Annotated in this window: 50 protein-coding genes (1 of these 50 running past the window's edge); 24 read left to right on the forward strand and 26 right to left on the reverse strand. The window is 44.0% G+C overall.

Annotation, left to right across the window (positions count from 1 at the left end):
- Positions 1-335 precede the first annotated feature (335 nt).
- The 4 genes from GQF63_RS12355 to rimK all read left to right on the forward strand — a co-directional run bounded on the left by GQF63_RS12355 (position 336) and on the right by rimK (position 3,600).
- A complete protein-coding gene (locus tag GQF63_RS12355; RefSeq protein WP_160369546.1) occupies positions 336-920 on the forward strand; it encodes a hypothetical protein in 585 nt (194 codons plus the stop codon).
- A gap of 87 nt (positions 921-1,007) precedes the next feature.
- Positions 1,008-2,186, forward strand: coding sequence for an AIR synthase related protein (locus GQF63_RS12360; RefSeq protein WP_160369547.1), 1,179 nt, complete (start codon positions 1,008-1,010; stop codon positions 2,184-2,186).
- 7 nt (positions 2,187-2,193) lie between these two features.
- A complete protein-coding gene (locus tag GQF63_RS12365; RefSeq protein WP_160369548.1) occupies positions 2,194-2,625 on the forward strand; it encodes a putative ATP-dependent zinc protease in 432 nt (143 codons plus the stop codon).
- A 39-nt stretch (positions 2,626-2,664) separates the two neighbouring features.
- Positions 2,665-3,600, forward strand: a complete 936-nt coding sequence (gene rimK, locus GQF63_RS12370; RefSeq protein ID WP_160369549.1) for a 30S ribosomal protein S6--L-glutamate ligase — start codon at positions 2,665-2,667, stop codon at positions 3,598-3,600.
- A gap of 486 nt (positions 3,601-4,086) precedes the next feature.
- On the opposite strand, the gene GQF63_RS12375 is transcribed toward rimK, so the two are convergent.
- From GQF63_RS12375 to GQF63_RS12420, 10 genes are all read right to left on the reverse strand, one after another.
- Positions 4,087-6,681 carry a DUF3857 domain-containing protein gene (locus GQF63_RS12375; RefSeq protein WP_160369550.1) on the reverse strand — a complete coding sequence of 865 codons (2,595 nt, stop codon included), beginning with the start codon at positions 6,679-6,681 and terminating at the stop codon, positions 4,087-4,089.
- 114 nt (positions 6,682-6,795) lie between these two features.
- Entirely contained in the window at positions 6,796-7,662 is an 867-nt protein-coding gene (locus GQF63_RS12380; protein ID WP_160369551.1) for a glycerophosphodiester phosphodiesterase family protein, read from the reverse strand.
- A gap of 21 nt (positions 7,663-7,683) precedes the next feature.
- Positions 7,684-8,280, reverse strand: coding sequence for a histidine phosphatase family protein (locus GQF63_RS12385; protein WP_160369552.1), 597 nt, complete (start codon positions 8,278-8,280; stop codon positions 7,684-7,686).
- Positions 8,281-9,714, reverse strand: coding sequence for an FGGY-family carbohydrate kinase (locus GQF63_RS12390; RefSeq protein WP_160369553.1), 1,434 nt, complete (start codon positions 9,712-9,714; stop codon positions 8,281-8,283).
- A complete protein-coding gene (locus tag GQF63_RS12395; RefSeq protein WP_160369554.1) occupies positions 9,715-11,163 on the reverse strand; it encodes an FGGY-family carbohydrate kinase in 1,449 nt (482 codons plus the stop codon).
- Positions 11,164-11,165: 2 nt separating this feature from the next.
- A complete protein-coding gene (locus tag GQF63_RS12400) occupies positions 11,166-12,176 on the reverse strand; it encodes an NAD(P)-dependent oxidoreductase (protein WP_160369555.1) in 1,011 nt (336 codons plus the stop codon).
- Positions 12,177-12,212: 36 nt separating this feature from the next.
- Positions 12,213-13,445, reverse strand: coding sequence for an MFS transporter (locus tag GQF63_RS12405; RefSeq protein WP_212592565.1), 1,233 nt, complete (start codon positions 13,443-13,445; stop codon positions 12,213-12,215).
- Between the two features lie 219 nt (positions 13,446-13,664).
- Positions 13,665-14,594, reverse strand: a complete 930-nt coding sequence (locus GQF63_RS12410; RefSeq protein WP_160369556.1) for an endonuclease/exonuclease/phosphatase family protein — start codon at positions 14,592-14,594, stop codon at positions 13,665-13,667.
- 11 nt (positions 14,595-14,605) lie between these two features.
- On the reverse strand, positions 14,606-16,000 hold the full coding sequence (locus GQF63_RS12415; RefSeq protein WP_160369557.1) for an FAD-dependent oxidoreductase: 1,395 nt from the start codon (positions 15,998-16,000) through the stop codon (positions 14,606-14,608).
- A 34-nt stretch (positions 16,001-16,034) separates the two neighbouring features.
- On the reverse strand, positions 16,035-17,303 hold the full coding sequence (locus tag GQF63_RS12420; RefSeq protein ID WP_160369558.1) for an MFS transporter: 1,269 nt from the start codon (positions 17,301-17,303) through the stop codon (positions 16,035-16,037).
- Positions 17,304-17,456: 153 nt separating this feature from the next.
- On the opposite strand from GQF63_RS12420, the gene GQF63_RS12425 reads away from it, so the two are divergent.
- From GQF63_RS12425 to GQF63_RS12435, 3 genes are all read left to right on the forward strand, one after another.
- Positions 17,457-18,221 carry a DeoR/GlpR family DNA-binding transcription regulator gene (locus GQF63_RS12425; protein ID WP_160369559.1) on the forward strand — a complete coding sequence of 255 codons (765 nt, stop codon included), beginning with the start codon at positions 17,457-17,459 and terminating at the stop codon, positions 18,219-18,221.
- A gap of 300 nt (positions 18,222-18,521) precedes the next feature.
- Entirely contained in the window at positions 18,522-21,560 is a 3,039-nt protein-coding gene (locus GQF63_RS12430; protein WP_160369560.1) for a SusC/RagA family TonB-linked outer membrane protein, read from the forward strand.
- A gap of 6 nt (positions 21,561-21,566) precedes the next feature.
- Positions 21,567-23,327: a RagB/SusD family nutrient uptake outer membrane protein gene (locus GQF63_RS12435; protein ID WP_160369561.1), complete on the forward strand. Its 1,761-nt coding sequence runs from the start codon at positions 21,567-21,569 to the stop codon at positions 23,325-23,327.
- 404 nt (positions 23,328-23,731) lie between these two features.
- On the opposite strand, the gene rplT is transcribed toward GQF63_RS12435, so the two are convergent.
- The 4 genes from rplT to thrS all read right to left on the reverse strand — a co-directional run bounded on the left by rplT (position 23,732) and on the right by thrS (position 26,921).
- On the reverse strand, positions 23,732-24,076 hold the full coding sequence (rplT, locus tag GQF63_RS12440) for a 50S ribosomal protein L20 (RefSeq protein ID WP_093098929.1): 345 nt from the start codon (positions 24,074-24,076) through the stop codon (positions 23,732-23,734).
- A gap of 100 nt (positions 24,077-24,176) precedes the next feature.
- Complete coding sequence (rpmI, locus tag GQF63_RS12445) at positions 24,177-24,377, reverse strand: 50S ribosomal protein L35 (RefSeq protein WP_160369562.1); 201 nt, start codon at positions 24,375-24,377, stop codon at positions 24,177-24,179.
- A 42-nt stretch (positions 24,378-24,419) separates the two neighbouring features.
- On the reverse strand, positions 24,420-24,983 hold the full coding sequence (infC, locus tag GQF63_RS12450) for a translation initiation factor IF-3 (RefSeq protein WP_212592566.1): 564 nt from the start codon (positions 24,981-24,983) through the stop codon (positions 24,420-24,422).
- A gap of 12 nt (positions 24,984-24,995) precedes the next feature.
- Positions 24,996-26,921 carry a threonine--tRNA ligase gene (thrS, locus tag GQF63_RS12455; protein ID WP_160369563.1) on the reverse strand — a complete coding sequence of 642 codons (1,926 nt, stop codon included), beginning with the start codon at positions 26,919-26,921 and terminating at the stop codon, positions 24,996-24,998.
- A gap of 726 nt (positions 26,922-27,647) precedes the next feature.
- On the opposite strand from thrS, the gene GQF63_RS12460 reads away from it, so the two are divergent.
- Together GQF63_RS12460 and GQF63_RS12465 are read left to right on the forward strand one after the other, a co-directional pair.
- Positions 27,648-28,271 carry a 7-carboxy-7-deazaguanine synthase QueE gene (locus GQF63_RS12460; RefSeq protein ID WP_160369564.1) on the forward strand — a complete coding sequence of 208 codons (624 nt, stop codon included), beginning with the start codon at positions 27,648-27,650 and terminating at the stop codon, positions 28,269-28,271.
- 87 nt (positions 28,272-28,358) lie between these two features.
- A complete protein-coding gene (locus GQF63_RS12465; RefSeq protein ID WP_343031043.1) occupies positions 28,359-30,209 on the forward strand; it encodes an OmpA family protein in 1,851 nt (616 codons plus the stop codon).
- A gap of 117 nt (positions 30,210-30,326) precedes the next feature.
- On the opposite strand, the gene GQF63_RS12470 is transcribed toward GQF63_RS12465, so the two are convergent.
- On the reverse strand, positions 30,327-31,400 hold the full coding sequence (locus tag GQF63_RS12470) for a Gfo/Idh/MocA family protein (protein ID WP_160369565.1): 1,074 nt from the start codon (positions 31,398-31,400) through the stop codon (positions 30,327-30,329).
- Between the two features lie 13 nt (positions 31,401-31,413).
- A complete protein-coding gene (locus GQF63_RS12475) occupies positions 31,414-32,673 on the reverse strand; it encodes a Gfo/Idh/MocA family protein (protein ID WP_160369566.1) in 1,260 nt (419 codons plus the stop codon).
- A 109-nt stretch (positions 32,674-32,782) separates the two neighbouring features.
- Here GQF63_RS12475 and GQF63_RS12480 point away from each other — a divergent pair, with 109 nt between their 5' ends.
- The 8 genes from GQF63_RS12480 to GQF63_RS12515 all read left to right on the forward strand — a co-directional run bounded on the left by GQF63_RS12480 (position 32,783) and on the right by GQF63_RS12515 (position 41,261).
- Positions 32,783-34,048: a DUF819 family protein gene (locus GQF63_RS12480; RefSeq protein ID WP_160369567.1), complete on the forward strand. Its 1,266-nt coding sequence runs from the start codon at positions 32,783-32,785 to the stop codon at positions 34,046-34,048.
- Positions 34,049-34,455: 407 nt separating this feature from the next.
- The gene (locus GQF63_RS12485) at positions 34,456-34,659 is read left to right on the forward strand and encodes a hypothetical protein (RefSeq protein ID WP_160369568.1); all 204 of its coding nucleotides are present in this window, start codon (positions 34,456-34,458) and stop codon (positions 34,657-34,659) included.
- Between the two features lie 35 nt (positions 34,660-34,694).
- Positions 34,695-36,461 carry a hypothetical protein gene (locus GQF63_RS12490; RefSeq protein ID WP_160369569.1) on the forward strand — a complete coding sequence of 589 codons (1,767 nt, stop codon included), beginning with the start codon at positions 34,695-34,697 and terminating at the stop codon, positions 36,459-36,461.
- A gap of 51 nt (positions 36,462-36,512) precedes the next feature.
- The gene (locus tag GQF63_RS12495) at positions 36,513-36,959 is read left to right on the forward strand and encodes an acyl-CoA thioesterase (protein WP_212592568.1); all 447 of its coding nucleotides are present in this window, start codon (positions 36,513-36,515) and stop codon (positions 36,957-36,959) included.
- A gap of 67 nt (positions 36,960-37,026) precedes the next feature.
- The gene (gene rsmI, locus GQF63_RS12500) at positions 37,027-37,692 is read left to right on the forward strand and encodes a 16S rRNA (cytidine(1402)-2'-O)-methyltransferase (protein WP_160369570.1); all 666 of its coding nucleotides are present in this window, start codon (positions 37,027-37,029) and stop codon (positions 37,690-37,692) included.
- A gap of 38 nt (positions 37,693-37,730) precedes the next feature.
- Positions 37,731-38,480, forward strand: a complete 750-nt coding sequence (locus tag GQF63_RS12505) for a PH domain-containing protein (protein WP_160369571.1) — start codon at positions 37,731-37,733, stop codon at positions 38,478-38,480.
- A 4-nt stretch (positions 38,481-38,484) separates the two neighbouring features.
- Positions 38,485-40,092, forward strand: a complete 1,608-nt coding sequence (lnt, locus tag GQF63_RS12510) for an apolipoprotein N-acyltransferase (RefSeq protein ID WP_160369572.1) — start codon at positions 38,485-38,487, stop codon at positions 40,090-40,092.
- A 38-nt stretch (positions 40,093-40,130) separates the two neighbouring features.
- Positions 40,131-41,261 carry a cysteine desulfurase family protein gene (locus GQF63_RS12515; protein ID WP_160369573.1) on the forward strand — a complete coding sequence of 377 codons (1,131 nt, stop codon included), beginning with the start codon at positions 40,131-40,133 and terminating at the stop codon, positions 41,259-41,261.
- A 47-nt stretch (positions 41,262-41,308) separates the two neighbouring features.
- Here the strand turns inward: GQF63_RS12515 and GQF63_RS12520 are convergent, their stop codons facing one another.
- Together GQF63_RS12520 and GQF63_RS12525 are read right to left on the reverse strand one after the other, a co-directional pair.
- Positions 41,309-41,725: a copper resistance protein NlpE gene (locus GQF63_RS12520; RefSeq protein ID WP_160369574.1), complete on the reverse strand. Its 417-nt coding sequence runs from the start codon at positions 41,723-41,725 to the stop codon at positions 41,309-41,311.
- Positions 41,726-41,791: 66 nt separating this feature from the next.
- Positions 41,792-42,124 carry a tetratricopeptide repeat protein gene (locus tag GQF63_RS12525; RefSeq protein WP_160369575.1) on the reverse strand — a complete coding sequence of 111 codons (333 nt, stop codon included), beginning with the start codon at positions 42,122-42,124 and terminating at the stop codon, positions 41,792-41,794.
- A 290-nt stretch (positions 42,125-42,414) separates the two neighbouring features.
- On the opposite strand from GQF63_RS12525, the gene GQF63_RS12530 reads away from it, so the two are divergent.
- The 4 genes from GQF63_RS12530 (at position 42,415) to GQF63_RS12545 (ending at position 46,299) form a co-directional block, all read left to right on the forward strand.
- The gene (locus tag GQF63_RS12530; protein WP_160369576.1) at positions 42,415-43,146 is read left to right on the forward strand and encodes an electron transfer flavoprotein subunit beta/FixA family protein; all 732 of its coding nucleotides are present in this window, start codon (positions 42,415-42,417) and stop codon (positions 43,144-43,146) included.
- Positions 43,147-43,167: 21 nt separating this feature from the next.
- A complete protein-coding gene (locus tag GQF63_RS12535; RefSeq protein ID WP_160369577.1) occupies positions 43,168-44,142 on the forward strand; it encodes an electron transfer flavoprotein subunit alpha/FixB family protein in 975 nt (324 codons plus the stop codon).
- A gap of 103 nt (positions 44,143-44,245) precedes the next feature.
- Positions 44,246-44,893 (forward strand): bifunctional nuclease family protein, encoded by a 648-nt coding sequence (locus GQF63_RS12540; RefSeq protein ID WP_160369578.1) that lies wholly within the window; start codon positions 44,246-44,248, stop codon positions 44,891-44,893.
- A gap of 32 nt (positions 44,894-44,925) precedes the next feature.
- Positions 44,926-46,299: a nucleoside permease gene (locus tag GQF63_RS12545; protein ID WP_160369579.1), complete on the forward strand. Its 1,374-nt coding sequence runs from the start codon at positions 44,926-44,928 to the stop codon at positions 46,297-46,299.
- A 346-nt stretch (positions 46,300-46,645) separates the two neighbouring features.
- Here the strand turns inward: GQF63_RS12545 and GQF63_RS12550 are convergent, their stop codons facing one another.
- Positions 46,646-47,815 carry a hypothetical protein gene (locus tag GQF63_RS12550; RefSeq protein WP_160369580.1) on the reverse strand — a complete coding sequence of 390 codons (1,170 nt, stop codon included), beginning with the start codon at positions 47,813-47,815 and terminating at the stop codon, positions 46,646-46,648.
- Between the two features lie 69 nt (positions 47,816-47,884).
- On the reverse strand, positions 47,885-50,632 hold the full coding sequence (locus GQF63_RS12555) for a TonB-dependent receptor (protein WP_160369581.1): 2,748 nt from the start codon (positions 50,630-50,632) through the stop codon (positions 47,885-47,887).
- 176 nt (positions 50,633-50,808) lie between these two features.
- Here GQF63_RS12555 and GQF63_RS12560 point away from each other — a divergent pair, with 176 nt between their 5' ends.
- The 3 genes from GQF63_RS12560 to GQF63_RS12570 are packed head-to-tail and all read left to right on the forward strand — an operon-like array spanning position 50,809 to position 53,438.
- Positions 50,809-51,456 (forward strand): ABC transporter ATP-binding protein, encoded by a 648-nt coding sequence (locus GQF63_RS12560; RefSeq protein WP_160369582.1) that lies wholly within the window; start codon positions 50,809-50,811, stop codon positions 51,454-51,456.
- A gap of 1 nt (position 51,457) precedes the next feature.
- Complete coding sequence (locus GQF63_RS19785) at positions 51,458-52,954, forward strand: ABC transporter permease (RefSeq protein ID WP_246163513.1); 1,497 nt, start codon at positions 51,458-51,460, stop codon at positions 52,952-52,954.
- Between the two features lies 1 nt (position 52,955).
- Positions 52,956-53,438 carry a hypothetical protein gene (locus GQF63_RS12570; RefSeq protein ID WP_160369583.1) on the forward strand — a complete coding sequence of 161 codons (483 nt, stop codon included), beginning with the start codon at positions 52,956-52,958 and terminating at the stop codon, positions 53,436-53,438.
- Here GQF63_RS12570 and GQF63_RS12575 read toward each other — a convergent pair.
- The 6 genes from GQF63_RS12575 to GQF63_RS12600 all read right to left on the reverse strand — a co-directional run.
- Positions 53,435-54,148 carry a 16S rRNA (uracil(1498)-N(3))-methyltransferase gene (locus GQF63_RS12575; RefSeq protein WP_160369584.1) on the reverse strand — a complete coding sequence of 238 codons (714 nt, stop codon included), beginning with the start codon at positions 54,146-54,148 and terminating at the stop codon, positions 53,435-53,437. The genes GQF63_RS12570 and GQF63_RS12575 overlap by 4 nt on opposite strands.
- A gap of 9 nt (positions 54,149-54,157) precedes the next feature.
- Complete coding sequence (locus GQF63_RS12580; protein WP_160369585.1) at positions 54,158-55,471, reverse strand: hemolysin family protein; 1,314 nt, start codon at positions 55,469-55,471, stop codon at positions 54,158-54,160.
- Positions 55,461-55,988, reverse strand: coding sequence for a hypothetical protein (locus tag GQF63_RS12585; RefSeq protein WP_160369586.1), 528 nt, complete (start codon positions 55,986-55,988; stop codon positions 55,461-55,463). The genes GQF63_RS12580 and GQF63_RS12585 overlap by 11 nt, the downstream gene beginning before the upstream one ends.
- A 6-nt stretch (positions 55,989-55,994) precedes the next feature.
- Positions 55,995-56,537, reverse strand: a complete 543-nt coding sequence (locus GQF63_RS12590; protein ID WP_160369587.1) for an inorganic diphosphatase — start codon at positions 56,535-56,537, stop codon at positions 55,995-55,997.
- Between the two features lie 6 nt (positions 56,538-56,543).
- On the reverse strand, positions 56,544-57,203 hold the full coding sequence (locus tag GQF63_RS12595; protein WP_160369588.1) for a DedA family protein: 660 nt from the start codon (positions 57,201-57,203) through the stop codon (positions 56,544-56,546).
- 87 nt (positions 57,204-57,290) lie between these two features.
- On the reverse strand, positions 57,291-57,671 hold the 3' portion of the coding sequence (locus GQF63_RS12600) for an HIT family protein (protein ID WP_160369589.1). Its footprint extends 33 nt past the window's final position; only the last 381 of its 414 coding nucleotides appear in the window; its start codon lies off the right edge, out of view; it ends in the stop codon at positions 57,291-57,293.

A 57,671-nucleotide genomic window follows, 5' to 3' on the forward strand; every position in this document is an offset into this window, starting at 1 on the left:
CCATCAGAAAAAAACAATGAAATCCAAAAACAAAAACAAAGACAACCCTATTTAGTATAAAAAATAAGGCGTAAACCTAATTTAGTAATCAGTTCGCTTTTTGTAAACCTATTTCAGTATAAGACACTCATATCTCCTGTCTAACACACACCCCTTCCTCTCCCCTTTCTCACCCCTTTCTCACCCGTATCAATCCCCTTTGCAAAGGGCTAGGATACGCTTGAGCAAAAGGCTAAAACCAACTCACCTAAGCTCTTCTCCACTGCCATTTCTTCAGCAAACATTTTCCGGCTCGGCCTGTTGTTTCTATATTGATTTAAAATAAAAACAGCAGTATGAAGTATATATTCTCCCTTCTTATGGGGATTTTACTATTGGCAGGATGTCAAAACAATCAGCAGCAACAGCAGGATAACAGCGCAGATAGCAGTACTGATACCCTTTCGGCAGATTCCGTCGTTCTCAATCCAGCGCCGCTGGATACCATGCAATCTATCCGCGATAATTACAACCGCATTCAGGCGATTCCAAGCTGGGGGAAAGTAGACTCGGTGGATTTCCCGGGGGAATCTACCGAAGGTGGCATTGTCTATTTTTACTTTATGAATAATATCCTGGAGAAAATGGATATTAACTACTATGGCGAGGGTGGCTATACCAAGGTTCATTATTTCTTTAAAGATCAGCAGGTATCTTTTGTTCATGAAGAACTATACCATTACAATGCACATATGTATATGCCGGAATTTGATTATTCAAAAACGAAAAAGGGGGAAGACTTCCGATTTTATTATGTTGATGGAAAATTTATCAAAGGGCTGCCTGAGCAGGCCGATCCCGACTGGCAGAAAGAAATGGCCGACCGCGCGCAGGTTATGCTAACGCAAAAAGATAAAGCCTTAAAATTAAAAGGATTATAAGATGAAACCCTCAATTTAGACAGCTGTTGATTTGGAGGTGAAAAACTTTCGCTATAATCGAGCGGTTTGCTTATTTTTGCAAGCAAGATGTCAGATTTAAAATACAACCAACGAGGTGTATCCGCTGGAAAAGAGGATGTACACAACGCCATTAAAAACATTGATAAAGGCTTATTCCCGAAAGCTTTCTGTAAAATCATCCCGGATATTTTAGGCGCGGATGAAAACTGGTGCAACATTATGCATGCCGATGGGGCCGGAACGAAATCCTCCCTAGCATATGTTTACTGGAAAGAAACCGGCGATGCTTCGGTATGGCGCGGTATTGCGCAGGATGCCATTATCATGAATTTAGATGATTTACTTTGCGTTGGTGCAATCGACAACATCTTATTATCGTCCACCATTGGACGTAATAAAAACGTAATCCCGGGCGAAGTTATCGCTGAAATTATCAACGGAACAGAAGACATCCTGAAGGAATTACGCGAATTAGGCATCGGCATCTATTCCACAGGTGGAGAAACCGCAGATGTGGGCGACTTAGTGCGCACCATCATTGTAGACAGTACGGTAACCTGTCGGATGAAACGCGAGGATGTGATTTCAAACCACCGTATTCAAGCTGGAAACGTGATTGTAGGCCTTGCCTCAAACGGCCAAGCAAGCTATGAAAAAGAATACAACGGTGGTATGGGTTCCAATGGCTTAACATCGGCGCGCCATGATGTGTTCAGCAAATATATCGCGGAGAAATACCCGGAAAGCTTTGACCCTGCAGTTCCTTACGACTTGGTATTCGCTGGTGGAAAAGCCCTAACCGATAAAATTAAAGTAGAAACAGGTGAAGAAGTAACGGCAGGTAAATTGGTATTATCGGCAACACGCACTTATGCGCCTGTTATTAAACAAATATTAGACAAATACCGCAAGCAGATTGACGGTATGGTACATTGTTCAGGTGGGGCACAAACGAAAGTATTGCACTTCGTAGATGATGTGCATGTGATTAAGGATAACTTATTCCCTGTTCCGCCGCTTTTTGAGTTGATTCAAAAAGAATCGAATACCGATTGGCAGGAAATGTACAAGGTGTTCAACATGGGCCATCGCATGGAATTATACGTTCCTGAAGCCATTGCTGCCGACATCATCCAGATTTCGGAATCCTTCGGTATTCCAGCGCAAATCATCGGACGCGTGGAAGCTGCAGATCGTAAGAAAGTGACCATTCGCTCTCCTTTCGGAGAATTTATTTACGAATAAATTTGAGGTGGACGGCAAAAGAATTATAGGCAGAACAGAAGTCGTAGACCTTCCGGAGCTGGGACTATACGATATCGAAGCAAAAATTGATACCGGCGCAGAAACTTCTGTTTTGCACTGCGAACAGATGGAGGTGGTAAATAAAAAAGGACACCTCTATGTTATAGGTCACATCCGTCCGAATATGGACAGTGATAAAGTATTAAAATTAACCTTTCCCGTACATCGGGAAAGGACCATTAAAAGCTCCTTCGGACAGTCTGAAATTCGGTATATCTTCCTTACCAAGGTACGCATGTACAACGAGCTGTTCGATATTAAGCTTTCCTTCCGCGACCGTACGGCCATGTCCTACCCAATGTTATTAGGGCGCAACTTTATTACCAGGAAGTTTTTAGTGGATGTTTCCAAGAAAAATTTAGCATCCAACATCATATAAAACATAATTGCCCGTTTATCTGTTAAACAAGAAAACAACGTGAAAATAGCCGTATTATCGACGAATAGATCGATTTATTCTACAAAAAGATTGGTGGAGGCCGCCATTGCTCGTGGACATGAATGTTCCGTGATGGACCATAGCAAATGCTATGTAGGCATTCAACAAGGGAAACCTTCCATACATTATAAGGGTCAGGATATAGGTGAAATTGATGCCGTTATTCCGCGCATCGGCTCTTCAGTGACGTTCTATGGCTCGGCCATCGTACGCCAATTTGAAGTGATGGGCGTTATCTCGGCCAACCCGAGTCAGGCCATCACCCGTTCGCGCGACAAACTGCGTTGCATGCAAATCCTGTCAGGTGCAGGCTTAGGCCTCCCTATTACCGGTTTTGCACGGACAACATCCGACGTAGACGACTTGATAAACATGGTGGGTGGTGCCCCGCTCGTGATTAAATTGCTGGAAGGAACACAAGGGATCGGTGTGGTATTGGCAGAAACCAAAAAAGCAGCCTCCTCGGTAATCGAAGCGTTCTATGGCCTCGGCAATAACATCTTGATTCAAGAGTATATTAAAGAAGCCAAAGGAACTGATATTCGTGCTTTTGTAGTAGATGGCAAAGTTGTTGGCGCCATGAAAAGAACCGCCAAAGAGGGCGAATTCCGCTCGAACCTTCACCGTGGCGGAACCGCCGAAGTTATTAAGCTTACCCGTAAAGAAAAAGAAACCGCTATTGCTGCTGCCCGCGCCATGGGACTAACCGTAGCCGGCGTAGATATGCTCCCTTCATCCAGAGGACCATTGATCCTGGAAGTAAACTCTTCTCCTGGACTAGAAGGCATCGAGCAAGCAACCGGAAAAGATATCGCCGCAGAAATTATTAAGTATCTGGAACGCCAGTATGAAGCAAAACAGCTGGCAAAACCTGCAACGACAAGAACGAAAATCAAGAAGCAGAGTAATTTGTAGGTCAAATAGCGTGGGACTTTGTTTTACGCTTTGGCGCGTGCTGTCGTCGTTTTGTTATCGTGCTGTCATCGTTTTGTTATCGTGCTGTCATCGTTTTGTTATCGTGCTGTCATCGTGAGGGAGTAAAATGTTTGCAAAATTTATAGGAAGGTGATGACATGAAGTGGCATGACTTGTTAAACTTTGCTAGCAAACTACGGCACGCTTTGTTTATCGTTGCGGCACGCTTTGTTTATCGTTGCGGCAAGTATTGTCATCGTGAGCGGAGTCGAACGACTGGTACGTCAGTACAAACCACTTGTAACTAACTCTCCAATAGCATCTTATAACATCAATGACATGCTTTCACAAAACGTTATTAATTAGTGCGTTAGATATTATTGATTGCACTGACGTACCAATCGTTCGACTCCGCTCACGATGACAGCGCGGGCCAAAACGATGACAGAAAGATGTCAGCACGAACTTGAAAGTTAATCTCCCCCCCTACTGTCCTTCCTCCTCCACAATTTCCTCCATTACTTCCGCTTGATACCTATACCGAAAAGGAACAACAAAAGTGCCCTTCACGCGTTTCGAAGTATACAAGTAATAACATATTCCGCCATAAACAACCAATAGCACAATCATACGTTGCACAAAAAAGCGTTGGAGATCACTGCCTTCCTGCACATAAAGTGTTAATATATAATCAATTACCACAAAGACAAAAGCGAATACAATAACAGTTAACAACGTTTGCGGGAAGAGGTCTCTTTTCTGTAATAACAACACAAAGGAGTATATCAGGCCAGCCCATATCAGGGTAGAGCATAGCAGCTCGAAACCAAGCAACAAATAATAGGTATTTCTGGTGCTTCCTTGTAGATAAGATATTGCATGCCAAGTATCTGCTAATAAATAGGAGGAAAAGCTTACAAAATTGGCGCCGAAGGCAACGATGAGCCATATAAGGACAACAGGCAGTACAAATAAAAGACCACCTAAATCCTTATGAACAGGCTCTTCGCCGGGGGTAATAATAGCGGAAGGACTGCGCCAATGATAGAACTTTTTAAGGACAAAGAATGCCAAGGCAAGGGTCATCAATACAGCGATAACCGCTATCCATTGCAGTTGAAAAGGATTTTTTCCCATCGCCAAGTTGCCATCTTTGTCTACAAAAATGGCCATACTAAGGAAATCATCGCGCTTTGCAAAATCATCCCGAAACTGTGGGATGTTTTCTGAAGGGATGAAACTATTGTGGGTTCCAAATTTATAGGTGATTCTCAAGGAATCCTTACTATTGCGCATCACCCATCCAAATCGATAATCCGGACGATCAACAAACATCGTTTCATAGATATTTTTCGCGTTTTTCTTGTTCGGGTTAATCAGTACTAGCTCATAAGTTAGATCAATGGGATACCTCAAATAAACGGGTGAAACCTGCGTTGCGGATACGTTGGGCAAGTACTCGGAAATACCGTTAGCTACGAAAGGAATGAAGCGCTTGCCGGTATTTTCATCCAACTGGCTTAATTTTCTGATTTTATAGCTTTCATAGACCACAAACTTGTTGTTCTTGAGGTCATCTTCATAGCGTAAATTGCCATTGGAGGTTACTTCCCCATAAACTCGTTTATAATAATCGAAATAGTTTTTTTTAATTTGGTTCTTCGCTGTTTGTTTAATGGAATTCCGAATCACATCTGCATCACCACCCCAATAGCTGGTCTTTACGGTTAAGGTAGCTTCATCATTCGCTTCTAACTGCAAGGTTTCTAAGATCTCGGTGCGGCAGTTTTGCGGACGTTCTGAACGGGTTAAGTAGGCATTCGGCTTAATACGCAGGATATCGCCGTAATAGGGCGTGTACCGTGCCATCCCCTGCCCCCCTTGATTACTGAGGGTGGGGTCAATATCCATAGTGCCATCCGGTGTTTCTACAGAAACAATCATATGGTTAAAGGTAAAAGGACTGGCTAAGCGCTGTTCATTGATGATACTGCCATTGCTATTGACCAAGACTAAACACACTGGAATACCTTTGTTAGCCAACATAGTTGCCAGTAATACCGATTTATCTTTACAATCGCCATACCGTTGCGCCAGTACTTTCTCGGGCTTATTGGCCCGATGGGAATACTCGCCGGTTTCTATTCCCATATAGCGGATATCATTCTGCACAAAATTAGTCGCCAGATCAAGGTAGCGCGTCGGCACGTGTTCGGCTTGCTCCCATAGCTTTTCAACCAGCGCGGCTAAGGGGGATCCGGGGGCAATATCATCGATCGGGTTGACCGCATGCGCCCAATGAGCAACCATGGTCCAATTTTTAAATTCAGAACATTCCACCCATTGTGCAGCGATGTACCAAGCAGGTTCCGACATTTCATAGTCGACCGTTGTGGTACTTGCCATTTCCCAATAATAATTCTTATAATTATCTATCTTCTCGGCCTTGACCAGAGGAGCATGGTTATGCGACATAAACTTCAGCTTCCGATTGGAAGGCACCTGGTAGTTCACATGGATTAACCCAATCGGTTCCGAGCCTTGCAAGGAAAAGGAATCGGCAAATCCACCGCCGAAGACGGGATTAAAGCCTTGCAGGGAGTAAGAGACTTCCAGCTTATCGCCATTCCTAAGGTCGTCGATAACCAAATATGCTGATTTTGAACCATTGTAGATATAGCGGGAAAGTTCTGTTTCAACGGCCAGAACTTTCAGATTCGACATCTTTAATTTATCGATCACCTTACCATCGCGAAGGATATTAACCTGGTGAAAAACCAACTGCTGATAGGAAGGGTCGAAAAGAACCGATACCTGCCCGGCGCCTTCAACTCCGGCTTGATCAAAAATATGTTTAATGGTTTTATTGTATTCGGTTTGTGTGCCTAAGTTCACTTGATACTCGATGAGCTCAAAATAATAACCATCGGATATATCATCCAGATTTGGCGTTACAGGTTTTCCGGTTAAGGGACGGAGCCAGTTGGGTGTAGGGCCTTTACTTATTTTTTCTTGCGCAGAAACAGGAAGAAGGAGGAGTAGGCAGAGCATACCCCAGAGCATGGAAGCGATTAATTTCATTGGTTAAAAATTTCACACGAATATAACCATTATTGCTGCAATTAAACGATACCGCTTACAAATAAAAAATGCCGTATTATACGGCATTTTTAATCTAAACATTCATTTTATTTCTTATTGAATCGCTTGACTCACTTCAATAGGCAAGTCGGATTCTAATATGGAAGCACCATCTGCAAAAACTGCCCTAAACTTTTCTGCCCGTGCTTCTTTTGTAAGAAGTTTATCGTAGGTAGGCGCGCTGGAAATCATACACATCACCCCCTTTTCATGGAAGAATTTGTACATGGCTTGGTTAGCCGCTTTGATCTCCGGGCCGATATACACAATCATGCGGTTATAAGGCAAGCCAGACTCCATAAACTTGGTTAAATCTTCTTGCGTTTTAATATGCATAGAGAGGTATTGCTGCGGATTTTGCGCGAGGTAAAAACGGGCTTGTTCCACGTTATGCACCGTCACCCATACCCAAGCATAGGCATTATGCTTACGGATAATGGCCGCCGTCATCTCCATCGGTAAATCCTTTTTATCTAGGTTAAGAATGGTTTTGCCTTTCGCCCATTTAATCATCTCGTCCAGGGTATTGATGCGATAGTTGGTCTCCTGCCCTTGCTTATCCTTTAAGCGTAATTTTTTCAATTCCTTCCAGGTATAGTCAATCACTTTCCCTTTTCCCGTGGTTGTTCTTTCCAAGGTCGCGTCATGCACCATCACCGGGATGCTGTCTTTGCTTAAACGGGGGTCGATTTCAAAAATAGCCGGACTATGTTTTAAGACTTCCTTCATCGCCGGGATGGAATTTTCAGGCAAATGCTGCTCGATGGTTCCGCGGTGTCCGCTGATAATTTTCTTTTCCGGTGCATACTGAAAATAAGCATACATCTCCTCCACGGTTTTAAAGTTGAGGCTATGCAGTTTTTGAGCAGCAAGTGGATAAGTTAAGAAGAGCATCGCTCCGACAAATAAGATCTTTTTCATAGGATAATTTGAATGGTAAAATTAGGCATTTAGCTTTAACAAATTAAAACCTTTATGTTTATCTAATGTAATCAAGGTGAGGGCGGAATTCTCTTGCACCAACTTACGGTAATTTTTCAACGGCATGCCCAATTGCTGCGACATAAATAATCGGTTGACACCATTATGGCCAACCACTAAAATGGTCTGTCCATCGTATCGATCCAATAATTCCTGGTAAAAGCTATTCAGGCGCTCGGTCACTTGCTTAGCAGTTTCGCCCGTGCGACCGGCAGCATGGCTTTCCGGATCGGATAGCCAATTGTCCCACGATTCAGGATCGGCAGCAATAAAGTCTTCCGAACGCTGTCCTTCCCAGTTTCCAAAATCAACTTCAATTAAGCGCTCGTCGGTTTGTACGCGTGCAGCATCACCAGAGGCGATAGCTGCTGTATTTTTCGCGCGTTGCAGCGGGGAAGAAAATACCTGATCGAATTGGAAGTCCTGTAGCAATGTGTTCATGCGGTTTGCCTGTTGGATTCCTTTTTCAGTTAGGGGAATATCAGTACGACCACAGTAACGGTTTCCATCGGCATTAAATGCCGTTTCACCATGGCGTAATAAACAGATCGTAATCATTTAAATATAGTTTAAGTCGCTCAATTTTTGTTTAAATGCTTGGTATTGTACTTCGTAAGCTTCCACCAAACTATTGTCTGGAAGCACTTCCTTTTCGATTTGTGTCATGGCCGAGGCCGCCTCAATCAGCGAGCCATAATAAGTATTGGAGGCTGCCATAATCGCTGCGCCAAAGGCGCCGGATGCTTCCTTACATTTGTACATCGGCACATTCAATACCGAAGCGCGGATTTGCAACCAGACATCGGAATTACTTCCGCCACCAGCAGCATATACCGCCTCTACCTTTTCGCCGGAAAGCTCTTCTATGATTTCATAGGCCAAGCGTTCGATAAAGGCTACCCCTTCTAATCCTGCTGTAAAGAGCTCTTCCCGACTGGCATCCTCCGGGTAGAACCCTTTGGCTTGTGCTGCCATAATCGGATAGCGCTCGCCTTCTTGCTTTAAAGGCCAAGCTAGTTTTCCCGTGGGAATTAATTGCGCTGCCGCCTCATTGAGGGCTTGCAGATTCTCCGCAAAGTCTAAGGAAATCCAATCGGCACCTGTATTCGAGGCGCCGCCCGGCATCCAATAACCTTCCGGATGGCGATGGCTATATAAGCGGCCTAAGGGATCGACTACATTGGATTTGGTGACTCCCTTAATCACTAAGGTGGTGCCAATGGTGGTGTTCCAGGTTCCGGGTTTTACAGCGCCGGAAGCCATTTGGGTAGCACAACCATCGGTCATACCTACCACCACGGCAATGCGCGGGATGCCCCAGGCAGTAGCCAGCTCTTGGTTTAATGCACCAACAACGGTACCCGAGGGTACTACTTGCTGCAACCAGGATGCCTGCATGCCCAGTTCGTTGGTCACGAAGGCTGGCCAGGTTAGTTTTTCTAAATCATAAGCTGACTTCAGCACATTGGTATAATCCGTAACGCCATAGTTGCCAGAAAACTTACCTACGATGAAATCAGATGCATGCACCCACAGGTGCAAATCTGCAACTTTCTCCGGATAGGTTTCAACGAACCACAGCATCTTAGAGATGCCCGAAGAAGCATTGAAACCGGTATAACCATGTTGCACATAGGTACTGGCTACGGTTTTACAACGCTTGCCCTGCTCTGCAGATCGCGGATCGCTATACATAATTGCATCATGAATAGGCTGCATGTCTGCATTGAGAGGGATTACCGTTCCGGACGTGGAGGTCACGGATAAGGCTTGAATTGCTTGTTTATCGATATAGGATGGCAGGTTTTGAATGAGATTACCCATCATTTCCTGGCAATCTTTCCACCATAGTTCTGGAGATTGTTCCTCCCGAAAGCGGTCGTCAAGATCAAATTTACGGGCATCTGAGGCAATCAGCTCCCCACGTTGGTTGACCAATACAATACGTGCTCCCTGCGTCCCTACATCAACTCCAAAAAAATATGTATCCATTTATGCTTCGACTTGTTTAAAGGTTCTACGTGCGTTTTTCCACTCTTGATAGAGTTTTTCAAACTCTTCATGATCCTGTGGGTGAACTTCTTCCAATAACTCCGGGCTCACGTTAGGAACCTGTAAGGCATCGTTGCAGACAAATACCCCACCCAGCACGGAGGCTTGGCGGAAGGTGTCGCGAATTTTGATGCTCTTGCCGAAGAGATTGGCGATAAACTGACGTAATTTACGGCTCTCCACACCTCCCCCACAAGCCCAGATATAGGACTCCTGGTGCGGCGAAACAGCACATAAGAATTTATAATTTTCATAGATACTGCATGCAATATCCCAGAGAATGGCAAATACAAAACTACCTCGCGTAAGCTGATGAGATACCGGCGCATTGAAGATGAAACCACCTTTGGTTAAAGGCTCTTCTTCATCGGCAATCAAAGATCCTAAAGAGGCGACACATTGCGAATAGCTAGCATCTTCCAGTTCTTTTTCAATAACATCATAACCTTCGTTCGGATAGAAGATTTCCTTCAAACGTTGGTAATTTAAGCCAGTAACCCCTGCATTGGCTTCCAGAATAAAATTAGAAGCATCGATATGCCGGCTGGTCCAGGTGCGTTGATCCTCGTCCTTTTCATAGCTATCGACGATCTTAATGATAGGTGTGGTGGTACCCGAAACGATAACAACGTCATTCGCCGATGGTTCCATACTGCGAATAGCCAATTGGGTATCTCCGCCTCCCACCACAACAGCAGCCGCTGGATTAATGCCTAATTGCGCAGCAAGCGCTGGTAAGATGTTCCCTAATATGCTGGTTGCATCCTTTAATTCCGGAAGAATAGCCGCCGGCAGTTGGAAAAGATCCAATAGGGTTTGGCTCCATTGCTTATTCGCGACATCGTATAACAAGGTTTCAGAGGCCTGCGAATGCTCGTAACAGGTTACTCCGGAGAATTTATATTGAATCCAATCCGAGATACTCATCACACAGGCAATCTGTGCATACAGTTCAGGATAAACCTCACGTACACCTACTAATTTAAACGCAGAGAATAAGGAAGTGGGATAGCGTCCCGAAAGCTCGTAAACTGTATCCTTATCCAAGAGATCCTTTTCCCATTTACGTCCGCGGTGGTCGATATTTGGCATCCCTAATAAGGAATTACCTGCCGCATCAATCACGACAATACCTTCCCGTTGACTGGTCGCTGTAATGGCATTGATCTGCACATCACCGGCTTCCTTTAAGGCCGCCGTCGCCAGGCGCAATATCTGATCCCAAAGTTCATTGGGATTGAAGAAAATAGACTCTTCGTAGTTTGTATCCGTCTCGTAATGTACATTCTCCCGTTTAATGCTTAGGATTTCTCCGGAAGTGGTCGCTACGCCAACACGGGCGTTGCCTGTACCGATATCGACGATGAGGTAGGCTGCTTTTTGTGCCATAATTATCCGATAGTTGTCTTATCTAAAACTGCTTTGTTCACCAATTGTTTAATGGATTTATTTCCATTATGGAAAAACTCACGCAGGTTATTATTCATAATGAAAGCGTGGTGATCTTCTACCTCATGTGTAGCACCTGCGATATGTGGCGTGGCAACAACATTCTTGTTCAAGATCATTTTATAATCGATTTCATCAGGTGGTTCATTGTAGAATACATCCAGTACAGCACCTCTGATCTTACCGTTCTCAATGATATCCAATAGATCTTCACGATTTACTACCGTTGCTCTGGCTGTATTCACGAAAATCGCATCTTGCTTCATTAAGGATAAATAGCGCATATCGATCATGCCTTTGGTTTCATTGGTCACCGGAAGGTGAATTCCAACAACATCACAAACGGAGAATAACTCGTCTAATTCTACCTTTTTAAAATCGCTGTTTTCATCGGTATAGTAAGGATCGAAGTAATAAATCTCGCAAGGGAAGTTGACCAACATGCGGGCAATATGCTGCCCAACAGCGCCAAAACCAACCATCCCTACTTTCTTACCTGCCAATTCATTTCCTTTGAATTCTAAGTAAGAGGTATGTGCTCCTTCGCCCCAGTTTTTACCTTCCAACCAATTGATGGCAGGTACAGTGTTGCGCATTAAGGTGATCACATTAGCAATAAACATTTCTGCTACCGCCTGTGCATTTCTGGCCGGGGTATTGAATACCGGAATGCCTAATTCCGTAGCCACTGCTAAATCAATATTTGATGGGGTACCGCGGCAAATGCCTACAAACTGTAAGTCTGGATTGGCGCGCAATACCTCGCCTGTAATTTCATCATGCTCGGAAATTAAGGCCTCCGCCCCGGTCTCCTTGATCAAAGCATCTAACTCCGATGGATTATATGCACGCCCATGGGGTTTCCACGAACGGTAAACAATTTCATCAAAAAGGCCTTCCAACTCTTTCAAAGCTTTATCGTTCTCGTAAGGCGCTGTAAGTAATACTTTCATAAATTTTAAACTAATTTTTATGCTAATTATATCTTGTTAATTGTGTGATTTCGCTGTTGCAGGAATCGTAATAAATTTGGTTAATACCGCACTGATCAGATACAGTCCGGCCAGCACCCAGATTACCCCGGCACTGCCAATGGTACTGATTAATAAACCCACCAATGCCGGGCCTACAAATACCGGCAAACCAGCACCCAGGTTTAAGATGGCCATAGCCGCGCCCTTATCCTCTTTTACCAAAGATGGAACCAAGGCCGACAACGGTACATAACCGGCTAATAAGGCGCCCCAGGCAATACCTGCCGCCATAACTGCCCAATAACTACCGCCAAACCAAATAGGCGAATAGTAGAATAATACGGTGGTAATGGCACAGCCTACGCCGCCAAACCACATGATGGTATTTTGCCAACCCAAGCGGTCGCCAACAAAGCCGAAGATCAGGTTGAAGATGATATTACTGGTGAAAATAGTCCCCCAGATCTGTAACCAGGCTTTGGTATCGAAGCCATGCTCGGCCATATAAAGCGGTAGAAATACCGGAAATGCAAACTGTGCCGTCGTATTGATAACGCGGACAATACCGCCCATTAATACTTTCGGTTCTTTTTTAACAATGGTTAATCCATTCAGCAATTCTTGCTTCTTGGAACCATGAGAGGCCTTGGTTTCAAACTTATCGCGATTGAGTAGCAGCGCAAAGAAAGCTCCCACCAATACCCATAGAATGGAACTCCATAAGGTGTTTTCATACCCAATTTTATCCAATGCCCAGCTGGAGTAATAAGCGCCCAGCACGTTCAATCCGCCCGTAAAGACAAACCAAAACCAGCCTACTGCCCGTCCTAATATATGTTGCGGAGCACGGTAGGTAATCCAAACCATAAACGAATAGGCAAATAAGGGATAGCCAAATCCGCGGATGGCATAGAAAAACAACATAGACGTATAGTCTAGTTTGGCCATACCCATCCCCACAAAGCCTATGGTGCCAATAATATACAGCAGTAAGCCCATGGCCATCGCTTTTCGCGGACCATAGCTTTCCGCTAGGACACCGGAAAACCAGGAAGAAATAGCAATGGTAATCCCATATACAGTAAATAGGGTAGCCGATTGTTGAATACTCATGCCATGCTCAATGAGGTATGGACTTAACCAGCCCTGCTCTACCCCATCCCCCATCATAAAAATGAGTATACCCAGGTATCCCCATTTCAAATTGCTAGGAATCCCTAGCCTGTTCATTAAATTGTCTTGGCTCATTCGGTTTATAAGTTATTTGGTTATTTGTTGATGAATCTAAAGTAAATAAAAATTAACAAAAAATAATATTATAAAAGCAAAACAACCCTAAAAAAGGAAAAGTGACTTCCTATTCGCTTTTCCTGCGGTACTCTTGCTAATTTTTAAACTAAATTAAACAACCTAAATTGTTTGATTGTAATACCGACTCATCGCAAATTGACCATTATTAGGATGAACCTAGGTATAGGATATATCTGCCGATAAGAAATAATGATCACTCGGCAATACTCCCTTATATGTGTCCTTGATAATGTGGGAAGCAGATGCTGTCATCGGCCCTTTCACAAAAATAAAGTCAATCTTTTTCGCTCCTGCATTGCGCTCGGCATTATCCGGCTGAAAGGCATTCGTGGTACCTTCCGGCTTGGCATCGCCATGGCTTAGGACGTAGGTATCTTTCCAACCCGCTTTAATAATTTCCGGATACAAGCCTAAGCCATAGCCTGTATTGAAATCGCCCGTTAGGATCTGCGGGAAATCTTCCTGATATTGCGCTGCCTCTTCCAGAACCAACTTAATTTGACCGAGCTTCGCTTCATTGCTCACATGATCCAGGTGCAGATTAACCAATCGGATCTCCTTATTGGTCTTTTTATCCAATAAACGAACCCAGCTGCAGTTCCGCGCTCTGGCCGAACCCCAGGATAGGCTTCCTGCAATCAGTGGTGTTTCAGATAACCAATAGCCGCCTGCTGTCAACAATTCAAAGCGCTTCTTCGAGAATAGGATCGGGTTTTTCGCAATGCCATGATAGCCGGTTTTGAACTTATCCATCTCCGGTCCATCAAAACCAAAGGCATAATAATCACGTAATTCGTTTTTCAGATCCAAGAACTGTCCTTTCAAAACTTCCTGAAAACCGATAAGATCGGCTTTCTGCTTTCTGATAACTTGAATGCAAGCTTCTTTACGGTGCTTCCAGCCTAGGCCTTTCGCCTCATCTTCCGGCAAATCGACACGGATATTGCAAGTCAATACACGTAAAGATGCCGAGGTAGGCTTTTGCGCATCGGCTAACACCGCAGACCAATCAAAAAGAGGCAAGCTTGCTAACAAGCCTGCCTTTTTAATAAAATTTCTGCGTGAGGAAGGGTTTAAGTTACTCATCGAGATTTTCTTTATACGGCGCTTACGGTTTCTTCACCTAAGTAAGCTCCGGATTTAATTAATTCTGCACGTAATTCTTCTACATTTACAGCATCAGGACTAACACCATGACGAACCGCTAATTTTGCAGCACGACCTGCAGCCTCGCCCATCGCCATACATGGCGCCATCACACGGATAGCCGACATCGCCTCATGCGTCGTAGAAATCGAACGTCCGGCTACTAAAAGATTCTTCACCTTTTTAGGCACCAAAGAACGGTATGGAATATCGTAGCTATCGCCACACCAAGTCAAAGTACAGCCTCCGCCTTCCGGGTGGTGGATATCCAATGGATAGCTCGCTACCGCAACAGCGTCTTCAAAACGACGACATCCTAAGATATCATCTGCCGTCATCACGTAGTTTCCTACAATACGACGGGTTTCACGAATCCCTAAGAAAGGAGCCATTTTCGTAAAATGGGAATTCTCGAATCCAGGGACATATTCTACTAAATATCGTTGGATCTCTTCCACTTGCTTACGGCCTTCAATCTCACCATACGTTAAGCTCTCCGGATTCGTACCATCAACACCGTTGATACGTGACATATTTACCCAAACTTCGCCCTCACGTAATCCGGTAATTAGAATCGTACGCTCTACAGGTAAATGATAGCCAGCCTGACGAGCTTTTTCCATCACACTACGTAATCCAACTACGATAAACTGATGGTTCTGACCGAAATACTCAGCCGGAATAAAGTCTGTTAAATAGGTTCTAGGCTCTTCCGCAATAGACATCCGCAATTTATCGGTATCTACACCGGCCATACAGAACATCAAGGTCGGTGGTTGTGCTCCACCTACTTCATTGCCTTGTTCACATTCAACACCTGCTTTATAAGCAACGTCAGCATCTCCTGTACAGTCGATTACAGTCTTCGCAAGAATCACCTCACGCCCTGATTTACTTTCAATGATAACACCTTTCAGCTCATCACCTTCCATAACCACACCGGCAGAAAACACATACAGCAACACTTTCACGCCAGCTTCTTCCAACACCTTTAAGCCTACGTTTTTCACAGCCTCAGGCTCTACTAAGGTTAAGCTCATGTGCAAAGGACAAGGGCGGTGCTCCGACGCGGCATCCACCTCTTTCAAGCGGTCGATAAACTGCTGCGGCAAGCCTTTGATAATTTGATTACCTTTTTGCCCTAAGAACCCTAAGATAGGTAGTCCGATGGTCATGTTTCCACCCACAAAACTACGATTATCAATCAAGGCTACTTTTAAACCATCAGATGCGGCAGCTTGCGCAGCAATAATTCCCGCAGGACCAGCACCTACCACCAACACATCAACATCCATGCGTACTGGTGTCTCTCTTGCTGGTTCTAGAATTGTCTTAACTTCTCCCATTTTGTATGCTAAATAATCTTGTAAAATCTTGTTATTAAATTTGTTCAACAGCCGGAACTTCCTTTGGACGTTCCTTTTTCACCATCGTCCATAAAATCAATACGGCAATGGGATGCATAAAGGCCATGGCGATAAAAATCGTACCTGCACCTAGCGACCCCATCATTTGTCCAACGAAATAATTGAACAATACGGCACCTAAGGCTCCAAATCCACCGGCAATACCTAATACCGAGGCGACGTTTTTCACCGGGAAAGCCTCCGCAATCACCACCGATATAGTAAATAACCAACTTAAACAGGCCACTGCTACTAAAGCAAAGATCAGGATGGTTAAGTATGGACTCGTTACATAAGTCGTTAAACAACATAGAGGGGCTAATACCGCGATGCTGCTCAACATAATCTTTCTTGCCTTTAAAGGCTCCAGGCCTTTACGCACCATTTTATCCGACCAGGCTGAAGTTCCGATAGCGCCTAAATCGGCCACCAAGAATGGAATCCATCCGAACATTCCGATCTGCGCTAAGGTTAATCCGCTTTCCTCTTGCAGGTAACCCGGCAACCAGAATAAACAGAAATACCACACCGGGTCACTTACGAAACGAATCAGTAAGATTCCCCATAGCGATTTACGGCTCCATAGCTGTCCCCAAGTAAAGGCTTTTTCTTCTTTCTGATCTGAAGTGCTATCTGCAGCCGCTTCTCTAATCTCACGAGGAGGCTCTGTATATATTAAAAACCACAATAAGGCAATAATAAAGCCCACTACCGCGGCAACTATAAATACCGTATGGAAATCGTACTTCATGGCTAACCAGGCCACCAATGGCGGCGCAATAATAGCCCCGATGGAACTTCCTGCCACACAAAGGCTATTTGCCGTAGCGCGCAACTTCCCGGAAAACCAAACTGTCACCACCTTTAACTGCGCCGGAAAGTTTGTAGGCTCAGCTGCTCCGAGCATTCCACGGAAGAACAGAAAGGATCCGAAGGTACGGGATAGACCGCCACCCAAGCAAGCCATCGACCAGCCTAGAATACCGACCAACATCACCTTACGCTCGCCAAAGCGATCGACCAACCAACCCGACACCGGATACATTAAAGCATAGAACACCGTAAAGACATTCAACACCAAAGCATAACCATCATCCCCCAAATCATACTCATCCTTTAACATCGGCTTTAAGATGGATACGATCTGACGATCATAATAATTAAAGACAATGGCAAGAAAAATAACGAATATGATAATCCAACGGCGCTTTTCAGCTGGAATCGGCAGGGTATATTTTGACATAAGGTATGTTTGGTTATTACTGAATCTATAGTCTCTACAATTCAAATGTAGAAAAAAAGATTATAAAAAAAACATTTTTAAATAAAAAAAAAGAATGAAAACATACGGAAAAGTCATTTATATTTGTTAAACTATTAACTGACATGATGAATTATGAGAAATATCACAGATAGGCATGAATTCATTCTAAAGAGCTTAAAAGAAAAAGGAAAGATCAGTATTGATTGGCTCTGCGAAACAATGAAGGTTTCCAGTGTCACCATCCGCAAGGATTTAAAGCTCTTGGAAGAAAAAAATTTACTTTTCCGTATAAAAGGAGGTGCATCCAGCAGCAATCCTTATGCTATTGACCGTCCTATTTTAGTAAAAGAAACTATTAATAGCGATGAGAAACAAAAAATAGCACAAGCGGCTTTAAAATTAATTAAGAACAACGACTCCATCATGATTGGTTCCGGCACCACCGTTTTTGCGTTGGCCAAAAACCTGGAGTCAAGCCAAGGGCTAACTGTCATTACCCCAGCCCTTAAGGTAGGTTTGGAACTGAGTGGCAAACCCAATATTGAGGTTCTTCAGCTCGGCGGCTTGATCCGCTCCAACTCCTCCTCCGTAGCCGGCCATTATGCCACACGTATATTAGAAGATATCAGTTGCGGCATTTTATTCTTGGGTGCTGATGGTATCGACTTGGAATTTGGGATCTCCATTTCCAACCTTCCGGAAGCCACTTTAAATCAAAAAATGTTACAAACCTCGCAAAAGGTAGCCATCTTAGCCGACAGTAGTAAGTTCGGTAAGCGAGGGTTGGGCAAGATCTGCGAACTTATCGACGTAGACTACATTATTACCGATAGCAAAGTATCGCCAGATACCGTCAAAGCTATTGAAGAATTAGGCATCAAAATGATCTTAGCCTAAGCATCTACCACAACACTTCTTATCTCCCAATAAAAAAAAGATTTTTAAACATTTGAGTTTAAAAATCTTTTTTTTAATTTCGAAACGCTAAGTGAAAAACAATAACCAATGTTATTTTTAAACAAAAAAATGTTTTTTTGTTAATTATGACCATTTATTAATAGGAATAAAACACGGAGTTAACACTATGTTAATACGATAAACCTAGTTTCGAAACAAAATTTAAGAAATAAAAAACGATCACCTGTAGAAACATGCTACACATTACATTTTAACCGACAATCATTAACAAACATCTAAATGAAAAAACAAGTACAACTCATTTTTATGCTGTTATTAATGCCAATTGGGATGCTTTTGGCGCAACAGCAAGTACAGATAATGGGGAAAGTGACCAATGCGGAGGGCCAACCGGTTGCGGGGGTATCCATCAGCATTAAAGGTCGTTTAAACGCCATTACTGCGACGGATGAAGCTGGGAAATACCAGGTTTCAGCCAGCAACGGCGATGTCTTAATCTTTAAAGGATTAGGATTCAAGAATGCGGAGAGAACCGTTTCCGGCCAATCAGCAGTCGATGTTACCTTAGCTACGGATTTAACCAACTTAGATGAGGTGGTTGTGGTAGGTTATGGAACACAAAAGAAAACGAATTTAACAGGAGCAGTAGCTACCATCAGCGGTGAGGAATTAGACAATCGCCCTGCAGTATCGGTATCGGCGGCATTACAAGGTTTAGCACCGGGTGTTACGGTTACATCCCAAACAGGTGCTCCAGGTGGTGACCAAGGGTCGATCAGCATTCGCGGTATCAACTCCTTCTCGACTGCCAGCGCACCTTTAGTGATTATTGATGGTGTGGCAGGTGATCTAAACTCGATCGATGCAAACTCCATTGAATCCTTCTCGATCCTAAAAGACGCGGCTTCCGCTGCCATCTACGGTTCTCGTGCAGCCAACGGGGTAATTTTAGTAACCACCAAACGTGCTAAAGGCGCTTTCAACGTTGTTTACAAAGGCTATACCGGCTGGCAAGATGCTACCTTTATTCCCGAGGTAACCGACGGCCGTACATTTATGCGCGTATTCAATGAGGCTAGTAAAAACGACGGTGGATCAGAAGTGTATTCCCAACAGAACTTTGATGAATTCGACCAGCTATACGCGGAGAATCCAGACAATTACGATTGGCAAAAAGCCATCTTAAGCGGTGATGGATTTACCCACAATCATTATGTATCCCTTTCAACGGGTACCGAAAAAATCCGTGTAAACCCTTCTTTAAGCTATGTAAAACAAAACGGCTTAATTAAAAACACGAACTTCCAGCGTTACAACTTCCGTAACAACATGGACATCAATCCAAACGATAAATTAAACATCAAATTAGACTTCTCCGCGAACAACAGAGATCGTCTGCAGATTGCTAACGAAGGAACCATCTGGAATTACCTAGGTCGTATGCCTACGAATATTCCAATCCGTTACGGCGATAACTGGTCTGATGGCTGGGTAAAAAACAACCCGGTAGGCTTTATTGAGGATGGTGGAAACAGAAAAATCAACAACATTGAGTTGATCGGTAACATCTCCTTAACCTACAAACCTGTAGACTGGTTATCGGTTACTGCTTTAGCAGCACCTCGCTACCGCACCAGAAATACACATAACTTCGTGAAGGCCTTAATGACCTATTATATCGATGGTTCAGAAGCAGGTTCAGCACACCCCTCAACAGAATTAACAGAAACAGCCTACCGCGAGTTCTTCGGTAACTACCAGTTCCACGCCACGGCCAGTAAAACCTTCAACGACCATAGCTTAAGCTTAATGGTAGGTACTTCCCGCGAGTCGTACGACGAGAAATACTTAATGGGATACCGCCGCGACTACACCTACGATACCTATGAAGTATTAGGTGCCGGTGCAGATACCGAAACCAAACAAAACGATGGTACACAAACACAGTGGTTATTAGTTTCCGGCTTTAGCCGTTTCAACTACGCCTTCAAAGACCGCTACTTATTCGAAGCCAACTTACGCTACGATGGTAGTTCCCGTTTTATCGGTCAAAACCGCTGGTCTACATTCCCATCCTTCTCTGCTGGCTGGCGTATTGAGCAAGAACCATTCATGGCCAACTTGCGCAACAAAATCAACCAATTGAAACTAAGAGGTTCTTGGGGTATCTTAGGTAACCAAAACATCGGTACCAACCAGCCTTTCTCGGAAAACTTAGCCATGGGCGGTATTTCGATGGGCGGCATCATTAACCAACTCGTAACACAAAATACCTTAGCCAACCCGACCTTACGTTGGGAGGAAACCACGGTAGCGGGTGTAGGTTTAGATGCAACCTTATTTAACAAGTTTAGCTTTAACTTCGATTGGTATACCAAAGAAACAGATGGTATCTTACTGGTATTACCGATTTCGAACTTACACGGTTTAAACCCGCCTTACCAAAATGCGGCGAAAGTGCAGAACAAAGGCTGGGAATTAGGCGCACGTTACGATAACAAATGGAACGACTTCAAATTCGGATTAGGCTTTAACTTCTCGGATGTAAAGAATACCATTCTTGATATGCGTGGCACCCAAATCGGATCCTTACTGCGTCAACAAGAAGGCTCTTCCCTAAACTCCATCTACGGTTATGTAGCTGAAGGTCTTTACCAAACACAAGAAGAGATCGACAACGGACCGAAACAATTCGGTACTTTACAACCGGGTGATATCCGCTATAAAGATATCGCTGGTGCTTTCGATGCCGATGGAAATGCCATCCCTGATGGTAAAATCAGCGAGGCCGATAAAACCATTATCGGTAGCACCATTCCACGTTATACCTATGGTATTAACTTAGACTTTGGCTACAAAGGCTTTAAATTTGGCGCCTTCTTGCAAGGTGTGGCGAAAGTGGACGGCTATTTGAATACACACTACGTGATTCCTGCAGCGAACTCCTCGGCCATCAAACCTTGGCAATTGGATTACTGGACACCGGAAAACACGGGCGCTGCCTTGCCACGTTTATCTATCAGTTCTTCAAACAACACGCAAAACTCTACGTTCTGGATGAAACCTGCTTCCTACTTACGTCTTAAAAACCTACACTTAGGCTATCAATTGCCAACAGCATGGTTCCAAAGCGCTAAAATCGGCGGCATTTACATCTACGCAAACGGACAGAACCTATTCACCAAAACAAACTTCTACGAAGGATACGACCCAGAAATCAACTTCGATGCGTCTGCTGATCAGAACGTAACATTGGGTGGGGGTAACTTCTATCCACAAGTTAAAGTATACACTTTTGGTTTAGACATTAAATTTTAAGACGACATGATCAAGCATACGAAACGAATTTTAGGAATCAGCATGTTATGTACCGCCTTATTGGCGTCATGCGATCTGGACCGCATGAACTTAAACGGTCCCAACACAGAGAACTTCCCGGCTGATGCCAAGGAAGCAGAATTAGGGGTATTAGGCGCCTACAAAGCTTTAACGCTATTAGACGCTGCTAGCACACCGCTTTGGCACGTGATGGACAACATTACAGACATCGGTTTTGCTCGCCCAGGAAACAACTATACCTCCTCTATCACCAGTTCTTTAACCATTGATAACGCTTTGGCCACCAAACCTTGGTCGGCACATTATAAAACCATTGCACGTGTACACTTGGTATTAGACAATTTGGATAAACTAAAAGTGCAGATGAGCGATGAGGCCTACAATAAAATTGATGCCGAGCTTCGTTTTATCCGTGCCTACTGCTACTCGCAATTAACCGAATTATACGGAGATGCAGCCTTGGTGACCAAAACTTTGCGCTTAACCGATGAATTACCGGGCAGAACAGAGAAGGCCAAGGTAGTAGACTTTATCCTAACCGAGCTTACCGCTATTGCCGATAAGCTCCCTGTTTCTCAAAAAACGACAGGAAATGTTCGCGCATCTAGCGTAGCAGCCTACATGTTGAAAGCGCGTGTTGCCTTAAACAACGCACGTTTCGAAGAAGCGGCAACCGCTTCCAAGAAAGCCATAGAATTAGCAAACGGCGTGCATGAGCTTACGCCATTCGATGCTTCCATTGATTTTGTAAACAAAGGACACGCCGATGGTGAGCCACAAAACGCGAATATCTTCGGACACGCAGGCTATAAAGACAGTAAAGAGTGGATTTGGGTAGCCGAATACAACAAAGCCATCAGTGGCAATGTGCATAACCAAACTTATTACATGGCTTCACGCTTAGGCAAAGGCGTTTGTTATTGGGGACCAACCCAAAACTTCATCGATTCATTCCAGGCTTTAGACGGTAAATTCATCACCGAATCGCCATTGTACGATGAAACCAAGCCTTTCGAAAACCGTGACCCACGTTTAGATATGTACTGTGCACGTCCGGGCGCACGTTACTTCGGTTTCCAGTTCGAGCCAAACTCGAAGTTCTCCAAAGTGAACAACTACTGGCCAGTAATCAATGGCACTGGAACAAAACCAAGCTCGCAAACAAACACAGATGCTACCAATGCCTACCGTTCCTTCTCCGGATATTTATGGAGAAAACATGCGGATCTTACGGAATATGCAACAACATCCGTATCAGGAGAGTCTGACCTAAATGTAGGGATCTTCCGTTACGCAGAATTGTTATTGATCTATGCCGAAGCGAAGATTGAAAGCAACAGCATCGACCAGTCGGTATACGATGCCATCAACCAAATCCGTAACCGCGCAAAGATGCCTAACCTGCCACAAGGCTTATCACAGGCACAATTGCGTCAGGCCTTACGTTATGAACGTAAAGTGGAGCTGGCAGATGATGGCTTCCGTTGGCACGATATCCGCCGCTGGGGCATCGCAAAAGATGTAATGAATGGTTATATCTATTTAAACAGATCGGCCAACAGCTGGACGAAAAACGCTATCCAACGCTTTGATGAAAGTGCTAACCCAGTATACAACCACAGCGTAGCGGTGAAGTCTTTCGGAACACAAGAAGTGAAATTCCAAGAAAACAAAGATGAATACTGGCCAATTTCAAAAGACGATCTGGACACGAATCCTAATATGACGCAAAACCCAGGTTATTAAAATCGGATTTAATTAATCACAATAGTATGTAAATGTTGCAAGCGTGACCCCCTCCAGGTCACGTTTGCTGTTTTATAGAGGTGCTGTCATCATTTTGTTTTACGTGCTGTCATCGTGCTGTCATCGTGCTGTCATCGTGCTGTCATCGTGAGCGGAGTCGAACGACTGGTACGTCAATACATTCTTTCCACTTTGTTGTTAATGATATTGACATATAAATCACTGAAGTTAAAGCTTATACACATCTTTGATTGCATTGACGTACCAGTCGTTCGACTCCGCTCACGATGACAGCACGATGACAGCACGTGAAACAATAACAGCACGTAAAACATAGCAATAAAAAATGCCACTCTCTCGAGTGGCATTTTTAATATCTAACAAATTGATAGCGGTTTAAAACTCTATTTTACTGCGTCTACAACTGCTTTGAAAGCGTCAGGGTTGTTTAAAGCTAAGTCAGCTAATACCTTACGGTTAAGGCCGATGTTTTTAGCGTTTAATTTACCGATCAACTGCGAATATGAAATTCCGTGTTGACGAGCTCCAGCGTTGATACGTTGGATCCATAAAGCTCTGAACTCGCGTTTTTTGGTTTTACGGTCGCGGTAAGCGTACTGTAAACCTTTTTCTACTGTGTTTTTAGCAATAGTATAAACTTTGCTGCGTGATCCGTAATAGCCTTTGGCTAATTTAAGGATTCTTTTTCTTCTTCTTCTAGAAGCTACTGCGTTAACCGAACGTGGCATAATGAATTAAATTTAGTTTGGTATGAGGTGTTGCGTTTTGCAGCAAGCTTACAACCTAATACCCGGTTAAAAATATTGTAATTAAAAAAAAATGAAAAACTTATTTACCTAAAACAAGCATGCGTTTCACGTTGCCCATATCGGCATCAGAAACATAACTTGTCGTGGTTAAATTACGTTTTTGTTTTGTCGTTTTCTTAGTCAAGATGTGGCTTTTGTAAGCGTTTTTTCTTGCTATTTTACCTGTTCCAGTCAATTTAAAGCGTTTTTTCGCGCTGGAATTGGTTTTAACTTTTGGCATAATACTATAATTTTTATATCAATCTGTTAGATGCTACTTATGTTATTTCTTCGCAGAAACTTTTGGTGCCAAGGTTAGGAACATGCGTTTCCCCTCCAATTTAGGCAACAATTCAACCTTACCGTAGTCTTCTAAAGCTTGCGCAAAACGCAATAACAAGATTTCACCTTGTTCTTTAAAGACAATAGCACGTCCTTTGAAGTGAACGTAGGCACGTACCTTTTCGCCACTTTCTAAGAAACGCATCGCATGTTTCAATTTAAATTCGAAATCATGCTCTGAGGTATTCGGTCCAAAACGAATCTCCTTAATTACGGTTTGCTTCGCGTTGGCTTTAATTTCCTTTTGCTTTTTCTTTTGTTCGTAAATGAATTTACTGTAATCGATAATTTTACAAACAGGAGGCGTTGCGTTGGGAGAGATCTCTACTAAATCTAACTCCAATTCATCAGCAAGTTGCAAAGCTTGTCTTGTTGAAAAAACTCCTTGTTCTACGTTGTCCCCAACTAAGCGAACTTCCGGAACACGAATATGTTCATTGATACGGTGCTCTGGTTCTTTCTTTCTGATAGGGCCTCTATTGCCGAAATTGTTACTTTTTGCCAAATGTTTTTTAAATTAAACAGTTATTTCTTTTATTAATAAATCTTTAAATGCTTCCGCGGTCATCGACCCTAAGTCGACGCCACCATGTTTACGAACGGAGATTGACCCACTTTCCATCTCTTTCTCTCCTACAATCAACATATAAGGCATTTTTTTCACCTCAGCGTCGCGGATTTTCCGTCCTACCTTCTCGTCACGTAAGTCAATCAGACCGCGAATATCGGAATTATTTAGCGATTCCAAAAGTTTTTGCGCATAATCTTCATATTTTTCTGACACAGGCAAGACGATAAATTGCTCAGGAGCAAGCCATAACGGGAACTGACCGCCGCAGTGCTCGATTAAAACCGCAACAAAACGTTCGATCGATCCGAAAGGTGCACGGTGGATCATTACCGGACGGTGTTTCATGTTATCCGAACCTGTATATTCCAGCTCAAAGCGCTCCGGTAAGTTATAGTCAACCTGGATGGTTCCCAATTGCCATTTTCTACCCAACGCATCCTTCACCATGAAGTCTAGTTTCGGACCATAGAAGGCCGCTTCGCCATACTCAATAACGGTTGGTAGGCCTTTTTCTTCCGCCGATTCTATAATCGCTGATTCTGCTAATGCCCAGTTTTCATCCGAACCAATGTACTTGGTTTTATTCTCCGGGTCGCGAAGCGATACCTGCGCAGTGAAGTCGTCGAAGCCTAAGGCCCCGAACACATACAACACCAGGTCGATTACTTTCTTAAACTCATCTTTCACCTGGTCGGGGCGGCAGAATAAGTGGGCATCATCTTGTGTAAACCCACGAACGCGTGTTAAGCCGTGTAGTTCTCCCGATTGTTCGTAACGGTAAACCGTTCCAAATTCTGCAAAACGAACAGGCAGCTCTTTGTACGAGCGGGGTTTTGTTTTATAAATCTCACAGTGGTGCGGACAGTTCATTGGTTTTAACAAGAACTCCTCCCCTTCCACTGGGGTTTTAATTGGCTGGAATGAATCCGCGCCATATTTTTCGTAGTGACCCGAAGTGATGTACAATTGCTTGTGTCCGATATGCGGCGTCACTACCGGCTCGTAGCCTGCAGCAATCTGTGCACGTTGCAAGAAATCTTGCAATTTCTGACGCAAGGCTGTACCTTTTGGCAACCATAATGGTAAGCCCATGCCTACTTTCTCCGAGAAAGCAAACAATTCCAATTCACGTCCCAATTTGCGGTGGTCACGTTTCTTGGCTTCCTCAATAAAACGGAGATATTCCGTTAATTCCGAAGCTTTCGGGAATGTAACACCGTAAATACGGGTTAGTTGCTTGCGTGTTTCATCACCACGCCAATAAGCACCAGCAACGTTGGTAAGCTTAATCGCTTTGATAAAACCCGTATTCGGGATATGCGGACCACGACATAGATCGGTAAAATTTCCTTGCGAGTAGAAGGTAATTTTGCCATCTTCCAGGTCTTTAATCAAATCTAATTTGTACTCATCACCTTTTTCAGTGAAATAAGCTAAGGCATCAGCTTTAGAAACCGCCTTACGGTCGAAGGTTTCCTTTTGCTTGGCCAGCTCCAGCATCTTGTCTTCAATCTGCTTGAAATCATCGGATGAAAACTCCCGATCGCCGAAATCTACATCGTAGTAAAAACCGGTTTCAATGGCCGGACCGATACCGAATTTAATACCCGGGTAAAGGGCTTCTAAGGCTTCGGCCAACAAGTGCGCGGAAGAGTGCCAGAAGGTATTTTTTCCTTTGTCATCATTCCAGGTCAGCAATTTCACCTTCGCATCGTCCTCAATAGCACGGGAAGCATCCCATACTTCACCATTCACCTCTGCTGCTAACACATTTCTAGCAAGACCCTCGGAAATAGACTGGGCAACCTGCATGGCAGTTGTCCCTTTTTCATACTGACGAACAGAACCGTCAGGTAGTGTAATGTTAATCATTTACAACTATGATTGTTTAATTTGTGTATAAATATGCGACTCCCGCAAGGTCTACAATTACCCCGCTAAGGAGGAGTCACCTTAATTAATCGAGGTACAAAAATACGGATAATTTCGGGTTAATAAAAATGAGGAAAGCCCTTAAAAAAAGAAGATAGCCAGCTTTTTAAAGAATGTGGAGAAAATGAGCTGTAATTTCTAGGAGGATGGTTGGGGAACTTGTTACAATTAGGTAGTGGGGAGAGGTTGGGAGAGTTTTGGGAGAGAAGGGTCTATAAATTAATTACTAATGATGAAACTGCGTTATGGGAGTAATCGTTCGTGGTAGGCCGGCAGATGATACTATTGGTAAAAAAAAATCATTTAAGACATTGCTTACAAGTATGTTATGCATTGATGATTGCATTGACGTACCAGTCGTTAGTGGTTCGTGGTTCGTGGTTCGACTCCGCTCACCATGACAAAATGATGACAATTCGAAAACAACACTCTCACATCGCACCACACACATCTAAATACTAAATACTCAATACTAAATACTCAATACTAACTACTACAACAACCCTTTTCAAATCCCTTTCTCTCCCCTTTCTCACCCGTATCAATCCCCTTTGGAAAGGGTAAGGAAAGGGAGCAGCAAGAAGGCTAAAGCGCGGCAAGATGGTTTCAACTCGGGTGAATTCTCGTTACTTTTTCCTACTTTTGCACTTCTAGTTCAACAGTACTATGTCAAATCAAGTCCCGGAAGACGGCAGCATGCTTCCTTTAATGGAAGAATTTTACACCATACAAGGCGAAGGTTACCATACAGGCAAAGCGGCCTATTTCATCCGTTTAGGCGGTTGTGATGTGGGTTGCCATTGGTGTGATGTGAAAGAAAGCTGGGATGCGGCGCTCCATCCTTTGACCTCCGTAGAGCAGATTGTGGAAAATGCCCAGGCCCACCCGGCGAAAACCGTGGTGATTACGGGTGGCGAACCCCTGCTGTATAACCTGACATACCTGACGCAAAAACTGAAAGAAGCCGGTATTCAGATTTTCCTGGAAACATCAGGTGCTTATCCATTGAGCGGCTATTGGGATTGGATCTGCCTTTCACCCAAGAAATTCAAAGCGCCACGCCAGGATGTGATGAGTGCTGCCGGCGAATTGAAAGTGATTGTATTTAACAAAAGTGATTTCCAATGGGCGGAAGACCATGCTAAATTTGTGGGTGCAAACTGCAAACTTTACCTGCAACCGGAATGGTCGAAAGCAGCAGAGATGACCCCTTTGATTATCGACTATGTAAAAGATCATCCGAAATGGGAGATCTCCCTGCAGACGCATAAATACTTGAACATCCCTTAATATTTTACAGATTATTCCTTAGTTTAGGGTTACATGCAACGGATAAAATGGACCCTGCTACTTGTTGTTTTCCTAACGAATTGTTGGGTGCAACCAGCTTTTGCACAACAGCCCTCTAGCGTTAAAAAAGCGCAGCAGGCCTATGTAGAAGCAGGAAAATCCATCGCCCTGAAGCAATGGCCAAAGGCCATTACAGCCTTGCAAAAAGCCATAGAAGCCGACCCTACTTTCGCGACCGCTTACCAACAGTTAGGCGATATCTACCGCCGTACAGAACAGTATGAAGAAGCCGTTGTTTGTTACGAAAAAGTGCTGGAAATAGCACCGGGTTTAACCGCGTTAACCCATTTCGGATTGGGCGAATCCTTACTCTTTACCGGCAAGTATCAACAGGCTCAGCAACAGCTGGAACAGTATAAAAAAATAAACCCGCAAGCCGTAAGCACAAATAAGCTGTTGGATAAATATTTGGTTGACTGCCATTTTGCCCTAACCCAACCGCTGCCAGGCCCTTCCCTACTGCAACGCTTAAACAGCCACATAAACACCGAAAAAGACGAATACTACCCCAAGCTTACTGCCGACAATGCCCATATTATTTTCACCCGCAAGGAGAATAACCAGGAGAACTTTTACGAAAGCCAATGGTCTGAAGCAGGTTGGGGCGCAGCACGCAAGCTGCCCGAACCCGTAAATACCGAAAAGTATAACGAAGGGGCGCATTGCATTTCGCCTGATGGCAAGTATCTGTTCTTCACCGGTTGCAACCGACCCGACGGCTTGGGCAGTTGCGACTTGTATGTTTCCAAGCTGGAAAACGGGCAATGGAGCCAGCCTTTTAACCTGGGGCCGGGGATAAACACCAAGGGTTGGGAATCGCAACCCGCGATCTCTGCCGATGGTAAAACCCTGTATTTCGTAAGCAACCGACCGGGAGGACAAGGGGGCTATGATATTTGGAAAAGCGACCTGCAGGCTGCAGGGCAATGGAGCAAACCCCAAAACCTAGGGCCGCGCATCAATTCGCCTTTTGACGAGGGTGCCCCCTACCTGCATGCCGATAACAAAACCCTTTATTTCTCTTCCAATGGCTGGCCGGGATTTGGGAAAAATGATATTTTTAAAAGCACCCTAAACGATAAGGGCCAATGGAGCGAGCCGGAGAATATGGGTGCCGGCATCAACAATTACCTCGATCAGCGCTCCTTCCACATCAGTTTAGATGGAAGCATTGCGCACTTGGCCTCGCAAGACAGCCTGCGGCAATGGGATATATTCAGCATCGAACTGCCAACCGAAAAACGCCCTCCGGCCGTGGCCTATATCGCCGGAACAGTATTTGACAAAAACAGCAAGCAACCTATACAGGCGCAGGTTAGCGTTACGAATACGCAGACAAAAAAACTGGTTTTTGAAAAGAACAGCGACTTACACGATGGGCAGTTTATTGCCGTCCTTCCGGTAGGATCGAATTATGCGGTGCACATCCAAAAACAAGGCTATTTATTCGATAGCAAGCAATATGCGATGGATCAGCCCGATTTTGCCAACAAGCGGTATACCGATAGCATTTATTTGGAGCCTATACAAAGAGGCGCCATCAGCACCCTGCGAAACATCTATTTCGACAGCGATAAGTATGACCTGCTACCAAACTCGGAAAGTGAATTGCTGCTGTTGTACAGCTTCTTAAAAAGCAACCCAAGCCTACGGATTGAGCTAGCGGGACACACCGACAACACCGGGAACAAAGAAGCGAACATGCAATTATCGGAAAACCGCGCAAAAGCCGTGGCCGACTATTTAAAAAGCAAAGGAATTGCAGCGAATAGGTTGTTGATTAAAGGTTATGGCGATACGCAACCTGTAGCTACAAACGACACAGAAGAAGGAAAACAGCTAAACCGGAGGACGACCTTTAGCATCCTATCTTTTTAATAAAAATAATCAGTAGAAAAGCGTATTTAACTTTCATAAACAGCATAAAAAAATAGGGCTGACGCGTAGTCAGCCCTATTCATATCTCCTATCTCAAATCTCCAGTCTCCAATCTAATTACAACTTGACTGTCTCTCCGGATTTCACCGAATCGTCACAAGCCATCGCAATTTGCAAGCTACTTACGGCATCTTGCATCGATTGAGAAAGGTCTAGATCTTGTTGAATGGCTTCCAAGAAGAAACGCTGTTCGCGGTTACACAGCTCTTGATGGTCGGGCTCGTCCGTTAAGTCTACCCATTCATCAGCGCGTGTAAATTCATTCTGCGCATCGATATCGGCATAATGCACCTTTAAAGACTCCGCTTTGGAATGCGCTTCGATTGAGTCCGATTTCCCCGATTTACTGGCTTCCTTGGCCACGATGGATACACAGCCTTTCGGGCCGATTACATCTTTCACAAAGAAAGCTGTTTCGCTAATCATTGGTCCCCATCCCGCCTCATACCAGCCTACACTACCATCGTCAAAGCGAATTTGCAGCTGCCCGTAGTTATAATTTCCTGCCGGAATATCCTCGGTCATGCGTGCGCCAATGGCCGAAACCGAAACAGGCTTCGCGCCGGTCATCTGGCACATCACATCGATATAATGTACGCCACAGTCGACAATAGGACTCAGGCTTTTCATTAAGTTACGATGTACATCCCACATATAACCATGGCTCTGCTGGTTTAGGTTCATCCGCATCACCAAAGGATTGCCCATGGTTTTTGCGATCTCGATAAACTTAATCCAAGAAGGGTGATGGCGCAGGATATAGCCCACCACTAACTTTTTATTGGCCTTCTTGGCTGCATCAACCACCCGTTGCGCCCCAGCAACCGTATCGGCTAGGGGTTTTTCAATAAACACATGCGCGCCGGCTTCTAATGCGCGGATAGCGTACTCTTCATGCGTATCGGGGTAGGTTGAAATACAAACCGCATCGGGTTTGCTGGCAGCAAGTGCCTCTTCATAGGTTTCGTATAAAGGATAGTCTGCCTTTAACGATTCATTCAATTTCTTTTTACTATCGCCACGTGAAACTAAGCCGACGATCTCAAATCCATCCATTTCATGGTAGGCCAAGGCATGAGATGCACCCATGTTACCACAGCCTACAACTAAAATTCTAACTTTATTACCCATTAAAACTGTCTTCTTATCCGTTATGTCCTGGCCTTGGAATCAAGGCTTTATCAATTTCCATTTCCCAACTGTAACCATCGGATTTTGGCCCATAGGTTTTTGTAGAATTAATAATTTCATCCATGCTGATTACCTTGCCGGTGTAGGCTGCTTCGCGCGCCCAAATAGCCAATAAGGTAGAATCGGCCATGAAATCGCCGTTATTGATGATCTCTTTATTGCGGATGGCTGCAAAGAGCTCGTCGTGCTGCGTTTGGTACATATTGTTCGGTCTGCCTTCAAATTTCCAAGGGTTCTGGCCATTGATGGCATAGCTGCTCAGGATACTCACCTGCATATCGCCTTTGGTACCTTTTGCTTCTACTGAATTTCGCGGTTGGGTACCGTTCTGCTGGCGGCCAAAATGGAAACCTTTAACGCCATCGCCATAGTCTAACTCCACGGCAAAGTGGTCGAATACATTCCCAAATTTATCCCAAGGTTTACTTTGACGGCCTCCTGTACCGGACACTTTCGTCGGTAGGCGATCGCCTAACATCCAGGACATAAAGTCTAAGCTGTGTACCGTTTGTTCCACGATAATATCACCGGAGTAACGTTGGTAAAAGAACCAGTTACGAAGTTGGTATTCCAAATCGCTCCAGTTGGGCTGGCGCACCTTCTCGGTGAGTTCACCACCCAAGCGGAAGGTACTGAGGGCATAGATATCGCCAATATCGCCGGCATGAATACGCTTAGCAAGCTCCCGATTCGGCGTGGCATAACGGAAGCAGAAGCCTGCCACCAGATTAAGCTTTTTATCTTTGGCAATCTTCACACTTTCGCGTACAGAATGTACGCCAGGGATATCAACTGCCATCGGTTTCTCACAGAAAATATGCCTTCCCTTTTTTACGGCTTCCGCCAAATGGTCCGGACGGAAACATGGCGGCGATGCCAATAGCACCACATCAACGTCGCTATTGATTAATTTTTTATACGCATCAAAACCTACATATTTACGGTTTTCTGCGACATTAACCTTCTCTTTATGGCCTTCTTTTAAGGCGGAAAGTGCGGTTTCAATTTGATCAGGGAAAATATCGGCTAGGGCAACAAGCTCCACATCGGGATCAGCTTGTAAGGCCTGAAAGGCAGCGCCGGTTCCTCGGCCACCGCATCCGACAAGTCCTACTTTTATTTTTTTCTTTTTTTCAAAACTTGGGGTTGGAAGGTCCAAGGTAGAGGTTCCAAGTAGCACACCGCTACTCTTAAGAAAATTTCTACGGTCCATTATGATAAATTTAAGTCGAAGTTGATTAGTGAATCAATTTTTAGATTTTTTGAATAAATACTGTAATAAATATCTAATTTCACAGCAAAGTAACAATTATTACAAATTTATGCAAATTTCTACCCCTGATGTAACACCATTGATATCGAACACTACCGTAGTACTCGGCTTGCTGATGTTGATATTAGGATTGGTATTCTACACCTCTAGTCTTTCCAATAAATACGTGAAAGGCTTTTACAATATTATCCCCCCTTTATTGCTCTGCTATTTCTTGCCGGGCTTGCTCAATTCCTTCCATATTATTGATGGTGAAAACTCGCCCCTTACTTCGGTAGGTAGCCGATACCTGCTGCCGGCCTGTTTGATCTTGTTCATTGTAAACTTGGATTTAAAGGAAATGTGGGCCTTGCGCAAAAGAGCGGGATTAATGTTTATCACCGGAACAATAGGGATCATTCTAGGTGGCCCTATCGCCGTTTACCTCACGTCCATGGTAGCCCCTGACGTGGTGGGTGGCGCTGGCCCCGATGAAGTTTGGCGTGGACTGGGTGCCTTGGCCGGATCATGGATCGGCGGATCGGCCAACCAGGTGGCCTTAAAGGAGATTCTGCAACCTTCCCCAAACCTATTTTCCTCCATCATTGCTGTTGACGTATTTGTGGCCTACATCTGGATGGCCTTCCTATTATATGGCGCTAGCAAAGCGGATGCCTTTAACAAGTTTTTTAAAGCCGATGCCAGTGATGTGGAACATTTGAAGGCCAAGATGGACGAAAAAGTAAAATTGAACAGCCGAATTCCGGAAACCAAGGATTTAATGCTGATGCTGGCCATAGCTTTCGGCGGAACCGGCTTGGCAACCTTAATTGCCGAACCCCTTGCGGCCTTTATGAAACAGAACTACCCGCATTTGGAGACCTTCTCCCTAACCAGCGACTTCTTCTGGATCGTTTTGATATCCACCATTATCGGCATTTGCCTATCCTTTAGCCCGGCTAAAAAATTAGAATATGCCGGTGCCTCAAAAGTGGGAACCGTATTATTATATGTATTAATTACTACCATCGGGATGCAGATGAACATTCTGGCTATTTTAGGAAACCCAGGGCTGTTTATTGTAGGTATTTTATGGATTTCTTTCCATGCCCTCCTGCTCCTTATTGTGGGGAAAATATTCAAAGTGCCTTTCTTCTACTTCGGAGTGGGCAGTATGGCCAATGTGGGCGGGGTAGCTTCGGCTTCGGTTACTGCAGCCGCCTTCCACCCTTCCTTAATATCGGTAGGGGTTATTTTATCGGTATTTAGTTACGCCATCGGCACCTATGCCGGCTGGCTGACGGCCATCTTAATGAAACTCGCATCACCCTTATAAGCAGTGCAATAAAGATTTTGTAAAGGACAGTTCGATGAATTGTCCTTTTTTTTGTTTATAATCATTCTAAACTGTTACAATTGAAATATTTTTTCTAGTAACTTAAGTATATTAAGTACACTAGTCTACTATTTTCCTGAGCTTTCCAAGCTATATTATCAATTTATAGCGTAACAGAAACAAAAAGGCAGTTTTTAATAATTCAACCTAATCACAAGCCTTAGTTAAGATATATTTTTAACTATCAAAATACTCAATTTACAATTGTAAACTATACCTCATAGAGAAACTTGATTTTTTAAACAAACATTAATACAATAGATTTGTATGCTATTATTTAAACTAACAATTACACTTTAAAATTAAAACACATCAAACTGAACCATGATTAAACTAAGGAGTAAACTATGGCTAAAACTAGGTATACAAAAGGAGGAATTGCACAGAAAATGAAATACCAGTCACCACTCATCACAGTGATCACCATTGAAATGGAAGCTTGTATTGCAGCCACGTCGACTTTTATCAGCTCTGAGGCATCCCCTTCAGAGGCCCCATTAGTAACAGATTGGGAGGAAGAACAGGGCTCAACCTTAAAAATGGATTTCTAAAAAGCCCAAGGACAGCATTAAGGAGGACAAAAATTATGTTTACATCAATTCCATTCAAGGGAAGAACCGGGCTATACCTGTGTTTTTCCCTCCTACTTTCTATACAATCTTGTACAAAAACACCCAAAGTAGAAGAAATAAGCGAACCTGAAAACCTCACCTTCACCGTAGGTGGTTTTTCTGATACAGAAGAATACAGCGATATTAACCAAGGTAAATCGGAAAAAGCGACGATAAAGCCATCGGGATTGCAAAGTCAAACCCAAAACAGGCCACAACAGTTCACTTCAAATATCATAAAATGGAATGGACTGGATATGCAGATGCAATTAACCGAAGAAACTATGGGTGTAGAACCCGCTAATCATAGGGTTAAACAACGCATTGGAAAGCCAGGAATAGCCACTAAAAAAGCCGCCAACATCCCCATGGAACCCGGAAAAACCTACCGTCTGGTTATTTTTGACACTGACGCAGGAGGAAATCCCACCACGCTCGTTAACCAAGGCTTGGGAACCATTGGCAGCACGCTAAAGGTTCCTGTCTATCGTAATAAACAATACCGAGGGGTGGCCTATTCCTATAACCGAAGCGCAAGCATCGCGGCGGTTACTGGCAATAACCCTACCATTCCGACCACAGATAATGGGGTTAATGGCGCTCAAGACTTGCTATATGCGACAGGATTGGTGCAGACATCCGATGAAGTGGATGCGGCCAATCCAATTGCCGTCCTCTTTACCCGGAAAACAGCCCTCATCAGGATGGAGGTAAACGCGAGGGGAACATTCGCAGAGATAGATCAGGTAAGTGCAACGGTAAAATCGACAGCAGCGGGATTGAAACGTGGCGTATTATCCTTGAAAACAGGAAACTACACACAAATCTTGAATGCCTCTGCCCTAAATTTACCCGATTGGAATAACGTTATCAGCGATACTATTCCCCTCAAATGGGTAAAATACCATGATTTCCATACCGCTACATCCGGAAACCAAACCACAACACTTAATATCTCCCTCGATTTATTGAAATTAATATCACAACGCATCAATGATGCAGCACCGAATACCAGCTCTCCTCAGTCCCGGGATTTACCTGCGGTAGAATTTACTTTCCCGACCTTCCAAGCAAATCCCGGAAAGAAGTATACAGCAAGTTTACAATTAGTGGAGCACGCAGTACAACGGGGATCAGCCGAATGGGCCCGCGGTAACCTCTATTACGAACCTTCTATTGATCGAAACCAATACCGTTTTAGATATGACAGCCCCCATATTCGTAATATAAATGGAGGCATCAGCAACTTCCTAAGTACTGATTATTGGTATGGTGGAAATACACCGAATGCTACCTATAACGCCAGTGCTGATCCTTGCAAACTCGTTTTCCCAACTAATACATGGCGACTGCCTACAGTTAGTGAAGTTACTGCTTTAATTGACTCATCTAATCCAACTGTCATCCGCAGAAATCAAACGGCGAATGAAGGTTGGTATATAACTTGGGATAACGCTTCACAAGTCGGAATGCCTCAATATCGAAATAGACACTTAATATTTACCGTACTAGGCTATAGAAATGCTTCTGGAGCATTATTATACTTTAATTATGAAGGCGGAAATACAGTATTTGGCACGCAAGCTCAACTAGGTGATCGAGGCTTTTATAGAACCAATACGAACAATCGGTATTTTAGCTTACGATTTAGAACTTCTAATTGGTCCACTACTTTAACTCTTACCGCCGCAAACGCATCAGGTAATACTGCTGCTCCAATTCGTTGTGTCCGTAATAATTAAAATTGATGGAGACTGATACTTTTCCTATTTTTAGGAAAAACAGGAAAATATATGATGGAAAGTAACGTGTTTTACGAAGGACAAGTGTTGTGGTCTCAAATTGATGCGAATATGCATGTTCGGCATTCAGCCTATGCTGACTTCTGTGCGCAGGCACGCAGTAATATGCTCAATCAAATGGGGCTATCCCTAAAAGAATTTTCCAAAAAGAAAATCGGACCGATACTATTCCGGGAAGAACTGAGCTATTTTAAGGAAATCGGATTGGACGAGCGTGTCAAAGTCACTGTAGAAATCAGTAAGTACAACAAGAAAAACGCTCGCTTTTCCTTCCGACATGAAATATTTAAGGAAAACGGCGTCCGTGCCGCACTCGTTGTAGTTGATGGCGCATGGATGGACATTGTGGCTCGAAAACTTACCCATGTCCCAGAAGAATGGCTACCCATTCTGGAAAAGATCCCCCGCACCGCGGATTATGAAGAAGTGGCAGAATAACATCCTGCCACTCATAAACATTTTCTGCAGCCCCTTTTTCTCCCGCATTATTCCTTATCTTTGACCTATGTTATATATAGTCCCTACACCCATTGGAAACTTGGAAGATATGACTTTCAGGGCTATCAATACGTTAAAACAGGTCGATATCATTCTCGCCGAGGACACCCGCACCAGTGCCCCTTTGCTAAAGCACTTTGGCATCGAGAAAAAGGTGTTTGCACATCATCAACATAACGAACATAAAGCCGTTGCAGAGATTATCCGATTCATGAAGGAAGGCCAACAGATTGCCTTGATATCGGATGCCGGCACACCGGCTATCTCCGACCCCGGCTTCCTTTTAGTGCGGGAAACCATCAAAGAAGGCTTGGAAGTGCAATGTCTTCCGGGCGCTACGGCCTTTGTTCCCGCTTTGGTAAACTCCGGACTGCCCAACGATCGCTTTTGCTTCGAAGGATTCCTTCCTGTAAAAAAGGGACGCCAAACCCGATTAAAAAGCCTAGCCGACGAAAAACGCACCATGATTTTCTACGAATCACCGCATCGCATCTTAAAAACCATCGACGAGTTTATCCTGGTCTTTGGCGAAGAACGTCAGGCTTCCTTTTCCCGGGAAATCAGCAAACTCTATGAAGAAACCGTAAGAGGCAGCTTAGCCGAGGTAAAACAGCATTTCGAACAAAACCCGATCAAGGGCGAGTTTGTTTGCTGTGTAGCAGGTGCCGAATAAAGAAACATCGAATTCAGAATACATTAAATATGGAATCCATGGAAAATTATCAATTAGACAAGTATATCCAGGACGGACAGGACGCCAAGGTTGTAGAAAAGATCCACGCGAAGATCTTAGACATGCTGACTCCCGGCGAGTCCATCAATTATATCGCTTTGCAGAAGAAGCCAGCCGTAACCTTATTACCCGATAGTATTACCGTAAGTAACAAAAGGTTATTTCTTTGCGAGTTCACCAAATTAGGACTGGCCACGAACTTCGAGATCTTCGCCTGGCAGGATATCAAGGATATCGCCTTCAAAGAAGAGATCTTCGGGTCAAAAGTGACGGTAATCCCGTTCACTGGGGAGAACTTAACCATAGATTACATCCCGAAAACACAGGCTCGTAAGTTATACCAGCTTATTAAAGCAGCGCTTGATAACTTGCAAACACAAAAGCCTGAAGCCAAGGAAAGCAAGATCATAATTGAGAACAAACCTGTCTATACGCCTCCAGCACCGGTAGAAAGAGCCCCGGAGCCGAAGCCTTTTGTGCCGCCAGCACCTGTGGAAGTGCCAAAAGAAGAACGCCCTCAGCCTACTCCTACCATCAACGAAAGCTTTCAACGGCCGCAGACCAATCACTTCACCCAGCCTACTCCGCCGGCTCCAAAGCCTGTAGAAGAGGAAGCCGAAGACGAAATTACCGCGAAGTTGAAAAAGCTAAAAAGCCTATACGACAAACAATTGATTACGCAAGCCGAATACGAAACAAAGAAAGCGGAGATCTTAAGCAAACTGTAATTTCATGAAATCAAACTACCTGTTAGCCATCCTCAGTGCGTTTCTACTGTGGCTAGCCTGGCCACCTATACCCTATTCTGCCATCCTATTGCTGGTAGCCTTTGTGCCTTTCTTGGTTGCTGTAGAGCAAACCCTCCGCGGTAATTATAAGAATAAAGGTCGCAAGGTATTTGCCTTAGCCTTCTTAACGGGGGTCATCTGGAATACGGCATCCATCTATTGGGTATACAATGCCATGAATGCCTTTTTAGACGCCCTACCATCGTTCCTAATTTCCCTGATTCCTTATACACTCGCACCGCTATTGATGGCCTGTGCCTTCCGCTTGTATTACCAAATGCGGAAGAAGAACAACATTCTCATTAGCTTCATGGGACTAGCCTCCTTCTGGATAGCCTACGAGTATCTGCACCAAAGCTGGGATCTATCCTTTCCATGGATGACCTTAGGAAACGGTTTTGCAAACTCGCATCAGCTAGTGCAATGGTATAGCATCACCGGAGTATACGGTGGAACCCTTTGGATCTGGCTCTGCAATATTTGCTTTTTCCTGCTATACTGGCAAATGAAAAACAAGGTTGCCGCCTATGATAACCGGATATTAATGGGTACTGCTGCCGCGTTAGTCTTGATACCAAGCCTGGGATCCATCATCTGGTATAGCCAGTATGAAGAGCATGTGAATCCTTCGGAAATCGTGACTGTGCAGCCCAATATCGATCCTTTTGGTAAGTGGGGATCCATTACACCCGAGGAGCAGCTCAACATCCTCACGACCCTCTCGCAGAAGGTAGCCAAATTAAACACCGAATTCTTTATCTGGCCCGAAACAGCCATCTCCGATAGCCGCGGCATCAATGAGGAAGAATTCCGCGAGTATCCGCAGTACAAGAAAGTATTGGAGTTCCTGGAACCCTATCACAACGGTAATGTGCTTTCCGGAATTGAAAGCTATACGATCTACTCCGATCAGCGCACGCCTACTGCCAAGCCCTTGGGCAATATGTTTTATGATAGCTTTAATGCCGGGGTATTAGTCGATGGCAGCAGCAAGCTGCAGTTCTATCATAAGTCCAAACTGGTACCTGGAGCGGAGCTTATGCCCTTTGGATCAGCACTGGCGGTCTTAAAACCCTTCTTTGCACACTTTGGTGGCACCACGGGAGGCTATGGCAGCCAGGAAAAACCGTCTGTATTTTATTCGGCTAGCGGTATTGGCGCAGCCCCGGTAATCTGCTACGAATCTATCTGGGGAAATTACGTTGCAGAGTATGTAAAAATGGGGGCACAGTTTATTGCCGTCATCACCAACGATGGCTGGTGGGGAGATACCTCCGGGAAAGACCAGCATCTCTTGTATGCCAAGCTACGGGCCATTGAGAACCGAAGATGGGTCGTACGCTCTGCGAATACAGGCATATCCGCCTTTATCAATCAGCGGGGGGATATCGTCCAGAAATCATCCTGGTGGGTTCCGACAGCCTTATCGCAAGAAATTAACTTGAACGAAGAGCTTACAGTTTATACCCGTTATGGCGACATCCTGGTGTACCTCAGCTTCGTCACGGGTCTGATATCCATTGCTTTACTGATTGTCAGAAAACGCAATTAATCCAACGTTTTTCATCCTGATTGATTAAATTTGCCGCCATGCAAGTATATTTTGATAATGCCGCAACCACAGCTTTAGACAAAGCCGTTATCGAGGTTATGGTACAAGCCATGAACGATACCTTTGGGAACCCCTCTTCCATCCATGCGCATGGGCGAGAGACCAAAACCATCGTGGAAAAGGCTAGAAGAACAGTCGCCAAATTATTGAACGCCTCTCCTGCCGAGATCTTTTTCACTTCAGGCGGAACGGAAGCGGATAATATGGCCATTGTACGCGCCATTGAGGCTTATGGCATTAGCCATGCCATCTCTACGCCTATTGAGCACCATGCCGTATTGCATACGCTCGAGGAATTGGAGAAAAATGGGCAGATAAAACTTGATTTCCTACGCTTAGACAGCAAAGGTAATGTAGACTTAGCACACCTAGAAACTTTATTACAGCAGAACCCGCGCAGCTTTGTATCGGTGATGCATGCCAATAACGAGTTAGGAAATATTACCGACATCAAGCGTATTGGCGAGCTTTGCGAACAATATAATGCGATATTCCATTCGGATACCGTGCAAACCATGGGGCACTATGTACACGATTTAACCCAATTAAAAATAGATTTCATTACGGCTGCCGCCCATAAATTCCACGGTCCGAAAGGCGTTGGTTTCTTATACATCAACAGCCGAAACAAAATCAAACCTTTAATTTATGGGGGAGCACAGGAACGCAATATGCGTGGTGGAACCGAAAATGTTTACGGCATTGTAGGCCTTGCGAAAGCCATGGAGCTTGCCTATGCCGAAATGGAGGAACACCAGCAGTATATACAGTCGTTAAAAGATTATATGAAAGAACAATTGCTGATCCATATCCCGGAAGTAAGTTTTAATGGCGAGACGGAAGCCAGCAAGTCCTTATACACCGTATTGAACGTATCTTTACCTTGCACAGATATGGGCGATATGCTGTTATTCAACCTGGATATCAAAGGCGTTTCAGCCTCCGGCGGTTCGGCTTGTAGCTCAGGCTCTGATATCGGATCTCATGTATTACGTGGCATCGGTGCCGATCCGAAAAGACCGTCCGTACGGTTCTCCTTTTCCAAATACAACACGAAAGAAGAGATCGACTACGTCGTTCAAGTACTGAAAGAAATTTGCAGTAAATAACAAAAGGGCGTGAAATTCACGCCCTTTTACAATCTATCCTTTTCCTATTATTTTATCTTCATCAGCGTATATTTCTCCGCCAGTTCTCCTTTAATTTCTTTGCCCGAGAGATCTAGCTGATTCAGCTGATTATCCATAATCTTATAATTATAATCGACGTTTTCCAAGGTTAAAATCCCTTTGTTTACCGACCAATTTCCCCGGCGTTCAAACACCTCCTCACTCTTTCCCACATAAATATAACGCAGGTGGTATTGTTTATTTTTATCGAGGCTTAGCAATGTACTAATCATACTACAATCTGCGCAAGGCAGGTTTCCTTCGTAGGTTCCGAGCAGGCCAATTCCCTTTAAGGCATTATCTTCCGTCGCAAGCAATTGGTTGACATTCTTTTTGTTGTTTATACAACTAAAAGCGAATATCACTCCAATGAGAACAACCAATATGTAAGATAACTTTTGCATAAATCTTAGCCTTACCTACAAAAGACAAAAAAAGTACCACAATTGGAAATTTAGAAAAATTTAACATTATTCATCGTCCTCATCAAAACCATTGGCGGCCATCAAGGCTCCCCGCAGTTCACCTAGAGCATGGAAATTACGTTTTTGCTGCGCCATCGCGATTCCTTTTTCATAGACGGCAATAGCCTGTTCGGTTTCCTGTTTGCTTTCCAAAAACTTCCCGAAATGGTAGTAGGTACCCACATAATCAGCATGCTGCCCCAGCAGATCTTCAAAACCGGCACGCGCCAAGGCATCATTCCCCAATTTGAGGTGCTCCATGGTTACCGCGTATTTCAAAAAAGGGTCCTGCGGATTCTCCGCTAAAAATGCTTCCAGTTGAGCCAATCGATTTTCCATACGCAAAAATACAAATATTCCCTATTCCTCTTCCGATTGTAAAAAATCAATAATTTACTATGCTAGCATAGAATTGACATTTCGATGACAATTGAAAATTAAAGCCAAACCACTGCCATTCTCTTAATTTTCTTAGGAAATAGCTGGATAAAACTATACAATTATCAAATTAAGCCATACATTTTTGCAAATTTCACAGAATAACCTATCTTGATATACCCACCCATTTACGGGAAACTGGCTTTGAAACGATAGATAAAAAATGTAGGTTTGTGTAAAACGCTAGAGTTATGAAGATATTAGTATGTATAAGTAATGTCCCTGATACGACATCGAAAATAACCTTTACCAATGATAACACGGTATTTAACACCGCCGGTATCCAATATATAATCAACCCTTACGATGAGATTGCCTTAGCGAAAGCTGTAGAACTGGCGGAAGGCGGCAAAGGCACCGTAACGGTGATCAACGTTGGCGATGCAGCCACCGAGCCTACCATCCGTAAGGCCTTGGCTATTGGTGCTGACGATGCTGTACGTGTAAATGCCCAACCTCGTGATGCTTGGTTTGTGGCCAATCAGATTGCCAATTACGCAAAAGGACAAGGCTTCGACCTGATTTTAACCGGTCGTGAGTCTATCGATTATAACGGTGCACAAGTAGCAGCCTTATTGGGCGAGTTGCTGGATCTTCCTTCGGTATCCATTGCCAAGAAATTGGTTATTGAAGGCAATGAAGCCAACATCGACCGCGAGATTGAAGGCGGTAAAGAAGTACTTTCCGTATCCTTACCTGTGGTTGTAGGAACTGCCGAAGGTGTGGCAGAACCTAAGATCCCGAACATGCGTGGCATCATGGGTGCCCGTTCTAAACCTTTGCAGGTCGTGGAACCTATTGAGGTGCCGGTATTAGCGAGCATTGCACGCTATGAAAGCCCAGCAGCCCGCGGCGCCGTAAAATTGGTAGACGATGTAGATCAATTGGTGCAGTTACTACACGGCGAAGCAAAAGTTATCTAATCATTTTAAGCTTAAGAAAACATGGCAATTTTAGTATATATAGAAAATACAGATGGCGGTTTAAAGAAATCAGCATTCGAAGCTGCGGCTTATGCCAAAGCCATTGCTGATCAAAAAGGAGATACCCTGGTAGCCCTTTCCATTGGCGATGTAGCCGATGCAGAGCTTCAGAAGCTGGGTAAATACGGAGTAACGAAGGTATTAAACGCCAGTCAAGCAAACTTAAAGCAGTTTGTTAATAAAGCCTATGCAGCTATTATTGCTGCAGCAGCCAAACAAGAGCAAGCTTCCGTGGTGGTGCTTTCCAATTCCTTCAGCGGAAAAGGCCTGGCTCCACGTGTAGCCGCAAAATTAGATGCCGGCCTAGCCGATGGCGCAATCAGCCTACCAAGCTGGAATGGCAACGATATGGAGGTGAAAAAGACAGCCTTCTCCAACAAAGCATTTGCAACGGAAATTATCAGTTCCCCAGTGAAAGTAATTTCCTTGAGCCCGAATGCCTATGAATTGAAAGAATCTCCTGCAAGCGCTGAGATTGTTCCATTTACAGCCGATGTAAATGCCAACGACCTCTCTGTTGTGTTGAAGGAAATTGTGCGTGCCACAGATAAAATCTCCCTTCCGGAGGCTGAAATCGTTGTTTCTGCCGGACGTGGATTAAAAGGACCAGAAAACTGGGCCATGGTAGAAGAGCTTGCAGACGTGCTTGGCGCTGCTACTGCCTGCTCGAAACCAGTTTCTGACGCGGGTTGGCGTCCGCACTCGGAGCACGTAGGACAAACTGGAATTGTCGTGAGCCCGAACTTGTATATCGCCATTGGCATTTCTGGTGCCATTCAACATTTGGCAGGGGTAAGTTCTTCCAAAACCATTGTGGTGATCAACAAAGATCCGGAAGCACCATTCTTTAAAGTAGCCGATTACGGAATCGTAGGCGATGCTTTCGAAGTGGTACCGAAGCTTACCGAAGCCATCAGAAACTTAAAAAACAACTAGACTAAACTAAACAATGAACGGGTGGCCTTGGTTAAAATTAACAAGGTCACTTTTTTTTTGGGTTGAATATTAGCATCTTTGTATTTCCATTAACGAGTTGTAGATGAAGAAAATCAAGTTAGATATCGTAGGCCTATCCTATAGCCAAACGCAATCAGGAGCCTATGCATTAGTGCTGGGAGAGGTAGCAGGCAACCGACGGTTACCCGTTATTATTGGAGGATTCGAAGCCCAATCTATTGCGGTGGAGATTGAAAAAATGACCCCTAGTAGGCCATTAACCCATGATTTGTTCAAAGCATTTGCCGATACGTTTACCATAAAATTGGAAGAAGTATTGATCTATAACCTGGTTGACGGCATTTTCTTCGCCAAGCTTATCTGCAACGATGGCACGAAAACCGTGGAAATTGACGCCCGTACTTCCGACGCCGTTGCCCTGGCCGTGCGCTTTGAAAGCCCCATCTATACCTACGACTTTATCATGAATACCGCCGGTATCGTGATTGAGGGTAACGATTTCGCCTTTTTGGAAAACATCGAAAATGTGGGCGCTTACAAACAGACCGAAACCCCGGCTGCTGAAAAAGAAACCCCGGCCGAGAAAAAAGAACCCCAAAAGAATAAACCATCCCCATATGCTTCCCTAACCATGGAGCAATTAGAGAAAACCCTGGAAAAAGCCATAGAAAACGAACAATACGAAACGGCGGCCAAAATCAGGGATGAAATTGAGAAAAGAAAATCCTAAGTCAAGCTTTTTACCAAATCTCATCTATACGCATGTCTATCAAACTTCGGTTAACTATGATGAACTTCCTGCAGTTTTTTGTCTGGGGAGCATGGTTAATCACCATTGCCAACTATTGGTTCGGCACTAAACAATGGGATGGAACACAATTTGGCGCAATCTTCTCTACCATGGGAATCGCCTCTTTATTTATGCCTACCCTCATGGGAATTATTGCCGACCGCTGGGTCAATGCCGAAAAACTATACGTCGGCTTGCATTTCCTCTACGCCATCTGCATGATTTACCTGGCCCAGGTGCAAGACCCGGGTAGCTTCTTCACCGTCATTCTGTTGGCCATGTGCTGTTACATGCCTACCCTGGCCCTGTCGAACTCCATCGCTTATTCCGCACTGACACAAGGCAACTACGACCTGATAAAGGCCTTCCCTCCCATTCGGGTATGGGGCACAGTAGGTTTTATTGCCGCCATGTGGATCACGAACCTCAGTGGCAGCAAAGCCACCGAAGGGCAGTTTTATATTGCCGCCGCCGGATCGATCCTCTTAGGTATTTATTCCATCTTCAACCTCCCGAAATGCCCACCGCAACACCATACGAAAGAAAATGCAAGCCTCGCACAACTCTTAGGCCTGGAAGCCTTTAAGTTGTTTGCCAACTATAAAATGGCCTTGTTCTTTATCTTTTCCATGTTTTTGGGGGCGGCTCTTCAGTTGACGAATGCCTACGGCGATGTCTTTTTAGATGAGTTTAAATTCTTCCCGAAATATGCCGACTCGATTGTGGTGAAATACTCGACCATTATTATGTCAATTTCCCAGATCTCGGAAACCCTCTTTATCCTGGCGATCCCCTTCTTCCTGAAACGCTTCGGCATTAAGCAGGTGATGCTGATTGCCATGGTGGCTTGGGTGCTGCGCTTCGGGCTTTTCGCCTATGGCGACCCTTCCTCCGGCTTATGGATGATTATCCTTTCCTGTATTGTTTACGGGATGGCCTTCGACTTTTTCAACATCTCAGGTTCCCTTTTTGTGGAAACCACCACCAACAACCAGATCCGCTCATCGGCGCAGGGTCTATTTATGATGATGACCAATGGATTTGGTGCGGTTTTAGGCTCCCGCGTTTCGGGATGGGTAATCGATAAGTATTATACCCTTTCTTTTACCGATAGCAGCAGCTTAGCCAGCTTCTTGGATACCAGCAGTGATAACAGCTCCTTGTTAAACTTTATCGCCTCCAGAGGCGTGCAAGTAAGCAATGGCCTCTTCGATCAAGCCATCCATTTAAAAGATTGGCGCCACATCTGGATTGCCTTCGCTATTTATACGCTGATTATTGCGGTGCTGTTCGCCATCTTATTCCGTCATAAACACGAAACCACTACCAAGGTAGAGCATCCTTAGGGTTTAACTTCCTCCTTATACCAGCGCCCGGCATAGCAACCTATGCCGGGCGCTTTTGGTAAATACCGATGAATCTGCGCAGGATATGACAGCTTGTTCCCGCTATGCACACCTTTTTCTATGCCCTATGAAACCTTATTGCAAAGGGGATTGATACGGGTGTGAAAGGGGAGTGAAAGGGATCTGAAAAGGGGCTATAAAAGCGGAAGTAGGTAGAAGGTCGGAAGGAATAGGGAGCTATCCTTTGCAGAACTCGTAAAAAGAAGGCTAGGCTATAAGCACAAAAAAGCCCCCAATTTGGGGGCCTTCCTATGTACTATGGTTAATATGTTTAACGCTTTTTTGCTTAGAATTTGTAAGCTGTCCAGCTGAATGCAGCGGTGTTAGCACCTTTTAAGCCAGCTTGTGCTTTAATGCCTTCTGCACCGTTTAATTTCACAGGCGCTTTATCTAAACCGTTAGCAGCATCTACTGTGTAAGCAATGGTTGTAGCAGCATCGCCAGTATCTTCTGGTTTGCTTCCGCTTAAGTCGATCAATGAATTCGGAAGGCTTGTTCCTTCACCGAATTTGAAGTAAGCGTTGGTGATGGTTCCTTTTGCTTTTCTTCTGATTTTAACAACTTCAGTCATCATCGATCTTGAACCTACAGCAGCCGCATTGTTGATGATGGTTAAGCCATCGATGGTGAAGTGAGACTGTAGTTTAAAGCTTGGGTTTTTACCGTCCATGTTTCCATCAGCTTCAATTCCACGTGGATCATCGGTAGCATCTGAGTAGCCTTTTTCACGGATACCGTAAGCATTGGTGATTTTACCGGTGTAACCTTGAGTAAAGTCGAACATATCATCAGAACAGTTTACCACTAAGATGTTGTCTACATTTACCGTTCCACCGAAAAATTCGATCGCGTCATCAGCACCGTAAGTTAAATAGATGTTGCTGATTTTGGTACCATTTCCAACAGCATTTAACGTTAAGCCGTTATGCTCTTTGCTACCATCGATACGAGCACCAGTGTAAGCGATTTTCACGAAGTTTAAGATACCAGAGTTATCGCTAGGTTTATCACCACCGTATAATACGGATGTGTTAATTTCTGTTCCCCAAGTCAGGGTTTTTTCGTCACTAGAGATTGGCGCATAACCGTTGATAATGATACCACCCCAATCACCTTCTTTAGGTGCTGCTGCACTTGAAGTAAATACGATAGGTTTGTCAGCTGTACCTTGTGCATCAATTTTTGCACCTTGTTCCACCAATAAATAAACCGATGTACCGCCATCTTTTGCTTTAATCGTTGTTCCAGCAGGAATCTTTAAGGTAGCACCCTTTTCTACAATTACCGTACCTGTCATTGTGTACTCTACATTAGCATCTAAGACCATGTCTTTGGAGATCTTACCAATTAATTCTTTTTCTCCTTTTTGGATTGGACCTACAGTCGGATCATCTGTTGAACATGCGCTAAGGGCAAACACGCCAGCTGCTAAAATTGAGAATAACTTTGTCTTCATAATCATTTAATTTTCAACAAAGAAAACGTTTACTAATGTACTCTTTGTTAGGTGTTTATTAATTTTTTGTTAAAACTTATAGGATAAACCCAGGCTAAAATCAACCCCACGTTTGTAACTCTCCAAAAGGAAATCGGGCTGCCCATTACTGAATTCACGTAATAATTTACGCTCTGGATTTAAGATGTTTTCGGCCTTTACATTGATACCAATCTTCTTTTTAAGGGTACTCTGCAAGACGAAATCTAAGCTTGGTATGCCCTTTTCAATAATGTTCTGATAACCGGCAGTACCGATGGAATACACGCGATCGGCAAAGTAATTGAACACTACCGACGGTTGCAGATCCAGGTTGCGCATGTGCATTTTATAGGATAAATCGGCGTTCACCAATACGGGTGATGCCCCTTCCAGCTTGTCTTTATCGTTAGAGAATCCTCCTTTTTCGCGAATCAGGTTTTGCACCGAATGTAGATAAGCCACATTCAAACCTCCTGATAGCACATTGGTACCATACGTATTCTCAGACTTGATTAGGTCTTTCTTCACTTCCAATTCAACCCCATACACCTGGGCATCTTTACCTACGTTTAAGAAGGTCAGGGTATTCCCTGCCGAAGGTACTTCCACGCGGGAAATAGGATCGTTAATTTTCTTGAAGAAGGCTGTAACAGCGACTAACTCGCCATTTTCTGGATACATTTCCCACTTCACATCCGCATTATAGGTCGTCGACGGAATCAACTCCGGATTACCCTGAGTGAAGTTATTATTTCCGCGATAACGCATCGGCGCTAGCTCGATAAACTGTGGCAGGGTGTAAGTTTTGCTACCTGACGCACGCACAATCATCTTTTCGTTCAGGTTGTATTTCAAGTTTAAGCTTGGCAAGAAAAAGCCCTTATTCAACTTTGTGAAGTTGTTGGTTGAAAAATCGGGGGTATTGCTCAGGAAGCTGATGGTTTGATTGACCTGATCGTAACGGAAGCCTAAGATGGCGGTAAATGCTTCGCTAAACTGGTATGTTCCGCTGGCCAAGGCACTGTTTACTTGTTTTTTACCACGATAGAAAAAGGGTTTCATTTTCTCGGCCACGGTACTTCCGCCCATATCGGTGCTTAAGTCGAAGTACTTGCCGGCACCCTCTTGGTTTAAGATGGCGTCTACATTATCCATATCGATGGTTGGGAATTCGGCTGCTAGCATCTTATGGTTAAGCTCCCAGAAATCGAAATCACGTTGGGTATGGTTTCCATTATAACCCACTTCAATTTTGCGGTCTAGTCCACCTTCATTGGCTATTTTATAGGCAACAATGGCTTTGGATACCAACCCGGTTTCCGTCATATTCGAGAAATAACGTTGGTTTTCACCGGAACTGTTATAACTGAAGCCTAAGTTGTTGTTTTTAAAGATGAAAGTATTCAACCGACGGTCTGGTTCATTCCCGATGGCGTAGTTAAGGCCTGCGCCTAAATCGGCACTCCAGGTATCATTGAAATTCAATTTACCATGCAATTGGTTGACGAAGATATGGTTGTCATTCACCTGTTGACGACGTCTGTAAACAATATCATTATCCCCATCGCCGGTACCTACGTCGCGACCGTTAAAGTCACGCAGGTCTTGCGTCTGATCGTGGATATACAAGGAGTTAAAGCTTAAAGCATTGTTATCCCATCCGTAGCGTAGGTTTAACATGGCACTCTGGGCTACCTTATATTCATTGGTTACAAACTTCTGGCTCATCAATTCCGACCCGGCATCTGAACTTTGTTGGATAAGGCCATCGTATTTCTTGTACTTCGAATCCATGCTTCCGACGAAGAATAGGCTTAATGGATTATTACCCAGCATAAAACGACGATTTCCTAGGATACGGAAGCTGGAGTTAAACAGGTTGTTCTGCGCACTAGGGTTCCATTTGTTTTTGAAACTGTATTGCGAGAAATCGGTAATATTAGGTTTTGATCCGCCTGGCAGGCTACCGAACCAATTGGTGCCATCAATTCTTCTGAAATTATCAGCGCCTACGGTTTGGGAGTTGCCTCCGCCGGAAATCGCAATTTCTAAGCTGTTGCCTGTAGCTTCTTTGGTAAAGATATCGACGTTCGCACCGGCAACATCCCCTCCTATTTGCGAATTGAAGGTTTTGTTTACATTGATGCTCTGGATTACATCGGAGCTAAAGAAATCTAAGGAGATATTTTTATATAAAGGGTCTTCCGATGGCAAAGGCAATCCGTTTAAGGATGAAGAGTTGTATCTGTCGCCTAATCCACGCACAAATACGTTCTTCGCACCTTCTTGTCTAGATACACCGGCCATTTTTGTTAAGGCTGCACGCGCATCACTAACCCCTTTTCTGGAAAGTTCTTGGGTACCGATCGATTCGACCATTAAGTTGGACTTGCGTCTTTCCTCCAAAAGTGCAAGTTCACTGGCCTTTTCACGACGGCGGGTTACCACCACTTCCTCAATTACGGCATCTTTATTCTTTAAGGCAAAGGATACAAATTCCGTATCGGTATTGCCTAAGGTGAATTTCACCTCTTGCGCATCATAGCCCATGATGCTGGCACGAATTAAATATTCCGAAGCCTTATCTGAAGGTAGTGGAATAAAGAATTCGCCTTTTTCATTGGTGGTCGTTCCTAATGGTGAGTTCGCAATGGTAATCGTTGCGCCCTTTAAAGGTGTGTAGTTTTCGACATCTACAACCACCCCTTTTACGCCATATGCCGCTTGTTGTGCATATGCAACTACCGTTGCAACACAAAGGAGCATGATGGAAACAAATGTTTTAATACAATTCATAGTATGTTAATATTATGTTGCAAAACTATAAGCTAGTTGTTAGGTGAATATTAAGCATCGATTATCTTAATATGAGCCATTTATTAAGTTATTGTTAACGACACTTGTAGGGGAAGATTCCTAGTTAATATTGGGAGAAGCGGAGGAATTGTAGTAAATTGCAACAAAGTAACATTATGGGTGAAATTGTCTTAAGTACTGAAAATCTAGCTTATCAGTACCCGAAAGGGAGCAAGCTGCACTTCGAGGACCTTCGTATTATGCAGCAACAACATACCTTAATATTAGGGGAGTCCGGATCGGGGAAATCAACCTTACTGAACCTGATTGCTGGTTTTTCGAAACCCAGCACGGGAAGAGTAACCATCCTACAGCAGGATCTCTATCAACTTCAGGAAAGCAAATTGGATAAATTCCGGGCGCAACACCTGGGCTTTATATTCCAGGAAGCACATTTGCTGAAAAACCTTACGGTAAGTGAAAACATTAAATTAGCCCAATCTTTGGCTGGCTTGCCGGTGCAGGAAGAGGCGATTATGCACGTGCTGGGCAAGCTGCAACTGGAAGGTCTGGCCCATCGGAAGCCCAATGAGCTGAGCCGTGGTCAGGTGCAACGCGTCGCTATTGCCAGGTCTTTAATCAATAAACCCGCTTTATTGATTGCCGATGAACCGACAGCTTCCCTGGACGATAAAAACACCTTCCTGGTGATTGAATTGATTAAAGCGCTGGCCGATGAACAGGGCAGCACCTTGATTATCTCGACGCATGACAAGCGCTTAAAAGACGAATTCAGTACTAATTATCAACTTTCTGCTTTATAATATGAATATTTTACAATTGGTATGGAAAAACATATCCCAGCAATGGGGTGCCACTTTGCTGAGCATTATTCTTACCGCCTTTGGGGTGGCCATTCTGCTTAGTATTTATATTACCAGCGATAGTTTTGAAAAACAGCTACAGAACAACAGCAAACAGGTAGACCTGGTGGTGGGTGCCAAAGGCAGCCCCCTGCAACTGATTCTGAGCAGCCTTTACCATATTGATAACCCCACGGGGAATATTAAACTGGCCGAAGCCCAGCAATTGGAGAGCAACCCTTTTATAGAGAAGGCGGTGCCGATTTCCTTGGGCGATAACTTTAAAGGACATCGCATTGTGGGCACTGACACCAGCTTTATGGGCCTTTATGCCCTAAACCTTGGCGAAGGGAAATTATGGGCGAAAAGCTTTGAAGTGGTTTTAGGTAGTGAAACTGCCCGTAAACATCAGTTGAAACTAGGCGACCAGATTCATAGTGCGCACGGCTTGGCTGAGAATGCGCATATTCACGATGAACACCCCTTTACCGTGGTGGGGATTTTAAAACCTTCCGGCTCGGTGGTTGACAACCTGATTCTTTGCGACCTGCAGAGTGTGTGGGATGTGCATGGCATTCATCATGATGAGCATGACCATGAGCACGAGCATGATCACGACCATGCCCATGAAGGCGAACATGAGCATAACCATGCCCCTGCAACAAGCGAAGCTGCAAAAACAGAAACAGCCCATGTACATGAGGATCATGAGCACGACCATGATCATGAGCATGGACATGACCATGAGCACGAGCACGCCCATGAGTCTCCTGCCGCTTCTGCGCAAGAAAATGCAGCTAATGCTGATTCGGCAGTTTCCGCAGCTGCTCCAGTTCAGGAAGACAGCATCGTTGCGGAGCGACCGCGCGATAATGCTTTTATAAAAAGTATCGCCGAGGATGTTAAACTCGATGATGGCCTAGAAATTACAGCGCTCTTGGTGAAATACAGCTCGCCGGCAGCAATTGGCGTGATCCCGAAGATGATCAATCAATCGACCAGCATGCAGGCCGCATCTCCGGCCTTAGAAACCGCACGCCTATTCTCCTTATTGGGGGTAGGGATAGATTCCTTGGAAATTCTGGCCTATATTATTATGATTATTGCTGGCTTAAGTGTGTTTATTAGTTTATACAATGCTTTGAAAGACCGGAAATATGACCTGGCGATTATGCGGGCATTAGGCGCTTCCAAGATTAAACTATTTTCGCTACTTATTGTCGAAGGATTGGTAATTACCTGCATTGGGGGCTTGTTAGGCTTGGTATTTGGCCATTTAGGACTGTACTTTATCAGTACGCAAACCAGCCAAAGTGCGGATATTATTCAAGCTTTTAGTATTTACAAAGAGGAATGGTTAATTTTGTTGACGGCTTGCTTAATTGGGGTGTGTGCTTCCATTATTCCAGCCATTAAAGCATATAATACAACGATATCTACCATATTAGGTAATAAATAACATGAAGAAAATCATATTTACCCTTTTACTGTTTACCCTAGGCACCGGCCTCAGTATGGCTCAAATCGGGAATTATGGCGAGCCGCAAGTGCCTGACCATACGCCCATGATGAATAACACCTGGGAAGCCATCGATAAGATGATGTATAAGGTTTCGACAGTAAACAATAAGAAGGTGTACACGCCTTCCTACCCACCGGCCTTAAAGAAGCTGGAAAACACGGTAGTAGAGCTTCCTGGCTATATTGTGCCCCTGGTAAGCGGCCGTAACCACAGTACCTTTATGCTTTCGGTATTGCCGATTACACAATGTCAGTTCTGTGGAACCAATGGGATTCCGCCAATGGTGGAAATCTTTATGAAAAAGGGAACCGTGAAATACTCGGATGAGCCGATCAAAATTAAAGGAAAGATGAAATTCAATCCGGAGCCTTTGAAAGGAAATGCAGAGATTCAGATTTTTGAAGCCGTGTTGATCGATTAACGATTCAACAAGGCAATTTCAAGACAGGCATACAGCGCTGCAGTCTCCGTACGTAGACGCGCCGCACCTAAAGATATAGGATGGAATCCAGCAGCTAGGGCTTGCTGGATTTCTTTTTGGGAGAAATCGCCCTCCGGACCAATCAGGATTAGGTAAGATTTCCCCGCCTGAAATACCTCATTTAAGTACTTTTTCTCCTCATCTACACAATGGGCAATCGCCTTCAAGGCGCTAGAGTCTTGCTGTGCTTCCAGAAAGCGATCAAAGCTAACAGCCTCGTTAATTTGTGGCATATATGCTTTTAAGGATTGCTTCATAGCGGATACCACCACCTTATTCAAGCGATCAACTTTCACGTCCTTACGTTCGGAATGCTCGCTGATGATGGGGGTAATTTCCTGGATCCCGATTTCCGTTGCCTTCTCCAAGAACCATTCAATGCGATCGATGTTTTTGGTTGGAGCCACCGCAATATGCAGGTGGTAAGCAGGCTGTTGGAAGTTTAATTCTACAGAAAGGATGTTGAGCACACAGCGTTTGGGATGATCATCGACAATAGCCGCACGGTATAAGCCACCACGGCCATCGATTAAGGAGATTTCATCGCCTGTAACCAAGCGCAGTACACGGATGGCATGTTTGCTTTCCTCCTCGCTTAATTGATAGCTGGAGGCTGTATTTTCAATATCTGGGGTATAAAATAACTGCACGCTTACCTCTTAATCTTCTTGATCGTCATGAGCGGTTTCAATCAGATCTAACTTCACGTATTCGATATTCTGCTGGGTTTTCTTCATGATGGTGAAGCAATAGCCTAACTCCTCTTTGCTGTCACCGACATCAGGGATACGTTCGAACACATGGCTTACTAATCCGGCAATGGTGTCGTAATCGGAGCTCTCCGGCAATTCCAACGGAAGGTAGCCATTGGCATCATGCACACTTGCACCCGCATCTACCATAAACTCGGTTTCGGAGATTTGCTCTACTACTGGAGTTTCCTCATCATACTCATCTTGGATTTCACCAACAAGCTCTTCTACGATATCTTCTAAGGTCACCATACCAGCGGTTCCTCCGAACTCATCCAGCACGAAGGCGATCTGAATACGCTTCTGTTGGAATTCGGTCATCAAGTCGTTAATCTTCTTGGACTCCGGAATAAAGTAAGGTTTCCGCATAATATTGCGCAGCACCACCTCTTTTCCTTTAACCAAGAGTGGCAAAATATCTTTGGTATGCACCACACCGACAATCTGATCTATATTATCATCGTAAATCGGAATACGGGAGTAGCCCTCTTCCGTTACGGTTTCTATAAATTCCTCGGCACTCTCACTCTGCTCGATGGCGACAATCTTCGTCCGCGGAACCATGATGTTTTTCACCATACGCTCGTTGAAATCGAAGACATTCTTGATCAACTCGTGTTCTGAATTGTTCAAGGCTCCACTCTCCTTCCCTTTCTCCAACAGGTATTGTAATTCTTCTGAGGAATGGCTTGCTTCGTGCGCACTTACCTGAATACCGATCAAGCGCAACAGGAAGTTGGCGAATCCATTCAAACACCAGATAATGGGTCTGAAAATATAATAGAAGAATTGCAAAGGCAGGGCAATACGCATGGTAGTAGCCACTGGCTTCTGGATAGCGATGGATTTAGGTGCTAATTCACCGAATACAATATGTAAAAAGGTAATGATACTGAAGGCCAGCACATGCCCTAGATTAGTTGCTAATTTACCGCTGAGTTCCACGTTGAACCAGCCAAAGATCTGATGCACAATTTGCGTCATCACGGCCTCACCCACCCATCCTAAGGCTAGGGAAGCGAGGGTAATTCCTAATTGGGTAGCTGCAAGGTAGCCATCCAGATGCTCGGTAATATTCTTAGCGATCTGCGCCACTTTACTACCCGATTTGGCTTGTAATTCAATTTGCGAAGCCCGAACTTTTACAATAGCAAATTCAGCTGCAACAAAAAAACCATTAGCCAGCACTAAAAATATAGTCCAAAAAATATCAATTGCCATTAGATAGGTCTTTATTTCCGAATTGTTTTTTGTTTAGTTCAAAACACACTAATATAGCATTTTGAGCGAGAGAAAATTCATAATTATTTTCACTTTTTTTAGAAAGAACTGCCGATAAGGAGAGTTCATCTACGCGAAAAGCCGTAAAAAGCATATTATTAAAGAAAGACACCTTAGGTTTCAAAAAGTTTTTATGAAAGGTATCCATTAGGTTATTTCCTGAGGAAAGCTCCTCCGGCTGCGGAATAGGATAGCCTGAAAGGCCGATATTCCTACATAATGAGGTTGGATAAGCCTCGGCAATATCGCCTGGCTTATCTAACTTCATGATGCTGTTCGAACGATGAATAAGCTCTTCGCAGAGCGGATTCCTAAGAAGATTCGCTGGTGCGAAATCAACAGGATTCAAATGCGTTACTACTAAAGATTCCGTGTTTAGGGCATGCTGCTGAGCGGTTTCACTATTGTTGCGAACTGCTGGCAACCATGCCATGGTTCGGGGCCTATCGTCGTCCATTGCTATTTATTTAGTTCTGATTTCTTTGTTGTATAACTCAACACTCTCCATAATTACATTTTGAGCATAAGAACGGCCATACAAATTCTCGATGGTTACATTTTTACCTTCTAGGGTTTTGTAATCCTGGAAGAAACGTACAATCTCTTTCATGGTGTGTGGAGGAAGTTCCGATAAGTCGTTTAAGTAGTTAACAGACATATCGTGCTTTGCCACGGCAATAATTTTATCATCTTGCTCGCCATTGTCAATCATGTGCATCACACCGATTACTTTCGCTTCGATTAAGCTCATCGGATAGACATCCACAGAACAAAGAACAAGAATATCCAACGGATCCTTATCGTCGCAATAGGTTTGCGGAATAAATCCGTAATTGGCAGGATACATTACTGAAGAAAATAGGACACGGTCCAACTTGATTAATCCACTATCTTTGTCGATTTCATATTTCGCTTTAGAACCTTTAGGAATTTCGATAATAGCATTCACGGAATTAGGCAAGTCATCTCCAGGAGAAACTTGGTGCCAAGGATGTTGTGTACTCATTAAAAATTACTGTTTGTTTATTTCGTCTTTTTTTAGTTTTCTATTTGTCAACCATTTCTTAAGTAAAGCAATTGCAATCGGCAAGAATGCTATCACAATCAATGCTACGATAATGTACTCTACATAGTTAATGATACTTGGAAATTTAATCCCCAAATAATAGCCGGTTAAGGTCAATAAGGACACCCATAAAAAGGCGCCGAATATGTTATAAAATACAAACTTACGAAAGTTAAGTTGCACTACGCCAGCAAATATGGGGGCAAAGGTACGAATAATAGGGACAAATCGACCAATAATTAAAGCTGTTCCGCCATATTTTTGAAAAAACTCCTCCGCCATGATTACATACTTCCGCTTAAAGAGGAAGGAATCCTTTCGTTTAAAAAGCATGGGCCCCGTTCGATAGCCAAACCAATAGCCGGCAAAATTCCCGAGAATCCCGGCAGCGAGTATCCCAAAATAAAGCGTAACGATATCAACGTCGATTTTATCAGCAGCACAGAATAGCCCTGCTAAGAAAAGTAAATAATCACCTGGTAAAAAGAATCCGAAGAAGAGACCCGTTTCTGCGAAAACTATTAAGCAAACGATGTAAAATCCACCGTGACTCAATAGGTATTCCGCGTCTAGCAATTGTTGAAAAGACAACAAGTATTCTTGCATAATAATATTTCAATATTTCCGAAGGCTTGGAAGGGTAAAACAACATGCCTGTTTTCTGCACATTGCTATGCCCGCAGGCCCAGCCTTTTATGATGGATTCGTAATGGAGGAAATTGCTTCGCGAATATTATCTGCGATAGCCGTCATCACTTCACTATCCAATTTTAATTTTGGTCGATCAAAACTCATATCCGACACTTGATTCAACGGAATCAAATGAATATGGGCGTGTGCCACTTCTAAACCTACAACGGCGACACCTACCTTCTTACACGGATATGCTTTCTTAATCCCTTGCGACACGATTTTTGCGAAGACCCACATTCCCATATAGGCTTCATCTTCGATATCGAAGATGTAATCTGTTTCTTTCTTGGGAATGACTAATACGTGGCCTTCTGTTAGTGGATTTACATCTAAAAATGCTAAATAATCATTGCTCTCGGCTACTTTGTAGGCTGGCACCTC

The sequence above is a fragment of the Sphingobacterium humi genome (assembly GCF_009768885.1).
In the GTDB taxonomy this organism is placed as follows: Bacteria; Bacteroidota; Bacteroidia; order Sphingobacteriales; family Sphingobacteriaceae; genus Sphingobacterium; species Sphingobacterium humi.

What these genes read in the sequence shown, in the direction of transcription:
- GQF63_RS12355 (WP_160369546.1), top strand. Translation starts at nt 336, where the DNA reads ATGAAGTATATATTCTCCCTTCTTATGGGGATTTTACTATTGGCAGGA.
- GQF63_RS12360 (WP_160369547.1), top strand. Translation starts at nt 1,008, where the DNA reads ATGTCAGATTTAAAATACAACCAACGAGGTGTATCCGCTGGAAAAGAG.
- GQF63_RS12375 (WP_160369550.1), bottom strand. Translation starts at nt 6,681, where the DNA reads ATGAAATTAATCGCTTCCATGCTCTGGGGTATGCTCTGCCTACTCCTC.
- GQF63_RS12380 (WP_160369551.1), bottom strand. Translation starts at nt 7,662, where the DNA reads ATGAAAAAGATCTTATTTGTCGGAGCGATGCTCTTCTTAACTTATCCA.
- GQF63_RS12385 (WP_160369552.1), bottom strand. Translation starts at nt 8,280, where the DNA reads ATGATTACGATCTGTTTATTACGCCATGGTGAAACGGCATTTAATGCC.
- GQF63_RS12390 (WP_160369553.1), bottom strand. Translation starts at nt 9,714, where the DNA reads ATGGATACATATTTTTTTGGAGTTGATGTAGGGACGCAGGGAGCACGT.
- GQF63_RS12395 (WP_160369554.1), bottom strand. Translation starts at nt 11,163, where the DNA reads ATGGCACAAAAAGCAGCCTACCTCATCGTCGATATCGGTACAGGCAAC.
- GQF63_RS12400 (WP_160369555.1), bottom strand. Translation starts at nt 12,176, where the DNA reads ATGAAAGTATTACTTACAGCGCCTTACGAGAACGATAAAGCTTTGAAA.
- GQF63_RS12405 (WP_212592565.1), bottom strand. Translation starts at nt 13,445, where the DNA reads ATGAGCCAAGACAATTTAATGAACAGGCTAGGGATTCCTAGCAATTTG.
- GQF63_RS12410 (WP_160369556.1), bottom strand. Translation starts at nt 14,594, where the DNA reads ATGAGTAACTTAAACCCTTCCTCACGCAGAAATTTTATTAAAAAGGCA.
- GQF63_RS12415 (WP_160369557.1), bottom strand. Translation starts at nt 16,000, where the DNA reads ATGGGAGAAGTTAAGACAATTCTAGAACCAGCAAGAGAGACACCAGTA.
- GQF63_RS12420 (WP_160369558.1), bottom strand. Translation starts at nt 17,303, where the DNA reads ATGTCAAAATATACCCTGCCGATTCCAGCTGAAAAGCGCCGTTGGATT.
- GQF63_RS12425 (WP_160369559.1), top strand. Translation starts at nt 17,457, where the DNA reads ATGAGAAATATCACAGATAGGCATGAATTCATTCTAAAGAGCTTAAAA.
- GQF63_RS12430 (WP_160369560.1), top strand. Translation starts at nt 18,522, where the DNA reads ATGAAAAAACAAGTACAACTCATTTTTATGCTGTTATTAATGCCAATT.
- GQF63_RS12435 (WP_160369561.1), top strand. Translation starts at nt 21,567, where the DNA reads ATGATCAAGCATACGAAACGAATTTTAGGAATCAGCATGTTATGTACC.
- rplT (WP_093098929.1), bottom strand. Translation starts at nt 24,076, where the DNA reads ATGCCACGTTCGGTTAACGCAGTAGCTTCTAGAAGAAGAAGAAAAAGA.
- rpmI (WP_160369562.1), bottom strand. Translation starts at nt 24,377, where the DNA reads ATGCCAAAAGTTAAAACCAATTCCAGCGCGAAAAAACGCTTTAAATTG.
- thrS (WP_160369563.1), bottom strand. Translation starts at nt 26,921, where the DNA reads ATGATTAACATTACACTACCTGACGGTTCTGTTCGTCAGTATGAAAAA.
- GQF63_RS12460 (WP_160369564.1), top strand. Translation starts at nt 27,648, where the DNA reads ATGTCAAATCAAGTCCCGGAAGACGGCAGCATGCTTCCTTTAATGGAA.
- GQF63_RS12470 (WP_160369565.1), bottom strand. Translation starts at nt 31,400, where the DNA reads ATGGGTAATAAAGTTAGAATTTTAGTTGTAGGCTGTGGTAACATGGGT.
- GQF63_RS12475 (WP_160369566.1), bottom strand. Translation starts at nt 32,673, where the DNA reads ATGGACCGTAGAAATTTTCTTAAGAGTAGCGGTGTGCTACTTGGAACC.
- GQF63_RS12480 (WP_160369567.1), top strand. Translation starts at nt 32,783, where the DNA reads ATGCAAATTTCTACCCCTGATGTAACACCATTGATATCGAACACTACC.
- GQF63_RS12485 (WP_160369568.1), top strand. Translation starts at nt 34,456, where the DNA reads ATGGCTAAAACTAGGTATACAAAAGGAGGAATTGCACAGAAAATGAAA.
- GQF63_RS12490 (WP_160369569.1), top strand. Translation starts at nt 34,695, where the DNA reads ATGTTTACATCAATTCCATTCAAGGGAAGAACCGGGCTATACCTGTGT.
- GQF63_RS12495 (WP_212592568.1), top strand. Translation starts at nt 36,513, where the DNA reads ATGATGGAAAGTAACGTGTTTTACGAAGGACAAGTGTTGTGGTCTCAA.
- rsmI (WP_160369570.1), top strand. Translation starts at nt 37,027, where the DNA reads ATGTTATATATAGTCCCTACACCCATTGGAAACTTGGAAGATATGACT.
- GQF63_RS12505 (WP_160369571.1), top strand. Translation starts at nt 37,731, where the DNA reads ATGGAAAATTATCAATTAGACAAGTATATCCAGGACGGACAGGACGCC.
- lnt (WP_160369572.1), top strand. Translation starts at nt 38,485, where the DNA reads ATGAAATCAAACTACCTGTTAGCCATCCTCAGTGCGTTTCTACTGTGG.
- GQF63_RS12515 (WP_160369573.1), top strand. Translation starts at nt 40,131, where the DNA reads ATGCAAGTATATTTTGATAATGCCGCAACCACAGCTTTAGACAAAGCC.
- GQF63_RS12520 (WP_160369574.1), bottom strand. Translation starts at nt 41,725, where the DNA reads ATGCAAAAGTTATCTTACATATTGGTTGTTCTCATTGGAGTGATATTC.
- GQF63_RS12525 (WP_160369575.1), bottom strand. Translation starts at nt 42,124, where the DNA reads ATGGAAAATCGATTGGCTCAACTGGAAGCATTTTTAGCGGAGAATCCG.
- GQF63_RS12530 (WP_160369576.1), top strand. Translation starts at nt 42,415, where the DNA reads ATGAAGATATTAGTATGTATAAGTAATGTCCCTGATACGACATCGAAA.
- GQF63_RS12535 (WP_160369577.1), top strand. Translation starts at nt 43,168, where the DNA reads ATGGCAATTTTAGTATATATAGAAAATACAGATGGCGGTTTAAAGAAA.
- GQF63_RS12540 (WP_160369578.1), top strand. Translation starts at nt 44,246, where the DNA reads ATGAAGAAAATCAAGTTAGATATCGTAGGCCTATCCTATAGCCAAACG.
- GQF63_RS12545 (WP_160369579.1), top strand. Translation starts at nt 44,926, where the DNA reads ATGTCTATCAAACTTCGGTTAACTATGATGAACTTCCTGCAGTTTTTT.
- GQF63_RS12550 (WP_160369580.1), bottom strand. Translation starts at nt 47,815, where the DNA reads ATGAAGACAAAGTTATTCTCAATTTTAGCAGCTGGCGTGTTTGCCCTT.
- GQF63_RS12555 (WP_160369581.1), bottom strand. Translation starts at nt 50,632, where the DNA reads ATGAATTGTATTAAAACATTTGTTTCCATCATGCTCCTTTGTGTTGCA.
- GQF63_RS12560 (WP_160369582.1), top strand. Translation starts at nt 50,809, where the DNA reads ATGGGTGAAATTGTCTTAAGTACTGAAAATCTAGCTTATCAGTACCCG.
- GQF63_RS19785 (WP_246163513.1), top strand. Translation starts at nt 51,458, where the DNA reads ATGAATATTTTACAATTGGTATGGAAAAACATATCCCAGCAATGGGGT.
- GQF63_RS12570 (WP_160369583.1), top strand. Translation starts at nt 52,956, where the DNA reads ATGAAGAAAATCATATTTACCCTTTTACTGTTTACCCTAGGCACCGGC.
- GQF63_RS12580 (WP_160369585.1), bottom strand. Translation starts at nt 55,471, where the DNA reads ATGGCAATTGATATTTTTTGGACTATATTTTTAGTGCTGGCTAATGGT.
- GQF63_RS12585 (WP_160369586.1), bottom strand. Translation starts at nt 55,988, where the DNA reads ATGGACGACGATAGGCCCCGAACCATGGCATGGTTGCCAGCAGTTCGC.
- GQF63_RS12590 (WP_160369587.1), bottom strand. Translation starts at nt 56,537, where the DNA reads ATGAGTACACAACATCCTTGGCACCAAGTTTCTCCTGGAGATGACTTG.
- GQF63_RS12595 (WP_160369588.1), bottom strand. Translation starts at nt 57,203, where the DNA reads ATGCAAGAATACTTGTTGTCTTTTCAACAATTGCTAGACGCGGAATAC.